This is a genomic window from Agrobacterium sp. ICMP 6402, assembly GCF_009498615.1.
Taxonomy (GTDB): Bacteria; Pseudomonadota; Alphaproteobacteria; order Rhizobiales; family Rhizobiaceae; genus Agrobacterium; species Agrobacterium burrii.
Genome location: NZ_QSNV01000004.1, coordinates 116,874 through 173,158 on the forward strand (window position 1 = coordinate 116,874; position 56,285 = coordinate 173,158).

Below are 56,285 nucleotides of genomic sequence, written 5' to 3' on the forward strand. Positions count from 1 at the left end.
CAGCACCCGGCGCCAACGACTGCCGCAGAGCCTGAAAGTCATCGACGGCACGAACGATGTAACCGCTTTTCTCCAGAACCGCCCGGATGATGCGCGCATTGACGGCATCATCCTCAGCCACGAGAATTTCGACGCCACTTGCCACTTGCTTCAGCCGTGATGAAAAGCCCACATCGGGGTGGTTGTCGTTCAGCGCGTCGCGGCGCTCTATGCCGCGCAGGCGACCGCAGAGGACGTCGATCAGCGATTTTTCGCGCAGCGGCCGGATCAGCCAGGCGTCGAAGGAGACATGCATGGTCGAAGGCCGCTCCTCGGGGCTCACCAGCAGGGTGAGGCGAACATTCTGCTGCGGCCAGTCCTTTAGGGCGTCCCTGAACAGGAGTGAAACGCGCCGGTCGACGATGATATCGGTGAGATCGGCGCTGAGGTCAGCTGCCCCATCCCGCAGTCTTCGCAAATCTTCCGGCTGATGAATGAGAACACATTTGCCACCAAAGGCCTCTATCGCCTCCATCGTCACCGCCGCAGCCACCCCCTTTGGCGCAATCAGCAGGACATTCGTATGTTGCAGACAGTGGTGCCGGCCCGGATCCGGCATTGCGGCAGGCGCGCTGCCCGGGTGGAACGAAAGCGTGAAGGTGCTGCCGCTGCCCTTGCGGCTCGAAACCGTGAGGCTGCCGCCGAATTCCCGCACGATGCGGGCGGAGATCGCAAGCCCGAGGCCCGTACCGGCGCTTCGCTGTGACATCGGCCCTGCCTGCTCGAATTCACCGAAGATGCGGGCCTGCTCCGTCTGGCTCATGCCCGGACCGGTATCCTCGACGGCGATCTGCAATTCACCATCGGCCATACGCGCGCGGATGACGACTCCGCCCTCCTGCGTGAATTTGACGGCGTTACCAAGGAGATTAAACAGCACCTGACGCAGCCTTGCCGGATCGAAATCGAGATAATCGGGCACGTCAGGGCTGACGAAGGAGGTGATTTCAATCCCTTTTTCGTGGGCGCGATGCGCCAGCATCTCGACAATGCTCTCGATCAGCCGCCGCAGGTTTTCCGCGCGCGGATTGAGCCTGAAACGACCCGCCTCCATGGTCGAATAATCCAGCAGATCCTCGACCAGCTGCACCAGCGACTGGCCGGACTGCTTCATGCCGTCAAGATAATTGCGCTGCTCCTCGTTGATCTTCGTTTGCGACAGGAGATGGTTCATGCCGAGCATACCGGAAAGCGGCAGGCGGATTTCATGGCTTACGGTGGCAAGCAGCCTTGCCTTTTCGGCATCGGCCTTTTCGGCGCGCAAACGGGCGTCTTCCCTTTCGGCAAGCGCAAGCCGCTCTTCCGTCACGTCTCTGGCGATGCTGCTGATGAGAAGGCGGCTGCTGGCCAGATCGCGGGTGACCACATCGTGCCAGGAGAAGATGCGCTGCCCGAAAGGGGTGGCGATCTCGACATCATAGGCGTGAACCTTGTCGCCCGGACGGAAGGCAATGCCGATTTCCTCGCAACTCAACCCTTCGGGGGTTGCGCATCCCGTCATTTCGCGAAAGATCCTGTTCGCTTCGACGATACGCCGATCCAGATTACGGATGACGACGATATCACCCATGGATTCCTGCATCTCGGCAATCAGCGAGCGGTTCTGCGTCTGTCGCAGCCGAACATCCAAATCCTCGGCCAACGCGTCTTTAAGTGGGACAGTTTTGCCGAACAGCGCGTAGAGAAGGACACCGACGAGCACGGCGCCAAAGAAGGAGGCCAGGGCAACGGTGACCGCATAGGGCACCGCAAGCGCAATCAGCGCGGCGGAAAATGCACCGACCGACAACGAAATGGCAATGTACGAGGAAATCGGCCCTGAGCCGATCTCGTGCTCTGCGCCGGCATTATGCCTTGTCGCGTCGACACGATCCCCCGGCTGCGGCGCTACAGGCGCCAGCCCAAGGCCGTCTGAAACTTTTTCCCGAAGTTTTGCCAGTTCGCTCATATGCAACCGCTACCACGGCAGCGGTTTTGATATGTTTGGTGCAAACCCTAAAATTTTACTTTTTTGCCGCCCGGGCGTGCAGAAATTCGTCAAGAATGACGCAGGCCGCGCCGATGGTTATGAAACTGTCAGCCAGATTGAAGACCGCGAAAGACCATGTCTGCGTATGAAACAGGATGTAGTCGATGACGTGTCCATAAAGAAAACGGTCGAGAAGGTTGCCGGCAGCACCTGCGATGATGAAGGCAAAACCGAGATGGGCGAAGGTGCGGTCCGCCGCCGTCTTGCGCCACAGCCAGAGCACGAAGACGACAATAACGAGCCGCATGCTGACGATGAACCAGCCCTGCATGTCCGATAGCATCGAAAAGGCGACGCCGAGATTATAGGTGCGGTAAAGCGCCAGAAACGGAATGACGGGCACCATCTCCTGCAATGGCAGATAGGCTTCGACCAGTTGTTTGACGATCTGGTCCAGCACCAGCGCGGCGACGATCAACGCGAAAGCCGGGCCGAATTTCGAAAACAGTGCCGCTTTGGCCATTACTTCACCGGTGCCAGTTCGAGGAGATGTCGCCGTGCTTCGAAAAGCATCACGGCGGTTGCGATGGCGAGATTGAGGCTGTCGGCACGGCCCTGCTGGGGGATGCGCGCCAGCTGATCCGCCTTAGCGGCCAGTTCCGGCGGCAGGCCGGATTGCTCGTTACCCATCAAAAGCACGACCGGCTTGCCGGCATAATCGATCTTTCGATAGTCCACGGAACCGGCAAGATGGGTGGCGACGATGCTGACCTGCGCCGATTTCTTCCAGGACAGGAATTCGTCAACCGAGGCGCGGGCCACCGGCATGGCGAAGACCGAACCCATGGTGGCGCGAACGGTTTCCAGCGAGAAGGGGTCGGTGCAATCACCGACCAGAATAACGCCCGATGCGCCCGCCGCATCGGCGGTGCGGATGATCGTGCCGAGGTTACCTGGATCGCGGACACGGTCGAGCGCAATATAGGTCTCGCTCTTTTCCGGGCGAATATCTCTGAGCGACGCCCATTTCTGTTCGAAAATGCCGACGACCATTTGCGGATTGTCGCGGCGAGTGATCGAGGCGATGACTTTTTCGCTGACTTCAAGCACCAGACCGCCGGACGCGACGGTCTTTACCGCGGCCTGCTCCACCAGTGGCTTGCCTTTGGCGGCCTTGGCGTAAACCAGTGTCTTGATCGTCCAGCCCAGTTCGAGAGCATCGATGACCAACTTCAGGCCTTCCGCCATGAAGGTGCCGGTCTCTTCCCTGCCCTTTTTCTGGGTGAGTGCCTTGATATCCTTGATGATGGGATTGGCAAGGCTGGTCACTTCCTTCACCTGACCAACCCGGCGCGTCGTGTTTTCGCGCATATCTTTCATCATTTCGGCTCCCAACGGCTGAACAGCGATGTGGAAAGCACCCGGCCGGGTGTCTTGCCGTCAAGCCCTGCCTCGCGAATGACGAGTTCGCCTGACGCGACGACGCCACCGGCGCCGCGCATGATTTCGCGCATCAGCTCATGCATCGAATAAAAACTGGCCCTGATGGAATAGGCCGTCAGCACCAGGCCGAGCGCCTTGGGTGAGAGGATTTCCCGGCAGATATCCAGCATCAGCGGCAGATGGTCGAACAATTGCCAGATCTCACCATGGGTGCCGCGACCGAATTTCGGCGGATCGGTGAGGATGATGTCGTAAGTGCTGCCGCGACGCTCCTCACGCTGGATGAATTTCATCGCATCTTCGCAGATCCAGCGGATGGGCGCCTGTTCCAGCCCGGCAAGCTCCTGATTTTCCTTGGCCCAGCCAATCGCTTTCTTGGAAGCATCGACATGGGTGACTTCAGCACCCGCGGCGGCCGCAACCAGCGAGGCGACGCCGGTGTAACCGAAGAGGTTCAGCACTTTCAGAGGCCGGTCGGCCGTCTCGACGGCATGTTTCAGCCATTCCCAATGGACGATCTGTTCCGGGAAGACGCCGACGTGCCGGAAGGCCGTGAAGCGGCCAAGAAATTCAACGCCGAGCAGAGACAAGGGCCAGGTTTCGGCAAGCGCCGTCTTCGGAAAGCGCCAGCGGCCCATGCCGTCCTCATCCGTATCGCCGGTAAAAATGGCATCGGCATTTTGCCACACCCGGTCGGGGACCGACGGTTGCCACAGCGCCTGCGCCTCGGGACGGACGACGCGGTAGTCGCCATATTGTTCGAGCTTCAGGCCATTGCCGCTGTCGATCAAGTGAAAATCGCCCGCACCGCTCGATTCCAGAATGACCGGAACCTGTTCTGCGGGACGTTCACCGGTGCGTTGCTTGAGGGGCCGTGCAGGCGCCTGCTCAATCGCCGGTGCGGCAGCAACCTTCTCCTTCGGTGCAGGTTTCGGCACGCTGCGAACCGTATCGGGTTCGCGCTTTTTCGGCGCTACCTCCGCGCGTCGCGCCGGCTTTGCGGCATGAACCTGTTTTTTCTCGCTCCCGGCACGTGCGCGATTGCCCGGCCGGCTGTCTTTTTTCTTCAATGGAAATCTTCCCGCTTCTGCCCGCGTCTTATGGCGCAGCAAATAGCATTCCGCACGCCGCTCGACTAGAGCCGGAACGACTGTCGGCTATATCACTTTGCCGGGAGTTGGCCCGCATTGGGAAGCTGAGCGGCCCCAGTCGCCTTCTGGCGGTTCGCCTCATCGTGCCAGCGAACGGCTTCCCTGGCTTCGATACGGGCGCGTTTGCGATGTTTGCCCTGCGCGAACCACGTCGCCGACGATCCCAGCAGCACGCCGAAAATAACGGCCAGAAACAGGAACACAAAAAACGGCGCTGTAAAGGACAGAACGCCGTCATCGGGCCGGAAAGGATTGAGCGCAAGCGTTACGGCCTGGCGGTTGGCCACGCATAGAATGACGAGGATGATCGCCAGCGGAAGCAGGATGATGAGGTTGATGATTTTTTTTGACATCCGACATTACTCCATCGCTGCGGGGTTCCGCCGGCTCCGTTTCCGGCGTCGGGCGGAAGAGACGATCAATCGTCCTCTTCTTCGTCACCCATTCCGGGGTTCAGGCGCTCACGCAATTCCTTGCCCGTCTTGAAGAAAGGCACCCATTTTTCCTCAACGAAAACCGATTCGCCCGTGCGCGGGTTCCGCCCCGAACGCGAAGGTCGGTTTTTCACCGAAAATGCGCCGAAACCACGAAGCTCGACACGATTTCCACCCGCCAGGGCATCGGTGATTTCATCCAGCACCGCATTGACGATGTTTTCCACGTCACGGTGATAAAGGTGCGGGTTACGCGCAGCAACGATCTGCACCAGTTCAGACTTGATCACGGTTGCCCCCTGAAAGAATTGGATTTTTAACGTGGCCCAACCTGCCAAACGGAAACAAGACCGTCAAGAAACAACTTGTCCGCGCCGAGCTGGCCGGGTCCCGCAAAGGGAATTAAATCGTCATATCCCAGAAACTTCGCTATTTGCGCAACACTGAAAAGCGAAAACGGCGAGCGGGACGACGGCGCGCGCCATTCGACGATCGGCAAATCCTTGGCGACGCCGTGTGTTTCGAGATAGCCGCGGATTTCCTTTTCGCCGCCGAGCGTATCGACCAGCTTGTTGGCGAGCGCCTGCCTGCCTGTGAAAATCGAGCCATTCGCCAGTTTCAGCACATCTTCACGCGGCAGCTTGCGACGATCGGCCACAAGGTCGACGAACCAGCTATACGTGTCCATCACCATGGAGCGGATCATCGTCTTGGCCTCTTCGGGGGCCTCGTGGAACGGCGAAGGCTCCGCCTTCATGGGCGACGACTTTATTTCCTGTAGCGAGACGCCGAGCTTGTCCATCAGCTGGCCGACCTGGGGATACTGAAAGATCACACCGATAGAGCCGGTGATCGATGTCTCACCGGCGATGATGGTATCGCCTGCCGACGCGATCATATAGCCCGCGGAGGCCGCCAAAGTGCGGACGTCGGAAACGACCGGCTTCTTTTCCGCAACGCCGCGAATGGCCTTGAAGATGCGCTCACCGCCATAGGTGGTGCCGCCCGGCGAGGAGATCGACACGATCAGCCCTTTGACATTGTCGCTTTTGGCGATCTTGTCGAGCCGTTCCAGGAGTTCGGTATTGTCCTGGATCAGACCGGAAATCTCGACGCGGGCGATATGGGGCTTGGTGCTTTGCTGCGGTTCGGTCCAGAAAAACCGGTAAAGGCCGAAAATACCGACGACAAACAGCAAAACAGCGGCAACCCGCCAGAAAGTCAGCTTGCGGCGCAATCGCCTGCGATCCGCTATCGCCATATTATCCATCGAAAACCTCTGCCATCCGGCCTTTGACGCCACGTGTGCTTCACGGCCATATGGTTCTTCTAGCGCGAAGCCGCAAGGAAACAATAAGGAAACCAGAATTACGATAAAATTCGTATTTCCCTTGCACCTTTCCAGACAAAAACCATATTGGCAGGACAAAGCACTCGTGCCAAACACATCAAGATAAACATACAAGCTTCAATTGCGCGCCAAAATGGCGCCCAGGGAGCTTCCGGACCCACTCTTATGCTTGAACGACTCCGCGAACCCGCGCCAGCATTTCCGCTGCCGAATGACCAGAACGGCGCTTACGAGCGCGCTCTGCGGCATTCCGCGCGCGTCAAGCGGCTGAAAATCATCCTGCCGCTCAGTGCCGCAGTGATTTCGCTCGCCTTCATCGCCGTTTCGCTCATTCGAACCTGGGCGCCCGACGAGGTTTCACTGGAAAGCGCCAGGATCGAAGACGGCAAGATCGTGATGGAAAAACCTGCCGTTGCCGGCCGCAACGAAAAGGGGATCGACTATTCCATGAACGCCGAGCGTGCGTTGCAGGATATCGCCAATCCCAACCTGATGACGCTCGAGAAAGTTCTGGCCGCTGTGCCTGTTAATGACAGCATCGCGCAGGTAATTGCCAAGGAAGGCATTTTCGACCGCGCCACCAATACGCTGAAGATGACTGCACCTTTTGACATCAATCTCAGCAATGGCATACAAGCGAAGTTCCAGTCTGCGGATGTTGATCTGAAGGCCGGAAAAATGAGTAGCAAAGAGCCCGTTTCGATCAAAACAAACGACGGTGCCATTGTTGCGCAATCGATTGATATCGCCGATAATGGCAAGACGATTACATTTTCGGGGCAGGTACGGGCACGTATCGCTGCATCCAATATCAAAAATGAAGCCAAGTGAGAGCCCGGTCCAGATGATGCAAGTTTCCCGTCCCGTTTCCCTTGGCAGATCCGCAGGCGTTGCAGCCGCAGGTCTTGTTTTCTCCTGTCTCGCAACCGTGGCTTTCGCCCAGAGCACCACCAGCAATATGCAGGGTGTGAAGCTCTCCAGCGACCAGCCGATCGCGATTGAAAGCGACCAGCTCGAAATCCGGGATCAGGAGCGCAAGGCCTACTTCACCGGAAACGTGAAAGTTGTGCAGGGCACGACCACCCTTCAGGCCGGCAAGATGACGGTCAACTATAAGGGCGAGGGCTCCTCTCTCACCAGCGGTGACGCGAATATCGAAAAAATCTTCGTTGATAATAATGTCTATCTGACGTCCGAGACCCAGAAGGCCACGGCCGATCACGGCGAATTCGACATGGCGGCGCAGACATTTATCCTCACGGGCAAGCAGGTCGTTCTGTCCGAGGGCACGAATGTCTTCACCGGCTGCAAGCTCACTGTCCTGATGAACTCGGGACAGGCGAAGCTCGAAAGCTGCGGCGGCCCCGTTCGGATCATGCTCGATCCGAAATCGCAGAAAAAACAGTAGTCTCACCTCGTGAAGATACCTTCGATCTCAAAAATGTTTGGCGGTGGGCGCAACCCATCCGTGGAAGCGACATCACAGGCCGACAAGGCCCGTTATGAAGGCACGCTAATCGCGCATGGCCTGACGAAGACCTATGATACGCGCCGGGTCGTCAACGGCGTGTCGCTGGTCGTGCGCCGCGGTGAGGCCGTAGGGCTTCTGGGTCCGAACGGCGCCGGCAAGACAACCTGTTTTTACATGATCACGGGCCTCGTACCCGTCGACAGCGGCAAGATCGCCATCAATGGCAATGATGTGACCGGGATGCCGATGTACAGGCGTGCGCGCCTCGGCGTCGGTTATTTGCCGCAGGAAGCCTCGATCTTCCGCGGCCTGACGGTCGAGGAAAACATCCGCGCCGTGCTTGAAGTCCACGAACCGGACAGCGTCAAACGCAACCGCAAGCTCGATGAACTGCTGGAAGAGTTCCATATTGCCCAGCTGCGCAAGTCGCCTGCCGTTGCGCTGTCGGGCGGTGAACGTCGTCGTCTGGAAATCGCCCGCGCTCTGGCGACCGATCCGACTTTCATGCTGCTCGACGAACCTTTCGCCGGTGTCGATCCGATTTCGGTCAGCGACATCCAGAATCTCGTGAGGCACCTGACCGCACGCGGGATTGGCGTTCTCATCACTGACCACAATGTCCGTGAAACGCTCGGTCTCATCGACCGCGCCTATATCATCCATGCCGGTGAGGTTCTGACCCATGGCCGCGCGGACGATATCGTCAACAATCCGGATGTGCGCCGGCTCTATCTCGGCAATAATTTCAGCCTTTAAGCTTACGGGCGCGAAAGATTCTTCATCGCGCCCCGCGCTGACGCTTGACCAAACAAGATAAAAAAGCAATTTTTGGGCCAAGTTTCTTTGCCTTCTCAAAATTTATGAAAACTGTGGCAATGGAGAAGCTGTAAGGGGAGTTTCGCGTCCGCCATGGCATTGTCTGCCAGCCTTTTGCTGCGTCAAAACCAGTCTCTCGTCATGACACCGCAACTGATGCAGTCCATCCAGCTGCTTCAGATGACGCATTTCGAGCTGACGCAGTTTATCGCGCAGGAGGTGGAGCGTAATCCTCTGCTCGAAATTGCAGCAAACGATGGCGATTTGGGCGGCGATATCCCTGATAGTGCGGATAGTTTCAGCGATGCTGACGGCGAAGCCTCGGATAAAAACACCCCGGTAACGGCCGATAGCGACGACTGGTACGGCGACCGCGCCGCAAATCTTGGCGAGCAACTGGATACCAGCTTCGAAAACGTCTTTCCTGATGATGCCGAGCCCAGAAAGGCCGATGCGCCCGAACTGGCAAGCCAATGGAAATCCATGCCCGGGCAGGAGTCCGGCGAAAGCTATGATCTCGACGACTTCGTCGCCGCGAAACAAAGCCTCGGCGACCATCTCAATCAGCAATTGCCGTTCGCCATCTCCTCTCCGGAGGACAGGATGATCGCTGACGCGTTGATCGGCCAGCTCGATGAGACCGGGTATATTGCAACGGACGCCGTCGATGATGTCGCCGAACGGCTGGGAGCGGCCCCGTCAGTGGTGGAGAGCGTTTTGAAGACGCTTCAGGGCTTCGATCCTCCGGGCGTGTTTTCCCGTTCCTTGAGCGAATGTCTGGCGATCCAGCTCGCCCAGAGGGATCGGCTCGACCCGGCAATGCGGGCCTTGATCGACAATCTGGAGCTTTTGGCCAAACGCGATTTCGCGACCTTGAAAAAACTCTGTGGGGTCGATGAAGAGGACCTTCTCGACATGCTGGCGGAAATCCGGACGCTCAATCCGCGTCCCGGCGCAGGTTATGATTCGACCGTTTCGGAGACGATCGTCCCTGATATCATCGTTCGGCCCTCCTCCTCCGGCGGCTGGCTGGTGGAGATCAATCCCAACACCCTGCCGCGGGTCCTCATCAACCAGAGCTACTTCGCCGAGGTCTCGAAACATAAGGCGCGCGCAGGAGAGGACCAGGATTTCCTTTCCGAGTGCATGCAGACGGCCCACTGGCTGACTCGCAGCCTCGACCAGCGCGCCCGGACGATCATGAAGGTGGCGACGGAAATCGTGCGCCAGCAGGACGCCTTCCTCGTCAATGGCGTCGATCACCTGCGCCCGCTGAACCTCAAGACGGTGGCCGACGCCATCAAGATGCACGAATCCACCGTCAGCCGGGTGACCTCGAAGAAATACATGCTGACGCCGCGCGGGCTGTTCGAACTCAAATATTTCTTCAGCGTTTCGATCAGCGCCGTTGAGGGCGGCGACAGCCATTCGGCGGAAGCGGTGCGTCACCGCATCAAGGCCATGATCGCACAGGAGGCCGCCGAGGCGGTGCTTTCCGATGACGATATCGTCGACAATCTGAAGAAGAGCGGTGTTGATCTAGCCCGCCGCACTGTCGCCAAATATCGCGAGGCGATGAACATCCCCTCCTCCGTGCAGAGACGCCGGGAAAAGAAGGCGCTCGCCAGGTTGTCAGTCTTCTGAGCGGTGCATGTGATCACGTTTGGGGCGCTTTTTTGCCGCACCATTGACTCTTATCACGCCAGGGGCTAGAAGCCCGCCGCACACGTAAGCAAGGTCATTTGTAACGGAATAATCTCCACCGTCCATGGGCGTAAAATTCGAATGGAGGCTTTTTAAGGTCTTCGAAACGCTTGGATGCGCGCGCGGCTTGACGTAAGCTGGTACTCGCAAATCACTACAAAAAGGAAAATTTCCATGAGTGTGCGTGTATCTGGTAAACATATGGAGATCGGTGAATCTTTCCGTCAGCGGATTGAGGACAATATAGGTCTGGCAGTTACCAAATACTTCGATGGGGGGTATTCAGGCCAGGTAACCGTGGAGAAGTCCGGATCGCGTTTTGCCGCCGATTGCAAGCTGCATCTCGATACCGGCGTTGTATTGCATGCAGCGGGTCAGGCAAATGATCCGCAGGCAAGCTTCGATGCCGCCGCAGAGCGGATCGAGAAGCGCCTGCGTCGCTACAAGCGCAAGCTTAAGGACCATCACAGTGGTTCGAATGGCGTGTCGCAGGAAATCGCCTATACGGTGATGGATGCTGTTCCCGATGAGGACCATGAGGTTCCCGAGGATTACGCGCCCACCATCGTTGCGGAGAGTTCGAAACAAATAAAGACTATGTCCGTTGCCAGCGCCGTGATGGCGCTCGACATGACGGACGAACCGGTTCTGCTATTCCGCAGCCCGGGCAAGGAATATCTCAACATCGTCTACCGACGTCATGACGGCAATATTGGCTGGATCGACGCGGAAACGATCAAGAGCTGAACAGTCTGACAAGACGTGGGAGGCAGAGCGCGAAAGCGCATCTGCCTTCTGCATCGTCTCGATGGCATGAAGGAAAAAGAGAATGGCGTTGGCAGATTTGCTGCAACAAGATGCGATTATTCCCGCCCTCAAGGTGAATTCCAAAAAGCAATTGCTTCAGGAGCTGGCCGCAAAGGCAGCCAGAATTACCGGGATTTCGGAACGGGAAGTTTTCGACGTCATCCTCCAGCGTGAAAAGCTCGGCTCCACCGGCGTCGGCCACGGCATCGCCATTCCGCATGGCAAGCTCGCCAGCATTCATCAGATTACGGGCGTCTTCGCACGTCTTGAAACGCCGGTCGATTTCGAAGCGCTGGACGACCAGCCGGTCGACCTGGTTTTCCTTTTGCTTGCGCCTGAGGGCGCCGGCGCGGATCACCTGAAGGCGCTGTCTCGAATTGCGCGCGCCCTGCGCGACCCTGAACTGGTGGCCAAGCTGCGCGCCACCGATTCCGACACGGCAATCTACGCTTTCCTCAATCAGGAACAGGCGACGGCGGCCTGATCCGTCGCCGCTGATCTCAGGTTTTCATGACAATAAAAAACGCGCCTCAAGGGCGCGTTTTTTATTACACAGGCAGGAATGCCTCAGGCATCCTTCTCATTGACAGACGCCGTGCCGGGTTCGGCCGATGTGGCGGTTTCCACCTTCGGGCCACCCTTGGCAACGCCAACCATGGCGGGGCGCAGGACGCGGTCACCGATGGTGAAACCGGCCTGAATAACCTGAAGCACGGTGTTGTTCGGAACTGCCGGATTGGGGATTTCAAACATGGCCTGGTGGAAGTTCGGATCGAACTTCTGGCCCTCGGCGTCGATCTTCTTGACGCCATGGCGCTCGAGCGTTGACAACATCGAGCGTTCGGTCATCTCGACGCCTTCGATCAGGCCGTTGAGACCGGCTTCGCCATTGGTCTTGAGCTCATCCGGGATGGCCTCGAGCGCGCGGCGAAGATTGTCGGAAACGGCGAGCATGTCGCGTGCAAAACCGGCCAGCGAATAGGCCTTGGCGTCCTTGACGTCGCGCTCGGTACGGCGGCGAAGATTATCCATTTCGGCGGCGAGACGCAGGAACTTGTCGCGCAGATCGGCATTTTCAGCCTTCAGCAGCTCGACCGGATCGGGTTCGGCAGCATCAGTCGGCTCTTCCCCGGCAAGTGCTGGATCGAGAAACTCTTCGGCGATGTCCGCGTCAGGTCCGGGCTTTTTTGTATCGTCGGTCATGACGTTCTCCAGATTTGAATATTGTTGGTTGCGCCCGATATCGAGCTTTGGCGGGCAAAAATCAAGGCTTGCGGCGAAAAGCTTGCCGCATTCTCCAACCTTGCGGGCTTGTCCTATCTCTGTTTTCGGGAAAGGCGGGCCATGATCTGCGCGGTGTAGTCGACCATGGGGACAATACGGGCGTAATTCAGCCTTGTCGGCCCGATGACACCAACCGCACCCACGACCCGGTTGTCCTCATCGCGATAGGGCGCAACGATCAGCGATGAACCGGACAGCGAAAAGAGCTTGTTTTCCGAGCCGATAAAAATCCTGACCCCCGAACCGCTTTCCGCAAGGTTGAGGATTTCGATGAGATTTTCCTTGCGCTCCAGATCGTCGAACAGCAGACGCACACGGTCAATGTCTTCTTCGCCGGCCAGGCCTTCGAGCAGGTTGGAACGTCCGCGAACGATGAGGCGGCCGAGCTTGCCCTCCTCATTGTCACCCGCCCAGACGGCAAGACCGCGTTCGATGAGGTCTTGCGCCAGCGTGCCGAGTTCCGATTGCAATTGCGCTTGCTGCGTCTGGAACTGGCCGCGCAGTTCCTGCAGCGTCTGGCCGGAGAGGTGGGCGTTGATGAAGTTGGCCGCCTCGGTCAATTGCGATGAGGATATACCGGCCGGCAGTTCGATGATGCGGTTTTCGACCTGATTGTGATCGCCCACCAGAACGGCGAGCGCCTTGGTGGGCTCCAGCCGGATGAATTCGACATGTTTGAGGATGACATCGTTCTTGGCCGTCAGCACAAGGCCGGCGCCGCGCGACATGCCCGACAGCATGCGGCTTGCCTCGGTCAGCAGCCCTTCCAGCGATTGTTCGTGGCCGGCGACAGGACCGATCTGCCGATCGATATTTGCCCGCTCGTCGGCGGGCAGATCGCCCACCTGCATGAAGGCATCCACGAAGAAACGCAGCCCCGTCTGGGTGGGCAGGCGTCCGGCGCTGATATGCGGCGAATAGATGAGGCCCAACTCTTCGAGATCGCTCATGACATTGCGAACGGAGGCAGGTGAAAGCGACATCGGCAGCAGCCGCGACAGGCTGCGCGACCCCAGGGGTTCGCCAGTGTCGAGATAACCTTCAACGATGCGCCGGAAAATTTCCCGCGACCGTTCATCCAACAGCGATGCCTGATCTTTTGAAAGCGGTGCTGAAAAACCCATCACGTCCGTTCTTTGTCGTCCAAATCTACTCTGAGCCAATATAATGCGTTGCGCCGCTGCGGCAAAATGGAAATTGGCTTTGCAAAAGCCCGGAGCGCGCCTTAGAAGGCAGGAACCAACATGGAGAGTGGATCAAATGCGGCCTTCAGGCAGAAAAACCGATCAGATGCGCAAGGTTTCCTTTGAGCGCAATTTCTCGAAACATGCGGAAGGCTCCTGTCTGGTCAAATTCGGCGACACGCATGTGCTCGTCACCGCAAGCCTTGAAGAAAAGACGCCGCCATGGCTGCGCAACAGCGGCAAGGGCTGGGTGACCGCCGAATACGGCATGTTGCCGCGCTCCACCCATGAGCGCATGAAGCGCGAAGCCGCTTCCGGCAAGCAGGGCGGCCGCACGCAGGAAATCCAGCGCCTCATCGGCCGCTCGCTGCGCGCCGTCGTTGATCTGCAGGCACTCGGCGAACGCCAGATCAGCATCGACTGTGACGTCATCCAGGCCGATGGCGGCACACGCACGGCCTCCATCACCGGCGCATGGATCGCCCTGCATGATTGCCTGAAGTGGATGGAAACCCGCAACATGATCAAGGTCGAGAAGGTCCTGAAAGATCATATCGCCGCTATCTCCTGCGGTATCTTCGCGAAACAGCCGGTCATCGATCTCGACTATCTGGAAGACTCTTCCGCCGAGACCGATGCGAATTTCGTCATCACCGGCTCCGGCGGCATCGTCGAGGTTCAGGGGACGGCGGAAGGCGCACCCTTCTCCGAGGAAGAATTCCTGACGCTGCTTGGCCTTGCCAAGGCCGGATGCAGTGAACTGGTCGCCCTTCAGAAACAGACGATCGCCTGAGCCGACAGGAAACCGTGATGCGCAAGCTCGATACCAGAACGATCGTCGTCGCCAGCCACAACAAGGGCAAGATCGCCGAAATCGCCGACCTCATCGGACCTTTCGGCTTTTCCGCCAAATCGGCTGCCGAGCTGAACTTCCAAGAGCCGGACGAGACGGGCACCACCTTCGAGGAAAATGCCGCCATTAAGGCGCTTGCCTCCGCGAAGGCATCCGGCCTGCCGGCCCTGTCCGACGATTCCGGTCTGGTGATCGACGCGCTGGACGGCGCGCCGGGCGTCTATACCGCCAACTGGGCGGAGACGGCCGACGGCACGCGCGATTTTGCAATGGCTATGCAAAAGGTCGAGGATGCGCTTGCCGAGCGCGGTGCGTCGAAAGCCGAAGATCGCACGGCCCGTTTCGTCAGCGTACTCTGCCTTGCCTGGCCGGACGGTCATGTCGAATATTTCCGCGGCGAAGTGGAAGGCACGGTGGTGTGGCCGCCGCGCGGAACGAGCGGTTTCGGTTACGATCCGGTCTTCAAACCGGAAGGTTATGACACTACATTTGGCGAGATGACGGCCGATGCGAAACACGGCTGGAAACATGGTGACGCGTTTGCGCTGTCGCACCGCGCCCGCGCCTTTAAAAAATTCGTAGAAACCTGCCTGGAGGCATGAACCCTATGGTCGGGGAGCATCATTTTTCTGCCCCCGGCGCATCGCTTCTGCCGGATACGGGCGATCCCGGTTTCGGGATCTATCTGCATTGGCCCTTCTGCGCTGCCAAATGTCCCTATTGCGATTTCAACAGCCATGTCCGCCACCGGCCGGTGGACCAGGAGCGGTTTACCGCGGCCTTTCTGCGTGAAATGGAACATATGCGGGCGCTCAGCGGCCCACATGTGGTTACCAGCATCTTCATGGGCGGCGGCACGCCATCGCTGATGGACCCGCAGACGGTCGCCGCAATTCTGGATGGCGTCGCGCGTTTCTGGCACGTGCCTGATGGTATCGAGATTACCATGGAAGCCAATCCTTCCAGCGTCGAGGCGGAAAGGTTTCGCGGTTATCGCGCAGCGGGCGTCAACCGCGTCTCGCTTGGCGTGCAGGCACTGAACGACCGTGACCTGAAGTTCCTCGGCCGCCTGCATGATGTTGCCGATGCCCTGAAGGCCATCCGGCTGGCGCGGGAGATTTTCCCGCGCATGTCCTTCGATCTGATTTACGCCCGCCCGAAACAGACGGTGGCCGAATGGGACGCCGAACTGAAGGAAGCGGTCTCCTATGCCGTCGACCACCTGTCGCTCTATCAGCTGACCATTGAGGAGGGCACGCCCTTTTACGGCTTGCATAAGGCCGGCAAACTGATCGTGCCGGATGGTGAGCATTCGGCTGTGCTTTATGAAGCGACGCAGGAAATAACCGAGCGTTACGGCATGCCGGCCTATGAGGTTTCCAATCACGCCCGCCCCGGCGCAGAAAGCCGCCATAACCTCACCTATTGGCGTTATGGCGATTATGCCGGCATTGGCCCCGGTGCACATGGACGCCTGACGAGGGGCGCCTCCAAGCTCGCCACCGCCACCGAGCGTCATCCGGAAACCTGGCTCGAGACCGTCGAGCGGGAAGGCCATGGCATGGTCGATCAGGAAATGCTGGGCGTCGACGAGCAGGCCGACGAATTGCTGTTGATGGGCCTTCGCCTGCGGGAAGGCATCGATCTGGCCCGATGGAGCGATCTTTCCGGCCGCGATCTCGACCCGGAGAAGGAGGAATTCCTTCTGCAGCACGGTTTCGTGGAGAGGCTTGGCAATTCGCGCCTGCGCTGCACACCTTCGGGCATGCTTATTCTGGATGCCGTGGTCGCCGATCTCGCCTGCTGACCGGCAGCCCTGCCGATCCTGAGCTAGTCAAAAATTGAGAAGCCAAAAAAAGCGGCCCGGAGGCCGCTTTTTTCATGCGTTGTTTTCGTTGATCAGCCGCTTCAACAGCTCAACCTCGTGGCCGAGCTTGGTGTCGCCGGAAATCAGTTCCTCGATCTTGCGTACCGCGTGGAGAACCGTGGTGTGGTCGCGACCGCCGAAACGGCGACCGATCTCGGGGAAGGAGCGCGGCGTCAGCATCTTGGCCAGATACATGGCGATCTGGCGCGGCTTGACGATGACGCGGGTGCGGCGGTTGGAAACCAGCTCCTGTCGCGACACATTATAGTGTCTGGCGACGATGCGCTGAATATCCTCGATGCGTACGCGCTTGGCCTCACCGCTTCCGACGAGGTGCGACAGCAGCTCATCGACACGGTCAACCGAGAGGTTCGGCTCAAAAGAGCGGCGGAACATCAGCTGGTTGAAGGCGCCTTCAAGCTCGCGTCCGCTCGCCGTCACGCTCTTGGCCACATGGGTCAGGATTTCGTCCGAAATCTCGAAAGACGGATCGTCCTGACGTGCAGAACCCATACGACGGTTGAGCATTTCATAGCGCATGTCGTAATCGGGACCTTCGATCTCGATCGCCATGCCGCCCTGAAGACGGGAACGCACACGCGGATCGAGCGATTCCAGCTCCCACGGCGCACGGTCTGCCGCCACCACGACCTGCTTGGCGCTGTCGAGCAGCATGTTCAGCAGGTGGCAGAATTCGTGCTGGATCATCTTGCCCTGCAGGAACTGCATGTCGTCGATGACGAGCAGATCGATATTGCGCAGCGTGTCCTTCAGCGTCAGCGCATCATTGTCGCGGATCGCAGTTGCAAAACGCCACATAAAATATTCAGCCGTCAGATAGACCACGCGCGGATTGCGCGGGCTGTCGATGGCGGCATTGGCGATGGCCTGCAGAAGATGCGTCTTGCCAAGGCCGACACCCGCATGGATGAACAGCGGGTTGAAGCGCACGGCGCCGGCACCGGCTTCGGCGATCGTTTTTGCCGCCGCAAGTGCGACACGGTTGGACGAGCCTTCGACAAAGGTATCGAAGGTGAAACGTGTATCGAGCGGCGAGCCAAACAGCGGCCCGGAGCCACCCTGACGCAGGGTCGCCTGCGCTGCCGCAGGCTGTGTGGAAGGCGCTGTCGCGGGCTGCGACGGAATGAAGGACTTGTTACGCGGAGCCGCCCCGACTTCAGGTGCGGGCTGCACCCGTTCGTCAGTCTGCGCCGGACGAACCGGACGGCTGGCCGAGCGGACAAGAATTTCCACCTTCAGCACATCCGGATCCTCGCTCTGGACGAGGCTGGTGATCAAATCCATGTAACGGTTGTTGATCCAGGACTTCAGAAAGGTCGTCGGAACGGTAAAGCGGACGACGCTTTTCGAAACGGTATGGAGTTTAAGCCGTGCAAACCAGCTTGCATAGACCTCGGGACCAACCTGTGCCTTGAGCCGCGCGCTAAAACGTTCAAACAGCGCATCGTGCTTCATTGCCGATTTGTCCCCTGCCGCTTCTGAGCAAGCTGCATCACGAGCCTTCGGTGCGCGGTCCCCATCGGCCACCGCACCCATCGCCAAATTCAATTGCATATTGCCGCCTTTCAAATTGCCAATCATAGCCTGACGATCAAAAATCGATCGCCAGAGATCCCCCTCGTATTATTCCCGCCTTCAGCGCTCCCCTCGAAAGAGCATCAAAGGCTACTACTTGTTTGCGAGCCGGTTATCCCATTTCCCTCCCCCTCATGGAGAGGCCTGCGACACGCTAAAGACGCTCCTTTCGCCACAACCCTAAGGCGTATTCTTGAGGACAAAAAACCCCTGCCCGTTCCGAGACCGAAACGGCGCAAAAAGCTCCATGACCTGAGAAAACGGGCCTCGAAAGACCCGCCAGCAAGAAGGTGAATATCGTCGATATTATCATCGAGATAATCTGTGGACTGAGATCCGCACCCCTTGTTGAAATGCATTTAGGCAGGATCGTGGGGAGAGATCAATGGCGTTTTTTCTGCAAAAACTCAGAACGGCCATTGACTCACAAAGGCCGTTTTGCATCACCGGCAAGGCCCGAAGCAGAATCGCTTATGAATCAATGAGATTCAATTTTGGCAATTTTAGAGAGCCTGTTTTGGTAAAAAAATAAAAATCTTCTTGACTCAAAACTGGTCACGACTTCCGTAGAGAAAGCTTCCCATTTTCCGAGAGACCTCCAGCAAGCCATTGTTTTTATTTAATATTTCCTGTCGTCCATCTGACACGCGTTTGTCACGTTACGGCAGGAATGATTAACAGGCAGTTAGAATCACAAAAAGCCCGGTCAAAAGACCAGGCTTTTTGAATAGTTATTTGTGATTAGCCGGATTAGGCGGAAAGAGCCTTAACGCGCTGTGCAAGACGCGATACCTTGCGGGATGCGGTGTTGCCGTGCAGGACGCCGCGGGTAGCTGCGCGCTGGATCTCAGGCTGAGCTGCCTTCAGAGCTTCGGTGGCGATTGCCAGATCGCCGGAAGCGATGGCTTCCTCGACCTTGCGAATGAAGCCGCGAACGCGCGAACGGCGAGCCTTGTTGACTGCGGTACGGCGAGCGATCTTGCGGGTCGCCTTTTTCGCCGAAGTTGTATTGGCCATGTATGCCTCTCTTCGAATTCAAACCAAATTCCGCAACCAGAGGATCGGGTCGTTCGACGACCTCACTTAACCCAAGAATGCGGGAGTAATTTCGGACAAGCCGGATGGCTTTCCTTAACCGTGGGCGGGCATATACCGCTAAAGCGCACGTCCGTCAACGCGCAAATGGCGGAAAACGCCGATATTCCGACTCCTTAGCGATTCCGGAAAACGGGTTTGCGCTTTTCGATGAAGGCCGCCATGCCCTCCTTCTGATCCGCCGTTGCAAAGAGCGACTGAAAGGATCGCCTTTCGTATCTCAAGCCTTCCGCCAGCGACACCTCGAAGGAGCGATTGACGCTTTCCTTGGCCATAAGAACCGAGGCACGTGACAGCGAAGCGATGCGGGTAGCAGCCTCCACCGCCTCCTCCATCAGATTTGCGGCCGGTACGATGCGCGAGACGAGACCGGCACGCTCGGCCTCCGCCGCATCCATCATGCGGCCGGTCAGAACCAGATCCATGGCCTTTGCCTTGCCCACCGCCCGTGTCAGCCGCTGTGAGCCGCCCATGCCGGGAATGACGCCGAGGGTGATCTCCGGCTGGCCGAACTTCGCCGTTTCCGAAGCGATGATGAAATCGCACATCATTGCCAGCTCGCAGCCGCCGCCGAGCGCAAAACCCGAAACGGCGGCGATGACCGGCTTCCTCGTCGAGGCGACCTCGTCCCAGCCGCCGAGAAAGTCGCCGACATAGGCGTCGACGAAATCCAGCCCCTGCATTTCCTTGATGTCGGCGCCTGCGGCAAATGCCTTTTCCGAGCCGGTGATAATGATCGCACCGATGGAATCATCGGTAGAGAATGAAGAGAGAATGTGTCGCAGTTCTTTCAGAAGCACCGAGTTGAGGGCGTTGAGCGCCTTGGGGCGGTTGAGCGTGATGACGCCCACCTCATCACGCTTCTCGACCAGTATCGTTTCATAGTCCACGGCAATCTCCCCTTCTCCGTTATTCCGGCCCATTACTCTTGGCTCAGTCACTTCTGGCAGGCGGCGCAATAGAAGGTCGAACGACCGGCCTGCACCACTCTTTCAACCGTACCCCCGCAGCCGGGTGTCCGGCAAGGCTGGCCTTCCTGATCGTAGACCGAAAAGGAATGCTGGAAATAACCGAGCGTTCCGTCCGTCTGTATATGGTCGCGCAAAGACGAGCCGCCGGCGGCGATGGCGTCCGCGATAACGTCGCGGATTTTTTCCGTGAGATCGGTGAGCTGTGCTTTGGGCTTGCCTGATGTCGTCACCAGCGTTCCCGCTGCCCGCAAAGGAGAAAGATGAGCGCGCCACAGCGCCTCGCAGACATAGATATTGCCGAGGCCGGCAATGACCTTCTGATCCAGCAGCGTGCCTTTCAAGGGCTGGCTCTTGCCCGCAAACCGGCCTGCCAGATAATCGGCGCTCAATGCATTGCCTGTTGGCTCCGGCCCAAGCTCCGCAAAAGCCGGATAGAGATCGAGCTTGTTGCGCTCCACCAGATGCATGAAGCCGAAACGGCGCGGGTCATTATAGATGACGCAGACGCGCTCCTCTCCCTTATCCAGATGAAAGACGACATGGTCGTGCTTGCCATCCTTTGAGCGGGCATAATGAAACGCGCCGGGCGTATTGCCGGCTTCATCCGCCTCCGCCTCCACGCGGAACGAGCCGGACATGCCGAGATGGGCAATGATCGTCAGCCCGTCCTCCAGTTCGATCAAAAGATATTTCGCCCGGCGCCCAAGCGATATGATCGTTTTGCCTTCGATCAGCGTCGCAAAATCCTCAGGGAATGGAAAACGCAGATCGGGGCGGCCAAGGTGGAGTTTGCGGACCCTTGCCCCTTCCATGGCGGGGGCGAGGCCGCGTCTGACAGTTTCGACTTCTGGCAATTCTGGCATCTGGCTTATCCGGCAGTTTATCGTTAGGACCATGTGGTCTATACAATGCACGCGAAATGTCGCGCCCAGGCGATGCGGCAACAGATAGCGTCGCCATGGCGTTTCCGCTATGGTCCGCCACGCAATAATATGGAGACAGACGATGACCGATGCCCGCACCACCGCCGAAGGCGGCATGGAAACGTCCTATGGCTTTCACAAGGTGAATGAAGGCCAGAAGCAGGGGATGGTCAACGAGGTCTTTCACAAGGTGGCCAAGCGCTACGACATCATGAACGACGTGATGTCGGCCGGCCTGCACCGGCTGTGGAAGGACGCCATGGTGTCTTCGCTTTCACCGCGCAAGGATGCTTCCTATAAGGTTCTTGATGTGGCAGGCGGCACCGGCGATATCGCGTTTCGCATCGTTGAAGCCTCCAATCGTCTGGCGCATGCCACCGTTCTCGATATCAACGGCTCGATGCTTGCCGTTGGCGAAGAGCGCGCAGCCAAAAGGAAGCTCTCCGATAATCTGACTTTTGTCGAGGCGAATGCCGAGGATCTGCCCTTCGAGGCGAATACATTCGATGCCTATACCGTCGCCTTCGGCATTCGCAACGTGCCACGCATTGATGTCGCGCTGAAGGAGGCCCATCGCGTGCTGAAACGCGGCGGACGGTTGCTGGTGCTGGAATTTTCCGAAGTCGAAATGCCGTTGCTCGACCGCGTCTATGATGCCTGGTCGTTCAACGCCATTCCGCAATTCGGCAAGATGATCACCGGCGACGCCGAGCCTTATCAATATCTGGTCGAGTCGATCCGCAAATTCCCCAATCAGGAGGATTTCGCGGCGATGATCCGTACCGCCGGTTTCTCCCGCGTCTCCTATACCAATTACACCGGCGGCATTGCCGCCCTGCATTCCGGCTGGAAGCTTTAAGAGCATGGCCAGCAGAAGCAGGAGACAGGCATAAGCATGAGCACTTTGGGCGCATATTTCCGCCTCGCAAGGGTTGGCTGGGTTCTCGTGCGCGAAGGCGTCGTGCTGGCCTTGCCGTCCGACGACCTTCCTGCTCCCGCGCAAGCGTTGAAAGCACTGCTTAAACCCTTCGCCCGCAGCAAGGCCAAACGGGCGCAGCGTAGCGACCGGCTGGCAACAGCCGTCGAGCGGCTTGGACCGTCTTATGTGAAGATGGGGCAGTTTCTGGCCACCCGCCCGGATGTGGTGGGCGCCGATTTCGCCGACGATCTCGCAAGCCTTCAGGACCGTATGGCATTTTTCCCGGCCGCCGCGGCGAAGGCCAATATCGAGGGCTCGCTCGGTCGTTCGGTTTCTGATCTCTACAGGGAATTCGGCGATCCGATCGCCGCGGCCTCCATCGCCCAGGTTCACCCGGCAATGGTGGATACTCCGAAGGGACCGCGAAAGATGGCCGTCAAGGTCATCCGCCCCGGCGTGCGCCAGCGTTTCCAGAACGATCTGGAGGCGATGTATCTGATTGCCGACCTGCAGCAGCGCTTTGTCCGTTCAGCCCGCCGTCTGCGGCCAGTGGAGGTGACACGCACACTGGAGCAGACGACCAAGATCGAAATGGATCTGCGGCTCGAGGCCGCTGCCCTTTCCGAGCTTGCAGAAAACACAAAGGATGATCCCGGTTTCCGCGTTCCCGAGGTGGACTGGGAGCGCACCGGCCGCGATGTCGTCACCATGGAGTGGATCGACGGCGTCAAGATGTCGGATATCGAGGGGCTGAAGGCCGCCGGTCACGACCTGAACCAGCTTGCCGACACGCTCATCCAGTCCTTCCTGCGGCACACGCTGCGCGACGGCTTTTTCCATGCCGACATGCATCCCGGCAATCTCTTCGTCGATGCGAATGGCATGATCGTCGCCGTCGATATGGGCATTGCCGGACGCCTCGGCAAAAAGGAGCGCCGTTTCCTCGCCGAAATCCTCTACGGCTTTATCACCCGCGATTACATGCGGGTGGCGGAAGTCCATTTCGAGGCCGGTTATGTGCCAGGCCATCACGATAAAGCCAGTTTCGCGCAGGCGATCCGCGCCATTGGCGAGCCGATCCACGGCCAGCCGGCCGAGACAATCTCCATGGGCAAGCTGTTGACCCTGCTGTTCGAAGTGACCGAGCTTTTCGACATGGAAACGCGGCCGGAACTGGTGATGCTGCAAAAGACCATGGTGGTGGTGGAAGGCGTGTCGCGCATGCTCAACCCGCGCTTCAACATGTGGAAAGCGGCCGATCCGGTCGTCGGCGGCTGGATCAGGGACAATCTCGGTCCGAAGCGCATCGTCACCGATCTGAAAGACGGCATGAAGGCCGCTCTAAAGCTTGCTGAAGCGGCACCCGAGATCGCCGCCAAGACGGAAAAGCTGCATTCCGAACTGATGTATATGAGCGAAAACGGCTTGCGTTTTGATGCCCAGACAGCCGAAGCCATCGGCAAGGCGGAAGCGCGCCATACCAAATGGGGGCGGATTGCGCTGTGGGTGATTGCGCTGACGCTTCTCTATATTGCCATCCGAATCAGCTAAGACATATCTGAACCTGGAGGTGCGCGATGTCAGGGTTGGGCACCTCAGTTACCAAAAAACGCCTGTCCAGCCGACGTGACGACCGCATGCCATGCTCATGCAATCTAATGAAGAATAGTGACCTGATCTTCTCAACGAAACAGGTGACCGATGCGATTGTTCACACTTCTGGTTGGCTCGCTATTCTTCAGTCTTCAACCGGTCGCAGTGCCGGAAGCAATGGCGCAACACAGGGTCCACGACCCCTGCACGGACGGTAGCATAAACGATGGAATACCACGCAGTTGCGACGAGCTGAAACGGGAATGGCGACGCAGCGACAGGTATGATCGCAGGGAATGGGACTATTATCGGGCGATGCGGCCAATGCGCACCGATCCATGCAGGGACGGGCGCGTCAGCGACGGGCAACCGCGATCCTGCGGAGAGTTGCGTCGCTGGTTGAATGGTAGATGATTGCCGGACGGGAATTGAAATTCATGGCAAAAACTCACGCAGTGAAACAGGCCCTTGCCTATTGTTCGTGGCCGATGGTGTTCCTCTCCGGCCTTGCCGGCTCCTATTTCGCCTTCAACAGCAGCCATCCCATAGGCGCGTTTCTGAGCGTCTATGCGGGCGCGGTTTTGAGCCTGTTTCTCCTGGAACGTTACATTCCCTATGAAGTCCAGTGGCTTCAGGGGGATGGCGAAACCGCAACCAGCATCGGCCACACCCTGTTGACCAAGGGTCTTGTGCAGCTTGCCGCCGTTGCAGGCGCAATCTTTCCGATGTTGACCGCCAACGTGCTGCAACCGCTTGCGGCCATGCGGTTCAATCTTTGGCCTTCTGATCTGCCGATGGTCGTTCAGGTCGCGCTTGCGGTCACTATCGCTGAATTCGGCCTTTACTGGGCGCATCGTATCGCACATGAAACCGTGTTCTTCTGGCGTTTCCATGCCCTGCATCACAGCGTTGTCCGGCTGTGGGTGGTCAATACCGGCCGCTTTCATGTGGCGGACTCGCTCTTCAAGATCGCGCTCAGTCAGCTTCCGCTCTATTTGATGGGCGCACCCTTGCAGGTTTTCTGGTGGCTTGGCGCCGTTACCGCCTTCATCGGCATTCTGACCCATTGCAATGTCGATATGAAAACCGGCCCGCTTGACTACGTGTTCAGCACGCCGCGGCTGCACCGCTGGCACCATTCCAAGGAACTTCCCGAAGGAAACACCAATTACGGGGAGAATCTCGTCATATTCGACCAGCTGTTCGGCAGCTATTTCAACCCTAATCGCCCATCCTCGACCAATATCGGCATCAAGGGCCAAATTGCGAAGGGCTTTCTGCCCCAGCTTTTTCAGCCCTTCACCAGGAAAGGTGTTCACCAGATCATCGGGCGAAACACGAAAGACAATTCAGGCGAAACGCCCGGCAGATGATGTCAGCCGAGAACTATGCCCAGTTCAGCGCGCAGTTTCTTCGTCAGGCCGGCTGAAACAAGTTCATAGGAGCGGCGTACATAGTGCTCCAGTTCCTCCTGCTCGAGCGGTGAATGGTCACCGATCGATATCCATTTGCGTTTGGCGAAATAGGGCGCCTGACCGATGCCCTCAAGCGAGGTGAGGATTTCGAAACTCTCCTCAGAGCATTTCACCACCAGCCGCCAGTCGACCCGCTCGCCCAACACGGCAAAGACCTTGTCGCCGACCTTCGCGACATGGGAATCCCACTGATCGACGAAACGCACGCCCGGCCATTCGCCCAGCACTCTGTCGAATGTCTTGCGATCGAACAGGCTCATGCGAGTTTCTCCGCAATAAGGGCCGCCAGACGTTTGGCGACTTCGGTCTTGTCGAGATCCGGCCAGACCTCTACGCCCTCCGCCGAAATGATCTTCACGCTGTTGCGGTCTCCGCCCATGATGCCGGTTTCAGCCGAGACATCATTGGCTACGATATAATCCGCGCCCTTACGCTCGAGCTTGGCCCTGCCGTTTTTCTCCACGTCCTGTGTTTCCGCAGCGAAGCCGACCACCAGTTTCGGGCGCTTTTCGTGGTGGCCCACGGTTTTCAGAATATCGGGGTTTTCCATCAGTTGCAGCGCTGGCGGTGCATCCCCCGGCTGCTTCTTGATCTTCTGCTCCGACGAGCCAACAACCCGCCAGTCTGCGACGGCCGCGACCATGACGGCGATATCGACCGGAAGCCTTGAAATCACCTCATCGCGCATTTCTTCGGCGCGCTCGACATGGACCGTTGTAACACCGGCAGGATCGGCGATGGTGACGGGACCAGACACCAGCGTGACCTCCGCCCCAAGTTCCGCAAGCGCTGCCGCGATGGCATGGCCCTGCTTGCCCGACGAGCGGTTGGCGATATAACGCACCGGATCAATCGGCTCATGCGTGGGGCCGGAAGTGACGATGGCCGTTCTGCCCTTGAGCGGCTTGGGGCCATTGTCCAAAAGCGTCTCCACCGCTTCGACGATCTGCAATGGCTCCGCCATGCGGCCAAGACCCGCTTCGCCCTTCTCCGCCATCTCGCCTGCCATGGGTCCGATAAAAACCACGCCGTCTTTTTTCAGCACGTCGACATTGCGTGCCGTCGGCTTCGCCGACCACATTTTAGGGTTCATGGCAGGCGCGACCAGCACCTTGCGGTCAGTCGCAAGAAGGATAGTGGAGGCGAGATCGTCGGCCAGACCATGCGCCATCTTTGCCATCAGATCGGCGGTGGCGGGCGCGACCAGCACCAGATCGCAGTCACGCGCCAGCCTGATATGACCGACATCCTGCTCGTCCTGTCTGGAAAAAAGCTCGGTGAAGACATGCGTTGCCGACAACACGCCGACGGCCAGCGGAGTGACAAATTCCTGAGCACCCTTCGTCATGACAGGCGTCACCTTCGCGCCGCGCTCTTTCAGGCGGCGGATAAGATCGAGGCTCTTATAGGCCGCGATGCCGCCGGAGATGATGAGGAGAATATGTTTGCCTGAAAGCGTCATGATGCCGGACCAGTTTCCCGTTTCAGGGGAAACTAAGCCCTTGGCATACAAAGTGCAATCCGGCTGATATCACGCAGCCTTGGCGACGTGATATTCCTTGATCGCGACCATCTTGATCGCCGGAAACCGCTCGGATTCGTAACGCAGCGAGAAGGCGTCCTGCGCCAGAAACACCGGATCACCATCCAGATCGCGGGCGATATCGCCGCGCTTGACGTTGAGGAACTTGTCCATCTCCGCCGGCTGATCGGAGGAAATCCAGCGGCAGACGGAAAAGCGTGACATTTCGAAGGAGACCGGCAGGCCGTATTCGCCCATCAGCCGTTCTTTCAACACATCCAGCTGCAGCGCGCCGACGACACCGACGATGGCCGGCGAACCGTCTTCCGGCGAAAAGAGCTGCACAACACCCTCTTCCGCCATCTGCTGCAGAGCTTCCTTCAGCTTCTTCGCCTTCATCGCGTCTTCCAGACGCACGCGGCGCAGGATTTCCGGCGAGAAGTTCGGAACGCCCTGGAAGACGAGGTTTTCACCTTCGGTCAGCGTATCGCCGATGCGCAGCGTGCCGTGGTTGGGAATGCCGACCACATCGCCCGCAAAGGCCGTATCGGCCAGCTGGCGCTGCGAGGCGAAGAAGAATTGCGGCGCGGTCAGCCCCATCAACTTGCCGGTGCGTGACAGGCGCGCCTTCATGCCGCGCTCCAGCTTGCCGGAGCAGATGCGGGCAAAGGCGATGCGGTCGCGGTGGTTCGGATCCATATTGGCCTGAATCTTGAAGACGAAGGCCGTCATCTTGTCTTCAGCCGCATGCACGGTGCGGGTATCCGCCACCTGATCGCGCGGCGGCGGCGCGAAATCGCCGAGCGCATTGATGAGGTCGCGTACACCGAAATTGCGCAGCGCCGAACCGAAGAACACCGGTGTCATGTGGCCTTCGAGAAACGCCTGACGGTCAAAGGGACGGCAGGCTTCCAGCGCCAGTTCCGTTTCTTCGACAAAGACCTTGCGTTCGTTTTCCGGCAGCCGATCGGCAACTGCCTGCGGACCGTTGACCGAAAGGCCGTCTACCTGCGTGTCGTTGCCGCGAAAGGTATTTTCGGCAAGATTATAAGCGCCGCAGAAGCTTTTCGCCCGGCCGACCGGCCAGGTGATCGGCGCGGTATCAAGCGCCAGCTTTTCTTCGACCTCATCCAGAATCTCGAAGGGGTCGCGGCTTTCGCGGTCCATTTTATTGATGAAGGTGATGATCGGAATATCGCGCATGCGGCAGACTTCGAAGAGCTTCAGCGTGCGCGGCTCGATACCCTTGGCGGCATCGATGACCATGATCGCCGCATCCACCGCTGTCAGCGTGCGGTAGGTGTCGTCGGCAAAGTCTTCGTGGCCCGGCGTATCGAGAATGTTGAAGACCCGGTCGTTATATTCGAAGGTCATGACCGAGGTGACGACCGAGATACCGCGCTCACGCTCGATCTTCATCCAGTCCGAACGGGTCTGGATGCGATCCTTCTTCGCCTTCACTTCACCGGCAAGCTGGATCGCTCCGCCGAACAGCAGCAGTTTTTCGGTGAGTGTGGTCTTACCCGCGTCCGGGTGCGCGATAATAGCAAAGGTGCGGCGGCGGGAGACCGCCTCGGCAAGTGTTTCGGCCATCTGACAAATCCTGTGAATTGCGGGCTATCTAGCGTTTCAGGCCCGCATTTGCAATTGACCTTGCCGCGATCTGCGCAAACTAATGCCGCATGACCGTTCAAAATGATAATCGCCCCCCTCTTCGCCTCGTCCGCCTCGCCAATGGCGCAGACCTCGAATTGCCGTCCTATGAGACCGGCGGTGCTGCCGGCATGGACCTGCGCGCCGCAGTGCCTGCAGATCAACCGCTGACGTTGAAACCCGGCGAACGGGCGCTGGTGCCGACCGGCTTCATCTTCGAAGTTCCGCACGGTTACGAGGCGCAAATCCGCCCCCGCTCCGGTCTCGCCATCAAGAACGGCATCACCTGCCTCAACTCCCCCGGCACGGTGGACAGCGATTACCGCGGCGAGGTGAAGGTCATTCTGGCCAATCTGGGACAGGATGATTTCACCATCGAGCGCGGCATGCGCATTGCGCAGATGGTGATCGCGCCGGTGACGCAGGTTACCGTGAGCGAAGTAACGGAAACCTCTGAGACGGCGCGTGGCACCGGCGGTTTCGGTTCGACCGGGGTCTGACCGGCAGCCAGCATGATCGATTGTTTTTACCCGGCAATTTCGCTATTGATCGAGCGGATTTTCCGGGAAACATGATCATGACACTGACGACCCTTCTGGCCTATGCCACAGCCCTCTTCATTGCCGCCGCCATTCCTGGCCCCGGCATGACGGCTATTGTGGCGCGGGCGCTGGGTTCGGGCTTTCGGGAAACCTTCTTCATGGGCCTCGGGCTGGTGCTGGGCGACATGATCTACCTGACCGGCGTAATACTGGGGTTGGCCTTCGTGGCGCAGACCTTTCAGGAAGCCTTCATGGTGCTGAAATTCGCAGGCGCGGCCTATCTCCTCTATATCGCCTGGAAGCTCTGGACCGCAGGCCTTTTGCCGCAGGACCTGAAGGCGAAAAAAAGCACCAGCATGCCGATGTCCTTCCTGTCCGGCCTGCTGATCACCCTCGGCAACCCGAAAACCATGCTGTTTTATGTGGCGCTGGTGCCGACACTGATCGATATCCGCATGATCGGTCCGTCAGAATATGCGACACTTCTCGCCCTCACCTTCGTCGTGCTGATGGCCGTTCTCCTGCCTTACATCCTGCTTGCCGCCAAGGCGCGCAACCTCTTGAAACGTCCGAGCGCGCTGACGATCCTCAACCGCACGGCGGCGGGCATTCTGGCCGGAACAGCGACCATGATCGCGATCCGCAGCACCTAAAATAATTTAGTGCATTTACCCCGCTTATCGTGAAATTTTTCCGGTAAACCGGCCATATAAGGATGAACGTTCGCTAGCCTGACAGGGCGATTGCTCCTATTCTGCCGCTCAAATCTTGCGGTCACTATTCTGTGGCCTTCATACAGGAGAGCATCATGCCCGAAGCCAGAAAGCCCGGACGCGGACGCGTCTATTCCTCCATCACCGAAACAATCGGCGATACGCCGATCGTGCGGCTGGACAAGCTGGCGAAAGAAAAGGGCGTGAAGGCCAACCTGCTTGCCAAGCTGGAGTTTTTCAACCCCATCGCCTCCGTGAAGGACCGCATCGGTGTTGCCATGATCGAAGCGTTGGAAGCCCAGGGCAAGATCACCCCCGGCAAGACGACGCTGGTGGAGCCGACATCGGGCAATACGGGTATCGCGCTGGCTTTTGCCGCCGCCGCCAAGGGCTACAAGCTGATCCTGACCATGCCGGAAACCATGTCGGTCGAACGCCGGAAAATGCTGGCCCTGCTTGGTGCCGAACTGGTGCTGACCGAAGGCCCCAAGGGCATGAAGGGCGCAATCGCAAAGGCGCAGGAACTGGCCGAGACGCTGCCCGACGCCGTCATACCGCAGCAATTCGAAAACCCCGCCAATCCGGATATTCACCGCAAGACAACGGCGGAAGAAATCTGGAATGACACAGAAGGCACGGTTGATATTCTCGTTTCCGGCATCGGCACGGGCGGCACGATCACCGGCACGGGTCAGGTTCTGAAATCCCGCAAGCCGGACGTGAAGGTCATTGCGGTGGAACCCGCCGACAGCCCGGTTCTTTCCGGTGGCAACCCCGGTCCGCACAAGATTCAGGGCATCGGTGCTGGTTTTGCACCGGCCATCCTCGACACTGGCATCTATGACGAGATCGTCACCGTCACCAATGACGAGGCTTTCGAAATCGCACGTCTTGCGGCGCGGCTCGAAGGCGTGCCGGTCGGCATCTCCTCGGGTGCAGCATTGGCGGCGGCAATCAAGGTCGGCGCGCGCGAGGAAAATGCCGGCAAGAACATCGTCGTCATCGTTCCTTCCTTTGCGGAACGTTACCTCTCGACGGCGCTTTTTGAAGGGCTTGGGCTCTAACTGCCCCATCCGGTACGCGATCGCGGAGCAAAGAATTGAAGTTCACTATGCCGCCGGCACCGCTGGCGGCATGTCAGTTTTCAGAACTGCCTCGCATTCGACCGAATTCACGCGATGCGCTTCAGATCTTGCTTTCGCATCTGCTTATAGCAAAAGGGCGGAGCATTCTGGAAGAATTCCTCCAAACTCTTCCAACAAGGCGCAAGTCCCACGGCTCAAGCCGCTGTTGGCAGCCTCTCACCCGCGATACGATAGGACACCGCTTCCGCCACATGGATGCGGCCGACCATCTGCTTTCCGTCCAGATCGGCCAATGTTCGCGCGACCTTCAGAATACGATGATAACCACGTGCGGAAAACTTCAGCCGTTCGGCGGCATCGCGCAGCAATTGCAGCCCGGACGCATCCGGTTCGGCATATTTTTCGATCAGGGTCGTCGTGCAGCGGGCATTGGTGCGGATGGCAGGAAACCCCGCCGCCGCATAACGCTCCTGCTGGGCGAGGCGGGCATTGGCGACACGGGCGGCAACCACCGCACTCGGCTCGGACGCGACGGGGCGGATGAGATCAGTGGCAGAAACGGCGGGAACATCAATACGGATATCGATGCGATCCATTAGCGGGCCGGAAATGCGGCCCTGATAGTCGGTTACGCAACGAGGACCTCTGGCGCAGGTGAAGCCCGGCTCTCCCGCCATGCCGCACCGGCAGGGGTTCATTGCCGCCACGAGCTGGATTTGCGCCGGATAGCTGACGCGGTGATTGGCCCGCGCGATGATACATTCACCCGTCTCCAGCGGCTGGCGCAAAGCATCCAGCACCTGCGGCGAAAATTCCGGGAATTCATCCAGAAAAAGAACGCCGTGATGGGCAAGTGAGGCCTCACCTGGTCTGGCGCGCAACCCTCCACCAATCAAAGCCGGCATGGTGGCGGAGTGATGCGGTGTGCGGAACGGCCTGCGGTCCGAAAGCTTGCCACCCGACAATTGGCCGGCGATGGAATGAACCATGGACACTTCCAGTAGCTCTGCCGCCTCCAGCGGCGGCAGGATGGACGGCAGGCGCGCGGCAAGCATGGATTTGCCGGAGCCGGGTGGACCGACCATCAGCAGATTATGGCCACCAGCCGCTGCCACTTCCAGCGCACGTCTGGCGCTTTCCTGCCCCTTGATATCCGCCAGATCGGGCAGATTGACCGGACTGGTCCGGATGGCGGGCACGGGGCGCGAAAGCAGCTGCGTGCCGCGAAAATGATTGGCAAGCGCTATGAGGCTGCGCGGGGCAAGGATATCGATGCCGGCTCCGGCCCAGGCCGCTTCCGGACCGCTTTCAGCCGGGCAGATCAGGCCCTTGCCGAGAGCATTGGCGCCGATGGCCGCCGGCAGCGCGCCGGAGACCACGCCGATGGTGCCATCAAGATTGAGTTCGCCGAGAACCACATATTGGCCGAGCGCCTCCGCCGGTATGGCGCCTAACGCGGCCATGAGCCCGAGAGCAATGGGAAGATCGAAATGCGATCCTTCCTTTGGCAGATCGGCAGGCGCGAGATTGACGGTCACCTTTTTCGCTGGAAGCGCCAGACCCGAAGCATGTAGTGCCGCCTGCACTCGCTCCCGGCTTTCAGCCACTGCTTTGTCCGGCAAGCCGACGATCTGGATGCCAACCTTTCCGGGTGCGACCATCACCTGCACCTCGACGGGCACACCCTCTATGCCCTGAAATGCAACCGTATTGACCTTTGCCACCATGGCCTGCCCCCGCAAACCGGCCGCAACATCAAAGCTTCATGCCCTGTGGCGGCCACCCGCAAGCAACGTGCCACAAGGAAAAGAATAAAACAAGAACATCCGGTGAACAATTTCACGCGGGCGATGTATTTTAGTTGTGTCTAGTTGTACCCACGGAACAAAGGGAGTTCGGTCGGGAAATCGCCTCAGAAATCCTGAGCTTCGCGCTTTTTCTCGATGGCATCCCACAACAGGCTTGCCACGTCGGAACCGCCGAATTTCTGCACTTCACGAATGCCGGTCGGTGAGGTGACGTTGATCTCTGTGAGATAATCGCCGATCACATCGATACCAACAAAGAGGAAACCACGCTCGCGCAGGGCGGGACCGATGCGGCGGCAGATTTCCTTCTCGCGCGCCGTCAGTTCCGTCGGTTCTGGCCGGCCGCCGGCATGCATGTTGGAGCGGGCATCATTTTCCGCCGGCACGCGGTTGATCGCGCCCACCGGCTCACCATCCACCAGCAGGATACGCTTGTCGCCCTTGCGGACGTCAGGCAGATATTCCTGGGCGATGTAAGGCTCACGGAACATCTGGCCGAACATTTCCAGCAGCGAGGAGAAATTGCGGTCATCACGCGCCGAATGGAAGACGCCGGCACCGCCATTGCCATAAAGCGGCTTGAGGATGATATCGCCCATTTCATTCCGGAACCGGGCGATCTCGGCGACGTCCTTGGTGATCAAGGTCTTCGGCATCAGATCGGCGAATTCGGTGACGAAAATCTTTTCCGGCGAATTGCGCACCCAGGCGGGGTCATTGACAACAAGTGTTTTGGGATGAATGCGCTCCAGCAGATGGGTGGAGGTGATGTAGGCCATGTCGAATGGCGGATCCTGACGCAGATGGATGACATCCATGGTCGAAAGATCAACGCGCTCCGGCTCTGACAGCGAGAAATGGTCGCCCTTGATGTCACGCAGTTCCATCTGCTCGACGGTGGCGTAAATCTTGCCATCGCGCATGGAAAGGCGATCGGGGGTATAGTGGAACAGCCGGTATCCGCGCGCCTGCGCCTCGAGGCTCATGGCGAAGGTGGAGTCACCGGCGATGTTGATGCCGGAGACATGATCCATCTGGATCGCGACGTTCTTGATCTTCGCCATGCGCATGTTCCTCTTGCAGCATAGGGACGCCTTGCCAGCCCACAATGCCCATTGTCCGTCGTTTCAAGCTTCCCCGGAGACCCGAAGAGACCCGGAAATGCTTCCGAAAGCCCGAAAGATGTAGGGCAGCGACCATTCAAAGGCAACTGCTGCAAGCGGTGCTTCGTGTGAGTTTTATTGAACCTTCACAATTCCGCCGACGGAGCCGGAGAGGCTCCGTCGTTTGGACTGTTTTACTGGTTCAGGCCGCCAGCTTGTAGGAACTGCCGGAAAACAGCTTGTTCTTGACGCGATAGGCGAGCGCCAGCGCCCTTGGGAATGGACGGCGCATGAAGGCGACCTTGCGGACATAGTCATCCACCCGCCAAGTGGCCCATGTTCCAGCCCGGAAATAGGCGACGTCACCGACCCGCAGGATGCTGATCGAGCCGTCTTCCGCCGTCACATGCACCTCGCCCTCCAGAATATAGACGGTCTCGTCCCAGCCGAAGAACCAGCGGAATTCACCCGCCGTGCAATCCCACATGGCGGTGCTGGACGCGCGGTCGCCGCTTCGGGAATGATCGGCCGCACGCGCCTTCGGATCGCCGGAAATGATCCAGTCCGGATTGATGGGGGCCGGCTGAAGCCGCAGATCGGTGCAGGATGCGCTGACAACGGCCTCGTCTTTTGCTCCGCGCAGATAGGCCGGCAATATTGGCATCGTGCGGATCGCCATGGTTGCAGCCGCCGCGAACATCATTTTGAACGACATATGAGAAAACCCCCGTGAAATATTGGAGGTCTTCTATCATCGGGATCGTAACAAAGCGGTTTTGACAATCGGCGCAATTTTAGTCATCGCGCCGATTTCTTCCGACGTGATCAGGCCGTCGCCAGCTGAGCGGGCTGTACCTGGACCTGTTCCGCCTTGCCGGCGATGCGTTTACCGGTTTCGTTGGAGAAGAAGTGCAGTTTTTCCGGCGCTATCGTCACCGACAATGCGGCCGGAACCTCTACATCCGGCGGGAAAGCCACTGTCAGGTTCTGGTCGCCGATCATGCCATGCACGAGGCGCTGTGAACCCAGCTCCTCAATGTAGTCGACGCGAAGCGCGAAGCCCTGCTCACCCGCAGCAGCGACACGCAAATCCTCCGCCCGCATGCCCACCGTCACCGCGCCGGAGGCGGGCGCAAAACCGTTCAGTGCGAACAGTGACGGACCGATGGCGAGGCTATCACCATGCAATTCAGCATTCAGCAGGTTCATGGCGGGAGAGCCGATGAAGCTGGCGACAAAGGTGGAGGCGGGGGTGTGATAGACCTCCAGTGGCGCACCGATCTGTTCGATGCGGCCGCCATTCAGCACCACCAGACGATCAGCCAGCGTCATGGCCTCAAGCTGATCATGCGTGACATAGATGGAGGTGGTGCCGAGGCGCTTTTGCAGACGCTTGATTTCACCGCGCATGGAGACGCGCAGCTTGGCATCAAGGTTGGACAGAGGCTCATCGAACAGGAAGGCCGCCGGTTTGCGCACGATGGCGCGGCCCATGGCGACGCGCTGACGCTGGCCGCCGGAAAGGGCGCGCGGCTTGCGCTCCAGATAGAGTTCGAGCTGCAGCATACGGGCGGCTTCGGCCACACGTGCATCGATCTCCGCCTTTGGCGTCTTGCGGTTCTTCAGCCCATATTCCAGATTCTGGCGCACCGACATATGCGGATAAAGCGCGTAATTCTGGAACACCATGGCAATATCGCGGTCGGCGGGATCAGCCTGGTTGACCACCCGGTCACCGATTTTCACCGTGCCTTCGGAGATGTCCTCAAGACCGGCAACCATGCGCAGGAGCGTGGACTTGCCGCAGCCGGAGGGGCCAACGAGAACGATGAACTCGCCGTCCCTGATGTCGATATCGACGTGATGCACGGCGCGCACGCCGCCATGATAATCCTTGCAGACCTGACTGATTTCTATAGCGGCCATTTCGGTCTCCTTATTTATCGCTCTCGGTGAGGCCCTTGATGAACCAGCGCTGGAATATGATGACGATCAGCACCGGCGGCAGCATGGCCAGAACGGCGAGCGCGAAAGCTTCGTTATAATCGGGGATTTGCGAACCGACCCAGACCTGCAGGATCGACTTGATGCCGCGCATCAGGGTGAAGAAACTCTCATCCGTCGTCATCAGCATCGGCCAGAGATACTGGTTCCAGCCATAAACGAACATGATGATGAAGATCGCCGCCATCATGGTGCGCGACAACGGGATGATGATGTCGATAAAGAACTTGACCGGACCGGCGCCGTCGATGCGGGCAGCTTCCAGCAATTCCTCCGGAATGGATTTGAAGAATTGCCGGAAATAGAAGGTGCCTGTCGCAGACGCCAGAAGCGGCACGATCAATCCGGTATAGGAGTTCAACAGGCCAAGTTTGCTCATCACCTCGTAGGACGGCATGATGCGCACTTCGAGCGGCAAGAGCAGGGTCGTAAAAATGATCCAGAAGGCGAGTGTGGCAAAGCGGAAGCGGAAATAGACGATCGCATAGGCCGCCGTCATCGACAGGACGATCTTGCCAACGGCGAAACCCACACCGAGGATCAGCGAATTGATGATCATGTTGAGACCGGTAATCTGCCCGGTGAAGCCGCCCTTCTGGGTCAGGACCTTTTCGTAAGTTTCGACGAAATTGTCGCCCGGAACGATCGTCAGGCCGCTGCGATGGATTTCCGCCGCCGTATGGGTGGAGGTCATGAAGGCCACGACGACCGGCAATATCAGGAACAACGCGCCTGTTATCAACACCAGATGATCGAGGGGTTTTGTCTTGTACATCGTCTTTTCCCTCAATTGTAATGGATGCGCTTCTCGATGAAGCGGAACTGGATGATGGTGAGGACGAAGACGACCAGCATCAGGATGACGGACTGGGCCGAAGAGCCGCCAATGTCATTGCCGCGGAAACCATCGAGAAACACCTTGTAGACCAGCGTGATCGGGTTGTTCGCCGCCTTGTCCTTCACCATCACGTCGATGACGCCGAACGTATCGAACAGGGAATAGGTGATGTTGATGATGAGCAGGAAGAAGGCGGTGGGTGCCAGAAGCGGCATGATGACCGTCCAGAACCGGCGAAAGCCCGAGCGGCAGTCGATGGCGGCGGCCTCACGCACGGCGACGGAAACGCCCTGCAAGCCGGACAGGAAGAAGATGAAATTATAGGGGATCTGCTTCCAGACGGCGACGACGATCATGGCGAAGGCCGTGTCGAAATAATTGAGGCCGACCTTCATGTCCCAGCCCAGCATCGCCGCCATCTTGACGAAGGGGCCGATATGCTGGTCGAAGAACATCATGCCGATCAGGCCCGCGACAGGCGGCGCGATGGCATAAACGGAAATCAGCACCGTCTTGTAGGTCGAACTGCCACGAATGACGGCATCGGCCTTGACGGCGAGCAGCAGACCGAGCGCCAGCGAGAAGAAGGTCACCAGCACAGTGAAAATGACCGTGAACTTGGCGATGCTGAGATATTCCGGATTGAATAGCGCGTCCGAATAATTGGCGAACCCCACAAACGAGGCTCCGAACCCGAAAGGATCTTCGATATAAAAGGACGAATGCACGGCCTGAACGGACGGCCAGTAGAAGAAGATGAAAATCACCGCGAGCTGCGGCGCCAGAAACAGATAGGGCACGAAGGACGAGGAGAACTGTACGCGCTTCATGCCGGCTTCAGCTGGCTTAGCGGGTTTTCCAGCCCTTACGGACCAGCCGGATAAAAACCGGCGCGGTTGAGACGATGTATAGGCCACGCTTGCGCCTCCTTATCCAGAAGCGAGCCTCCCTTCCGTCGGAAAGGAGGCTCGACAACGATCATTGGTTTCGAAAAGATCGATCAGCCGGCCGTCTTGGCGAAACGGGCCAGAAGGTCGTTGCCTTCCTTCTCGATGATGTCGAAGGCGTCCTTCGGCGTGACTTCGCCGGAGAAGATGCGGTTATATTCGCGTTCCATGACAGCGCGGATCTGCGGGTAGAAGCCGAGGCGATAACCCTTGGACCATTCGCCGCCCGGCAGCGACAGCTGCTGGATGCCGACTTCGGCGACCGGCTTTTCCTTGTAGAAACCTTCAGCCTTGGCCTTTTCGTAAGCGGCCTTGGTGATGGCGACGTAACCGGTTGCCTTATGGTAGAAGACCTGGATTTCCGGCGAGGTCAGGAACTGGAAGAAGTCAGCCACGCACTTGTTTTCGGCTTCAGACTTGCCCGACATTGCAAAGAGAGCAGCGCCGCCGATGAAGGAGTTGGTGCCAGCGCCCTTGATGGAGCCCCAGTAGGGAAGGAAGGTTGCCGAGAACGGCATGGTCGCCGTCTTCTGCAGGCCGCCGAACGAACCCGAAGAACCGATCCAGAAAGCAACCTTGCCTTCTTCGAAGGGCTTCTGGTTGTCGTTCCAGCCAGCACCATAATAGGCGAACAGGCCCTTGTCTTTCCAGTCCTTCAGCTTGTCGAACATCATGACGAGGTTCGGGTCTGTAAGCTTGAGCTTGGTGTCGGTAACACTGTCGTAACCGTTATTGTTGGTGGCGAACTGGATGTTGTTGCGGGAGAAGAAGTTCTCCGTGAACTGCCAGGTCAGCTGCGACTGGACGAGCGGAATGTAACCGGCTTCCTTCAGCTTCGGCGCGACCTTTTCAAAATCTTCCCAGGTCTTCGGAGCCTCGACGCCAGCCTTCTTCAGGGCTTCGTCGTTGACATACATGATCGGAGCGGAGGAGTTGAACGGCATGCCGACGAACTTGCCGTCAGCGGCAGCGTAGAAATAACGCACGCCGTTGATGAACGCTTCGCGATCGAACTTGTAACCGGCCTTGTTGATGAGGTCTTCCGCAGGAATGACCGCGCCCTTGGCGTTGATGATGGTGGCGGCGCCGGCATCGAAAACCTGGAGAATGTTCGGCTGTTCGCCCGAACGGAAGGCGGCGATGCCGCTGGCCAGTGCTTCTTCGTAGGAGCCCTTGGAAACCGGCGTCAGAGCGCATTCCTTCTGGGCTTCGTTGAACTTCTGCGAAACTTCGTTGATGACTTCGCCGTTACGGCCGCCCATGCCGTGCCACCAGGTGATGTTGGTCGCAGCCATGGAAGACGTTGCCGAAATGCTGACCGCCACTGCGGCCATGGAAATCTTCTTCAACATTACTAAATCCTCTCCACCATTTATTGGGGTGAGGATGCGAATAGAGGGGTTCCATGACGCCTCTTTAACAGTTTCATGTCAGATTTGTTACGGTGCCTGCTAATAGACTCCGTTCTTTCAAAAATGGACGTCTCAGGCGTCCTTCCGCCTTATGGGCCGGGCCGGATTTCCCACCACCGTCGCCCCCGGCGGCACATCGCGCGTCACCACCGAGCCAGCACCGACAATCGCGCCATCACCAATGGTAACACCGGCCAGAAGGATCGCCCCGCCACCGATCCACACATCACGGCCGATTGTCACCGGCCTTGCGATTTCAATGCCTTGTGCGCGTGGAACCAGGTCGAGATGATGTTCCGCGCAATAGATCTGCACGGCGGGGCCGAGCATCGCGCCTTCGCCTATCACGACCTTCGCAGAATCGAGAATGACGCAGCCCGTATTGAGATAGACATTCTTGCCCAGGGTGATGTTGAAGCCGTAAGCGCAATGAAATGGCGCTTCGATAAATGTCCCTTCCGCCACGGAGGCGAAAAGCGTTCGCAGCAACGGTGCCATGGCCCCACGATCATCCGGCGGCAAGGTATTGTGCTGGTGAACGGCTCGGCGCGCCTGGCCGCGCAGCACATCCAGCTCGGCATCCATGCAGCTGTACCATTCGCCTGCGGCCATTTTTTCGCGCTCGGTGGACATTGCCTTCCCTCCCCTCAAAAAGCATCGATGAAGTGCTGCGGCAGGCGTCGCGGCAGAACGGCGACGATATCGAAGCGCAGCGAAAATCGCTCGGCATCCCTGCGGCGAGACAGCCAGAGATCGGCGGCGGCGCGGATGCGTTGCTGCGAATGAAAGCCGACCGCATCGACAGCCGCGACACCGGAAGAACGCGCCTTGACCTCGACAATAGCGACCACATCCCGCTTGCGGGCGATGAGATCGATTTCGCCAAGCCGGGTACGATACCGGATCGCGAGGATGCGATATCCCCTGAACAGCAGATAAAGCGCTGCCCAATATTCGGCGTTGTGGCCGCGCCGCTCGGCCTTGCGGCGAGTGTTCTTTCGCCCGTCAGCCGCCATCCCTGCCCTTCATATCCAGCAGCCGCTGGTAAAGCTCCTTGCGCGGCAAGCCGGTCAGTTTTGATGCCTCGCCCGCGGCTTTGGCGGCAGGCATGGTTGCAACCAGATCCTTCAGCAGCGTCTCGACATCCTCGATATCGGGAATTTCGTCATAGGAGGGCGGCTCTATCAGCAGCACAATCTCACCCTTCACCACCCGGTCCTCGTCGTAATATTCCGCAAGCTCGCCGAGTGTGCCGCGACGGAATTCCTCGAAAGTCTTGGTCAGTTCGCGGCAGACCACGGCGCGGCGGTCGCGGCCGAGCACTTCCGACGCCACCTTGACGGTGGTGCTGATGCGGCGTGGCGATTCAAAGAAGATCAAAGTGGCGGGAATTTTCGCAAGTTCGGCAAAGCGGTCGCGCTTGCCGCGATCCTTCACCGGCAAAAAGCCCGCAAACAGGAAGGCGTCGCTCGGCATGCCTGATCCAACAAGGGCGGCAAGCGGCGCCGATGCGCCCGGCACCGGCACGACGCGATGGCCGGCCTCAAGCGCCAGCTGACCAAGACGATAACCGGGATCGGAAACGAGCGGCGTTCCGGCATCCGATACCAGCGCCACGGATTTTCCGGCCTCCAGCGCGGCAATGAGCTTCGGCCCCGCTTCGTTCGCATTGTGCTCATGATAGGCGAACGGGCGGTTGCGTATGCCGTAACGCTCAAGCAGGATACGGGTGACGCGGGTATCCTCGCAGGCGAGGACATCGGCAGAGGCCAGCGTTTCCAGCGCCCGGATGGTGATATCGCCCAGATTGCCGATGGGGGTGGCCACGAGATAGAGCGCCGGCTCCAGCGGCCGTGCCGGAATGGTGGCCGTACCGATCCTGAATTCCTTTGTTGCCTGTCTGGTTTCGCTGTTCGATATTTCTTCCGTCACACGGCTTCCAATCATTCTGGCCGATCAATCCCGGCCGTTCACTCCGGTTTTGCCCCCTTTATGGGCAATAGAAAACCGCCGAACAAGGTCCATCGGCCGCCACATCCTGTGGATCATGCTGTATAGCAGCAAAATGAGCGGAAGCAGATGCACTCGGCTCTTGCATTTTCAGCAATAACTCTGCCATTTTGCCCGTCCACATTATCCGGCTTTTTGCCGGTCAAGACTCTTCTTGCCGATCCGGCGGTGGCCGGTTCGCAACGGTTGAAAGCGGTAGCGTCCATGCGTATTACTCTTGAGCGGTCGAACCTTCTTAAATCGCTGAACCACGTGCACCGGGTTGTTGAGCGTCGCAACACGATCCCGATCCTGTCCAACGTCCTCTTGCGCGCATCCGGCGCCAATCTGGACATGAAGGCGACCGATCTTGACCTCGAAATCACCGAAGCGACGCCAGCCATGGTGGAACAGGCGGGCGCCACCACCGTGCCGGCGCACCTGCTTTATGAAATCGTGCGCAAGCTGCCTGACGGTTCCGAGGTGCTTCTGGCGACCAACCCGGACGGCTCTTCAATGACGGTTGCCTCCGGCCGTTCGAAGTTCTCGCTGCAATGCCTGCCGGAAACCGACTTCCCGGATTTGACCGCCGGCACCTTCAGCCACACCTTCAAACTGAAGGCGACCGACCTGAAGATGCTGATCGACCGGACGCAATTTGCGATTTCGACCGAAGAGACGCGTTATTACCTGAACGGCATCTTCTTCCACACCATCGAAAGCGGCGGCGACCTGAAGCTGCGCGCTGTCGCGACGGACGGTCACCGTCTGGCGCGCGCCGATGTGGATGCTCCTTCCGGTTCCGAAGGCATGCCGGGCATCATCATTCCGCGCAAGACCGTTGGCGAATTGCAGAAGCTGATGGACAATCCGGAACTGGAAGTCACCGTCGAGGTCTCGGACGCCAAGATCCGCCTGACCATCGGTTCGGTGGTTTTGACCTCGAAGCTGATCGACGGCACCTTCCCGGATTACCAGCGCGTGATCCCGACCGGCAACGACAAGGAAATGCGCGTCGATTGCCAGACCTTCGCACGCGCCGTCGACCGCGTCTCGACGATTTCTTCCGAGCGCGGACGCGCCGTAAAGCTGGCGCTGACAGACGGGCAGTTGACGTTAACCGTCAACAATCCCGACTCGGGAAGTGCTACCGAAGAAGTGGCCGTTGGTTACGACAATGATTCGATGGAAATCGGCTTCAATGCCAAATATCTCCTCGACATCACGTCGCAGCTTTCCGGCGAGGATGCGATTTTTCTGCTGGCAGATGCCGGATCGCCGACGCTCGTTCGCGACACTGCCGGCGATGATGCACTCTATGTTCTGATGCCGATGCGCGTTTAAACGGCTGTTTTTTGCCAATTCAATCAAAAACGCCGGTGGATCGCTTCCCCGGCGTTTTTTGATTCGGCTACCGTGTGTTTCAAACGATAAGCGAATTTTTCCAGTTACGACATTTTGCCTTGTTTTTGCGCCAAATGAGATCAACAGTACGTAACCGTTTTTTGACAATGACCAAAAATGTATCCGAGGGGAATTATGGCACTTAACCTGAAGCAACGCCTTGAGCAGAAATTTGAGGAAGAAATCCGCTTTTTCAAGGGCATGGTCAGCCAGCCGAAAAAAGTCGGCGCCATTGTTCCGACATCGTCGATCACGGCGAAAAAAATGGCGAGTGTCATCAATCCCCATTCCGGCCTGCCGGTTCTCGAACTCGGCCCGGGCACGGGTGTCATCACCAAGGCCATTCTGGCGCGCGGCATCAAGCCGGAAAGCCTGACGGCCATCGAATATTCGACCGATTTCTACAATCAGCTGCTCAGAAGTTATCCCGGCGTCAACTTCGTCAATGGCGACGCTTTCGATCTCGATGCGACGCTCGGCGAACACAAGGGCCAGATGTTCGACAGCGTCATTTCCGCCGTACCGATGCTGAATTTCCCCATGGCCGCCCGCATCAAGCTTCTCGACGAATTGCTGAAGCGCGTACCGCACGGCCGCCCCGTCATGCAGATATCCTACGGTCCGATTTCCCCGATCGTCGCGCAGCCCCATCTTTACCACATCCGCCATTTTGATTTCATCGTGCGCAATATTCCGCCGGCACAATTGTGGACCTATACGCGGGCCTGACCACACGGCAGAATGGACAAGGCCGTCATTTCCCGGTCGTGACGGATGGTTAGGGTGTTGGTTTGCCCTTTCCATTGCCCTTGAGGACCGATTGCCATGCATGCGCTCTACATCACCCATCCCCAGGTCAAGATCGATCCGACGGTTCCTGTTCCTGAGTGGGGACTTTCGGACAGGGGTGTCGAGCGGGCGCGGGAGGCAAGTCGCCTGCCCTGGGCGCGGGCATTGCGGCACATCGTTTCCAGCGCCGAAACCAAGGCTATCGAAACCGCCCGTATCCTCGCGGAAACCTCCGGTGCGGCGATAGAGATTATCGAAGCGATGCATGAGAACGACCGGTCTGCCACCGGCTTCCTGCCGCCGCCGGAATTTGAAAAGGCAGCGGACTGGTTCTTCGCCCATCCTGACGAAAGCTTTCACGGTTGGGAAAGGGCGATCGACGCGCAGGCGCGGATCGTCGGCGCGGTCAAAACCGTTCTCGACCAGCACGACCCGCAACACCCTATCGCCTTTGTTGGCCATGGCGGCGTGGGTACGCTTTTGAAATGCCATGTCGAAGGCCGCGGCATCAGCCGCGCCAAGGACCAGCCGCCGGGCGGCGGCAATCTTTTCTGCTTTTCCATCGCCGAGTTTTCACTTGCAGCAGCGTCCCCCCCATGCGACTGGACGGCAATGGAAACATGGCAGGGATAAAACAATGACCGCGCGCGAAAAACTCATCGTCGGGCTGGATGTTCCGACTGTGCAGCAGGCCGAAGACATCGTCTCAAAAATCGGCGACGAGGTTCTGTTCTACAAGATCGGCTATCAGCTGGTATTCGCAGGCGGTCTCGAATTTGCGCGTGACCTTGTTCAAAGCGGCAAGAAGGTCTTTCTCGACATGAAGCTGCTGGACATCGACAATACCGTCGCATCCGGTGTCGAGAACATCGCCCGCATGGGTATGTCGATGCTGACCTTGCACGCCTATCCAAAGGCCATGCGTGCCGCAGTCAAGGCGGCCGAAGGCTCAGGCCTCTGCCTGCTCGGCGTCACCGTGCTGACCTCGATGGACGACAGTGATCTCGCGGAAGCCGGTTACGCCTCGGATGCCCGTTCGCTGGTGCTGCGCCGGGCGCAACAGGCGCGCGAGGCGGGCATGGGCGGCATCGTCTGTTCGGCGGAGGAATCAACCGCCGTGCGTGAAATTCTCGGTCCCGATCTTGCCGTCGTTACCCCCGGCATCCGCCCGGCGGGTGCAGATCTCGGTGATCAGAAGCGGGTGATGACGCCTTACGATGCGATCAAAGCCGGTTCGAGCCATCTGGTCGTCGCCCGTCCCATCGTCAGGGCGGAAGACCCGAAGGCGGCGGCCCGCGCCATTCTGGACGACATGCTGCGCGCCAGCTTTCCCGCAAATCAGTAAAAACCATCGGAGGAGACGAAATGGCTAAGGGATATTGGATCGCCCACGTCGATGTACGCGATAGCGAGCACTACAAGGACTATGTCGCGACGGCGAAGCCCGCTTTCGAGCGGTTCGGCGCCAATTTTCTGGCTAGGGGCGGCGCTTTGACCGAACTGGAAGGAAAGGCGCGCGGACGCAACGTCGTGATCGAGTTCCCCTCGGTGCAGCACGCCATCGATTGCTACAACTCGCCCGAATATCAGGCGGCGGCCAAAATCCGTCAGGACGTCGCCGATACCGATATGATGATCGTCGAAGGAATTTGACGAACTTCAATCCGATTTCCAGAACCCTGGCCACAGCTTGCGAGAACGTCTCTTCACGCGCGCGCGGCTTTGGGCTAAGAGACTGAAAAACACTTTATCGACAGCTTCTGAGGAGCCTCCCATGACCTTGGCCAACCTTCCACCCCTCGTCACCGTTTTCGGCGGTTCGGGTTTTGTCGGGCGGCATGTCGTGAGAATGCTCGCAAGACGCGGTTATCGCATCCGTGTTGCCGTGCGCCGCCCGGATCTTGCCGGTTTCCTGCAGCCACTCGGCAATGTTGGCCAGATTTCCTTTGCCCAGGCGAACCTGCGTTATCGCGACTCCATCATCAAAGCCGTCGAAGACGCTGACCATGTGGTCAATTGCGTCGGCATCCTCACTGAAAGCGGCCGCAACACCTTTGACGCCGTGCAGGAATTCGGCGCCAAAGCCATTGCCGAAGCCGCCCGCAATGTCGGTGCGACGCTGACGCATATCTCCGCGATCGGCGCGGATGCGGGTTCGCAGACCGGCTACGGCCGCACCAAGGGCCGCGCCGAGGCCGCCATTCATTCCGTCCTGCCCGGCGCCGTGATCCTGCGCCCGTCAATAATTTTCGGACCGGAAGACGATTTCTTCAACAAATTCGCCAAGATGGCCCGCAGCCTGCCTTTCCTGCCGCTGATCGGCGGTGGAAAAACCAAATTCCAGCCTGTTTATGTCGAGGATGTCGCCGAAGCCGTCGCCCGCAGCGTCGATGGCAAGCTGAAGCCCGGCGCTATCTATGAACTCGGCGGTCAGGACGTAATGACGTTCCGCGACTGTCTCGAGGCGGTTCTTGCCGCAACTTACCGTCAGCGTCCTTTCGTCAATCTGCCTTTCGGCATCGCTTCGACGATCGGCAAGATCGCTTCAATGGTGCCGCTCATCACGCCACCGCTGACGGCCGATCAAGTGACCATGCTGAAAAAGGACAATGTCGTTTCCAGCGAGGCGGAAAAGAACGGCCTGACACTGGAAGGCATCGGCATCAACCCCGTTCGTGTCGCTTCGGTTCTGCCCTCTTACATGGTGCAGTACCGCACACACGGTCAGTTCTCCAACGCCGGAAAAGCCGCCTGAAACTTCGCTTCAGGCATCGCCATTCTGAACGGAAGCGGGAGCCATTCCCGCTTTTTCCTTTTGCGCGATTGAATTGCAACCAAACCGTTATGAGCGCATTTCCCTCTCAACTGAAGGGGAGGTGCAGCATCGACAGGGGCGAGTTTGCAAAGCCGGGTAAAAGTTAACGGCCTTCGGCCGCAACACGTAAGCGTGGCACAAGCGCAACTGTGGAAAAGACTTCGCATTAACCCGGTATTCAGCAAGCTGCTTTATTGATATTGGCCACATTCCAAACATATCCCGGACCCTCAATTCACACACGGCGGCATGAGCCGCGCGAACGAACGTCTGAAAGGCAATCATAAAATGGGCAGATCTATCGCACTCTTTTTTGCGTGTGCGGCTTTGGTGGTTCTGGCGGGTTCTTTCATGGCGCCGGGAACGGTTGCAGCGGGCAAGAGCGGTTGCGCTCCCGCCTACGGCGTCGACCCCTGCGCAACGGCTTCGATCAGCACCAACTGATCGGCTTTCACAAGATTCAAAAAAGCGCCTCTGGTTTCCCGGGGCGCTTTTTCTTTTTGGTTCGCAGGTCCACGAGTGGATTACCCGAAGACCAGAAGCGCGATCAGGCCGAGCGACCCGATGGCAATGCGCCACCAGGCGAAGGCAGCAAAACCCCGGCGCGAGACGTAGTCCAGCAGCGAACGCACGACGAACAGGCCGGAGACGAAAGCGGCGATGAAACCGACGGCGATCAGCGCGCCGTCATCAAAGCTCAGCGCATCGCGGTTCTTGTAGAGATCGAGGGTGAAAGCGCCAAGCATGGTCGGCATCGCCAGGAAAAACGAGAACTCGGCGGCGGACCGCTTGTCCGTGCCCATCAGCAGCGAGCCGACAATGGTGGCGCCCGAGCGCGAGGTGCCAGGGATCATTGCAAGGCACTGAAAGAGGCCGATCTTGAAGGCAAGCGACGGCGGATAATCCATGATGTCGGTATATTTCGGTTTTAATGGCATGCGGTCGACAGCGAGCAATATGACGCCGCCGATAATCAGGACGACGCAAATCAGCATCGGCGTTTCGAACAGCACCGTCTTGATGAAGTCGTGCGCCAACGCGCCGATCACCGCCGCCGGCAGGAAGGCAAGCGCGACGGCCAGCACGAAGCGGCGCGCCTTGGCGCTGGTCGGCAGGGCGATCGCGATCGACACAAGCTTTTGAAAATAAACAAGAAGGATCGCGAGGATCGCACCAAGCTGAATAAGAACGGCAAAGGTATTGCCGGGTGATTTGAAGCCGAGGAAGTGCCCGGCCAGCAGCACATGCGCCGTTGAGGAAACGGGAATAAACTCCGTCAGACCCTCGATAATGCCCAGCAGAAGCGCGCTGATGATCGATTGGTCACCCATGACGTATCCTTTTTTTCAGGGAAAAGCGGGAAGGGAATGAAATTTCGTTAAACTTGTTTTAAAGTAGCCAAGCTCTTATAGCGTCTTGATGAAGCGAAACTGAAAAAGTTTTCCGGCAAATGCCGATCATGACAACCAATTGTAAAAATTGAGTACCGATGCCAACTCTCTATCATTCTCCGATGTCGACCGCATCCCGGTTCGTTCGTCTGATCCTCGCAGAATACGGGTTCCAAACCGATCTCGTGGAAGAGCAGCCGTGGGAAAGACGGCGGGAGTTTCTGGCGCTCAATCCGGCCGGCACCCTGCCTGTCTATCTGGATGACAATATGCGTTCCCTCAGCGGGCCTTACGTGCTTGCCGAGTTTCTTGATGAAACGCATGGGGTTTTGAAACGCGACAGGCGACTTCTGGCAGAAGACCCGTTTCAGCGCGCGGAAATCCGCCGCCTGACGGAGTGGTTTCTGCAGAAGATGGAAAATGACGTGACCCGGCCGCTGGTGCGGGAGCGAGTTTATAAATTGCAGATGACGACCGCGCAGGGTGGCGGGCCGCCGGATTCCAAGCTGTTGCGCACTGCCCGCAACAATATCCGCCAGCACATCAAATATCTGGAATGGCTGGCGGGTTCGCGCACATGGCTGGCCGGCGACCGGTTGAGCTATGCCGACCTTGCCGCCGCAGCCGGTGTTTCGGTGCTGGACTATCTTGGTGAGATCAACTGGCTCGAAGCGCCGATCGCCAAGGAATGGTACCAGCGGCTGAAATCCCGCCCATCGTTCCGGCCGTTCCTGAGCGAGCGTATTCCGCGCCTTGCCCCCTCCTCGCACTACGCCGACCTGGATTTTTAAGCCTCGCCTTCCCGGTTATTTGCTGCGGCCTGCGTTGAGCATATATAAGTCGCAGAATAACCCTCGGGAGAAACGACCATCGACGTTGCCAGCGACAAGCAGCGAATACGCGCCCGCAAACTGACGGATTTCGTTCGCCAGGAAGCGCTTTCGCTTGGCTTTGATCTCTGCCGCATCACCGCACCGGACAGCATTCCGCTGGCCCCGGAACGGCTGAGGTTGTTTCTCGACAAGGGTTACCACGGCACGATGGCCTGGATGGAGGAAACGGAGGCCCGCCGGGCTCAGCCGAAAACGCTATGGGGCGACGTGCGCTCCATCGTCATGTTCGGATTGAATTACGGCCCGGAGGAAGACCCGCGTGGCGTGCTTTCGAAACCGGACAAGGCAGCCATTTCGGTCTATGCCCGCAATCGCGATTATCACGACATTATCAAGGGACGGCTGAAGGAAATCGCCACCCGTTTTGCGGCCCGTGCCGGCGAGGATGTGAAGGTCTTTGTCGATACCGCGCCGGTAATGGAAAAACCGCTTGCCGCCGCCGCCGGGCTCGGCTGGCAGGGCAAGCATACCAACCTCGTCAGCCGCACACATGGTTCCTGGCTGTTTCTCGGCAGCATGTTCACCACCGCCGAGCTCTGTCTTGATGAGGCGGAGAAGGATCATTGCGGTTCCTGTCGCGCCTGTCTCGATGCCTGTCCGACGGCCGCTTTTCCCGCCCCCTATCAGCTCGATGCGCGCCGATGCATCTCCTATCTCACCATCGAGCATAAGGGCGTCATTCCGCACGAATTACGACCGATGATCGGCAACCGCATCTATGGTTGCGACGATTGCCTTGCCGCCTGTCCGTGGAACAAGTTTGCAGCGAGCGCCTCCGAGATGAAATTGCAGGCGCGCGAGGACCTGAAGGAACCTTCCATTTCCTTTCTGCTGACCCTCGACGATGCCGCCTTCCGCAGCTTTTTCAGCGGCTCTCCGGTCAAACGGATCGGCCGCAACCGGTTTATCCGCAACGTGCTGATCGCGGCGGGAAACTCCGCCGACCGGCAATTCGTGAAACAATGTAAGGCGCTTGCCGAAACAGACCCTTCACCGGAGGTGCGCGGTATGGCCGCATGGGCTTTGTCACAACTTATGGACAGGGAAGAATTCCGTACATACTCTGCCACCCGCGCCCCGGAGACCGATCCGGAGGCGGAAATGGAATGGCAACTGGCAGAGGCGTGACGCATGCATGTGATGATTTTTGGCGCGGGATATTCGGGAAAAGCCATCGCAAACGCGCTGAAATCCGTGGCTGATACTATTTCCGGTACGACGCGCAGTCAGAATAAGTTTCCGAACCTCGAAGCCGCAGGCATGACGCCGTTCCTTTTTGACGGCGTCCATCTTAATGACGATCTCAACCCCGCGATGGGCAATATCACACATCTCGTCCAGTCCATCGCGCCCGGCGGGCAAGGTGATCCGTTGCTGGCGCTGCTGGGCGACGATCTAAAACGGTTTCTGCCGAAGCTGGAATGGATGGCTTATCTCTCCACCGTCGGTGTTTATGGCGATCATGACGGCGCCTGGGTGGATGAAGAAAGCCCCTGTCGCCCTGTCTCCGCCCGTTCCGTGGAGCGGGTCGCTGCCGAAGCTGCCTGGACTGCGGCCGCCCAAAAAGCAAATGTGCCGCTTGTCACCCTTCGTCTGTCCGGAATTTATGGCCCCGGACGCAATGCCTTCATGAATTTCGAAAAGGGAACGGCGCGCAGGCTGGTGAAGAAAGATCAGGTGTTCAATCGCATCCGGGTCGAGGATATCGGTGCGGCACTTGCCTTTCTGGCGAGCAGGAACGAACGCGGTACATTCAACGTTACCGATGACGAACCCTGCCCGCCGCAGGATGTCGTGAGCTTCGCCGCGACGTTGATGGGTGTGGAGCCGCCGCCCGAACAGGCATTCGAAACCGCCGATCTGACCCCTATGGCGCGCTCCTTCTACGGCGAGAACAAGCGTGTTTCCAACGCTAAAATACGCAGCCTCGGCTTCAATTTCGACTTTCCGGAGTACAAAACCTCGCTGACGCAGTTGTGGGCAAACGGTCTCTGGCGAGGCTGAAGACGTAGCCGTTAAAAGCGATGAAAAATCCTTCCAAACCCACTTTTGAGGATGGTTTTCGTCGCATTTTGGTCAATTAGGACTTTATTAACCAAACAAAATTCACTAAAATCATAGCAATTAGAAAAATATTTCACTCACATTTCGTGAAGTGGATTCACGAAGCCGTGACTTGTAACAGCATTTCGATTGCGCGTTGATTCTGCGTTATTTTTTCCATTTTCTTATCCGTCCGCCCTACGGACACCTTTCCGGCTAATGATCACGAATATTACAGTCTGTAACACTTCGTGATTTGAGCTTAGCTTTTTTTCGCCATTTTTCCCTCGCCCTACAATCTCGCATCAAAAGGCGTTCAGGCCAGTTCATGGTCGTTTAGCAAGGGCACAATCAATCGGCGCGGGGCCGATTTTCAGGGAAGCACAGTTTGTTGAATATCCGTCGTATAACTTTCACCGCTGCAACTATAGCCGCCTGTTCCATCATCGCGCCTCTTCAGGCGAATGCGGCAAATGGTTGTGGAGGCGCATCGTGGTATGCGTTGACCTCCAAGACTGCTTCGGGCGAGCGTATGAACGCCGCCAACCTGACCGCCGCTCACCGCTCACTGCGGTTCGGCACCAAGGTCAAGGTTACCAACGCGCGCAACGGCAAGGCCGTGGTGGTGCGCATCAATGACCGCGGTCCGTTCATCAAGGGTCGCGTTCTCGATCTTTCCAAGGCTGCCGCCAAGAACATCGGCATGATCAGCTCCGGCACAGCCAAGGTCTGCTACGAGATCGTCAAGGCCGATTGAGCCTTGCCCTCGCCGTCATTCGCGTCTACCAACCGGGCTTATCAGCAAAAGAGGTAGACAATGCGTTTGGGCGGGCGTTTGGCCGGAGCAATCGAAGTATTGGCGGATATCGAGGGACGCAGGCGTCCCGTCGCCGATGCCTTGAAGGACTGGGGCCTTGCCCATCGTTTCGCGGGATCCGGCGACCGGGCTGCGATCGGCAACATCGTCTACGACGCGCTGCGCATGAAGCTGTCGCACGCCTGGCTGATGGATGACGACAGCGCCGCCTCGCTTGGTTATGCCGTGCTGCTGCGCCAATGGGGCAAAAGCTTTTCGGAACTGGCGGCGGAATTCGATGGCGACAAGTTCGCCCCCGCCGCACCAGACGAACAAAGGCAGCAGGCCTTTCTCTCCCGCTCTCTCGGTGACGCGCCGGCCCATATTCAGGGCGATATTCCCGAATGGGTGCAATCTTCCCTCGAAACGGCATTTGGTGAAAACTGGCTTACTGAAGCGCAGGCGCTGAATGAGCGGCCGACCCTTGACCTGCGCGCCAACACGCTGAAGGCAACCCGCGACAAGGTGCTGAAGGCGCTTGCGGAAAGCGGCGCGGAAGCCACCCGTATCGCCCGCCAGGGTGTTCGCATCCCTGCCGGCGAAGGCCCCTCCCGCCTGCCGAATGTGACCGCCGAACTCTCCTTCCAGAAGGGCTGGTTCGAAGTGCAGGACGAGGGTTCGCAGATCGTAGCCGATCTCGCCGGCGCGCATGAGGGCGAACAGATACTCGATTATTGCGCCGGAGGCGGCGGCAAGACGCTGGCCATGGCCGCCAGCATGAATAATAAAGGCCAGGTTCACGCCTTCGACGCCGACCGCAAGCGGCTTGCGCCAATCATCGAGCGGCTGAAGCGGGCCGGCACCCGCAATGTGCAGGTCCATGATCGTACAGCAGGGCTTGTACCCTTCCAGGGAAAATTCGACCGCGTTCTAGTGGATGCGCCCTGCACCGGCACCGGCACATGGCGCCGCCGCCCCGACACCAAATGGCGGCTGACGGCACGCAACCTAGAAGAACGCGTGCAGCAGCAGGGTGAGGCGCTGTCGCAGGCCAAGGGTTTCGTGCGGCCGGGCGGCGAGTTGCTTTATGTCACCTGCTCCGTTCTGCCTGAGGAAAACGAACAGCAGGTCAGGCGTTTCTGCGAGGAAAATCCCGAATTTGTCATCGGTTCTGCGCTGGAGCGCTGGCAGACGACTTTCGGTGCAAATGCGAACAAACCGCATTCCTCCGACGGAAAGACAGTGACGCTGACGCCTGCAACCACAGATACGGACGGTTTCTTCTTCTGCTTGATGAAGCGCAAAGCATAAAAGCCGATTTGCACGCAGTGATTTTACTTGCGAAATACCGCCCGAGCTTGTTTCAAAGCATTCTAAACTAGAATGTTTGACACAAGTTTGTGATTGGGTCAGAACTCCCCTGCTGTGGCGTGAAGTCATTTCATGGCCGCCAAAGGAGAGGGATCATGATCCGCAAAACCATTCTCAGCGCCTCTTTCGCGCTTCTTGCCGCATCGGCGGCTTTCACCGCGCTTCCCGCACAGGCCGCCACTGACGCGGCGGCTGTCGTCAAGCATTACGCCGATGTCGCGCACGCGAAATACGAGGATTCGCTGACCACGGCGAAGGCGCTGGACAAGGCGATCGACGCATTGATCGCAACTCCGAGCGAAGAAACCCTGAAGGCCGCCCGTGAAGCCTGGATCAAGGCGCGCGTTCCCTACCAGCAGTCGGAAGTCTACCGTTTCGGCAATCCTCTCGTTGATGCCTGGGAAGGCAAGGTCAACGCCTGGCCGCTGGATGAAGGCCTGATCGATTATGTTGACGGTTCCTACGGCACGGAAAGCGACGAGAACGAGCTTTACGTCGCCAACCTTATCGCTAATCCGAAAATCAAAATCAGCGGTGAAGAGGTCGACGCCTCCAAGATCACCCCTGAACTGATCGAGAGCCTGCACGAGGCGGGCGATGTCGAAGCCAATGTGACGACTGGCTACCACGCCATCGAGTTCCTGCTCTGGGGCCAGGATCTGAACGGCACCGGACCGGGCGCGGGCAACCGTCCCTATACCGATTACGACAAGGCAAAATGCACCAATGGCAATTGCGACCGTCGCGCTGATTACCTGAAATCCGCCTCCACCCTGCTGATCAAGGATCTTCAGGAGATGGTGGACGCCTGGGCGCCGGAAGGCGAAGCCACGAAGACGGTGGAAGCCGACCCGAAAGCCGGCCTTACCGCCATTCTCACCGGCATGGGTTCGCTCTCCTATGGCGAATTGGCCGGCGAGCGCATGAAGCTTGGCCTGCTGCTGCACGACCCGGAAGAGGAGCATGACTGCTTCTCAGACAACACCTATAATTCGCATCTGAACGACGCCATCGGCATCGCTTCGGCCTATACCGGTGAATATACCCGCGTGGACGGCACGAAGATGACCGGCGCCTCGCTGGCGGAACTCGTCGGCGCCAAGGACAAGGCGCTGAACGACGAAATGACGGCGAAGCTGAACAAGACGCTCGACGCCATGCATGCGATGGAAAAGCGCGCCCAGACCGTTGAAGCCTATGACCAGATGATCGGCGAAGGCAACAAGGAAGGCAATGCCGTGGTTCAGGCGGCCATCGACGGTCTTATCGACCAGACGAAAACCGTTGAACGCGTCATTGCTGCGCTTGATCTCGGCAAGATCGAGCTTGAAGGATCTGACAGCCTCGACAATCCCAATACCGTTTTCAAATAAGCTTTACGACGGGCCGCAGACCGCTGCGGCCCGTTATTTCCAGACGCTTCCGATTCAATGACAATTTTGCTGTTGCCGATCCGCACGCCGTTCTTCTTCGCCGGGGCAGCCTGCCTCGTGGCGTCGATATCTCTTGCCGAACCGGTGCGTGGCGATCTGACGGAGAAAGACCATAACCGTGTTCAGGCCGTGACCGCGCCGACGACGGATTTTACCAGGCCCGAGCCCTTCGAGGCCATGTCCGGCGGCGCAACGACCAGTACCAACAAAGCCGATAGCGGCGCGTTTTCGCATCCTTCCGCCACCATGCAATTCGAGCGGAAGCAGGATTTCAAGCTCGGCAATGCGCTGTTCCAGAAGCTCTGGGTCTCCTCCCCCTCCTCCACACAGGCATCGGACGGGCTGGGGCCGCTTTATAATGCGCGATCCTGCCAGACCTGCCATGTGAAGGATGGCAGAGGCCGCCCGCCTCTTGCCGGGGAAGACGCCGTCTCCCTGTTTCTGCGGTTGGCGCGACCGGCCCGAAACGAGGCGGAACGTACCGCGATTGCGCGCCACGAGGTGCTGAACTTCCCCGACGAGACCTATGGCCGGCAATTGCAGAACCTTGCCATTCCCGGCCTTCCAGCCGAGGGCAAGCCGGTCATTTCCTACTCTGAAACGCCCGTGCGCCTCTTAGATGGAGAGGTGGCGATGCTGCGCAAGCCTGCCTATGCCGTAGCGGACCTCCAATATGGCCCGCTTGGCGCCGACACGACGGTTTCGGCGCGGATCGCCATGCCAACCCTCGGGCTTGGCCTGATCGAGGCCATTGCCGATATCGATATTCTGGTCAAAGCCGATCCCGATGACAAGAATGGCGATGGCATTGCCGGCCGCCCTGCGTGGGTCAGGGATCATCGCACCGGCGAGTTGAAACTTGGGCGGTTCGGCTGGAAAGCCCAAAATGCAAGCGTTCGCGATCAGAGCGCCAGCGCGTTCTCCCACGATATCGGCATCTCCACGGCGGATGCACCGAACGCCTATGGTGATTGCACCGAAACCCAGAAGGACTGTCTTGCCATGCCGACCGGCGTGCAGCCACGGCTGGGGCCGGTGGAGGCCCCTGACCCCGTTCTCGACCTTGTAGCCTTTTACACTGAAAACCTTGCCGTACCGCAGCGCCGCAACGCCGGTGATCCGACCGCTCTGCGGGGAAAGCAGCTTTTCTACACCTCCGGCTGCACGGCCTGCCATACGCCGAAATTTGTCACCCGCCGTGATGCGAGCGACCCCATGCATTCTTTCCAGCTGATCTGGCCCTATTCGGATTTCCTGCTGCATGACATGGGAGAGGAGCTTGCCGATGGCCAGCACGTGGGCGAAGCGAGCGGGAGACAATGGCGAACGCAGCCTCTCTGGGGCATCGGCCTGACGCGAAGCGTCAATGGCAATGGTTTTTACCTGCATGACGGGCGGGCGCGCAGCCTGACAGAAGCAATATTGTGGCACGGCGGCGAAGGGCAAAAAGCGCGCGACGCCTTTGCCGCCTTGCAAAAATCCGACCGGCAGGCTTTGCTGGCTTTTCTGGAGTCCCTTTGATGAAAAATGCCATGCGAAAAATATCCGGCCTCGTTTCCGTGCTGCTGCTTTTGACCAATCAGCCGACGATGGCGCAGGATGTGGAACTGATGCCGCCGCCACCGCTCGACCCCGCACAGGTACGGAGCGTTATGGAAAAGGCGGTGAACGGCTTCATACGCCCCGGTTACGACCACTTCCGGCAATCGGCAGACAGGCTCGAAGGCAGCATGAAGGCCTTCTGCGCAGCGCCCTCCAAAACGACGGATGAGGCGGCCAAGGCAGCCTTTGCCGATACGGTAGCGAACTGGTCGACCATCGAGATCGTGCGGGTCGGCCCTGTCATCGAGCAGAACCGTTTCGAACGCGTGCTTTATTACCCCGACAAGAAGGGGCTGGGGCTGAAACAGGTGCAGCGTTACCTCTCGGAAAAGGATGAGAGCGTCACCAGCGCCGACGGCCTGAAGGGCAAGAGTGTCGCGGCGCAGGGGCTTGGCGCGCTGGAATTCGTGCTTTACGGCACTGGCGCGGAAGAACTGCTCGACAAAATGGGGGATTTCCGCTGCCGCTTCGGCGCGGCCATCGCCGGCAATATCGCCAATGTGGCGGCCGAGCTTTCCGACAGCTGGAACGCCCCTGATGGCGCGCAGAAAAACTGGACGCAGCCCGGAGCGGACAATCCGGTCTTTCGAGACGAGCGCGAGGCCCTGGTTGCCCTGCTCGGCATTCTCGTGCATGGCTCAGAGGCGATCCGTGACCAGCGGATCGAAACCTTCTATAAGGGGCCTGACAAGGCGCGGTTTCCCCGTACCGCCATTTACTGGCGCTCCGGCCTGACGTGGAAGAGCATTGCCACCAACATCAAGGCCGTTCAGACCCTGCTGCACACCGCCGATATGGTCGAACTCGTGCCGCCCGATCAGCGCTCCATCGTTAATTCAATCGACTTCATCGCCAAGTCGATGATCCGCATTTCCGGAACAATCGATACGGACGTGGAAAAGGCGCTGGAAAAAGATGATCAGCGCGCCAAGGTGGATTACCTGCTCCTCAACGGCAAAGACCTGATCTACCGTCTCAATGACCAATATGGCGGCGCGATCGGCCTCAGCTCCGGCTTTTCCTTCGCCGACGGGGACTGAGCCGATGATATCAGGCGCCAAACGGATGCTGATAGATCGGCGCAGCTTCATCAAGGCGGTGGGCATTCCCTTTCTCGCCACGCTGGCTCCCCGTTCACTTTATGCGCTGGAACGCACAGACGCCGTCTTTGCTTCTGCCTTCCGCGC

57 protein-coding genes (2 of these 57 cut by a window edge) are annotated in these 56,285 nt (G+C 58.7%); 30 read left to right on the forward strand and 27 right to left on the reverse strand.

The window, feature by feature from the left end:
* From DXT96_RS13600 to sppA, 7 genes are all read right to left on the reverse strand, one after another.
* A protein-coding gene (locus DXT96_RS13600; protein WP_153515195.1) for a hybrid sensor histidine kinase/response regulator crosses the window boundary here: on the reverse strand, window positions 1-1,987 show its 5' portion. Its footprint begins 257 nt before the window's first position; the window shows 1,987 of its 2,244 coding nt (coding positions 1-1,987); its start codon is at window positions 1,985-1,987; its stop codon lies beyond the left edge, outside the window.
* A 55-nt stretch (window positions 1,988-2,042) separates the two neighbouring features.
* Window positions 2,043-2,531: a signal peptidase II gene (gene lspA, locus DXT96_RS13605; protein WP_046799329.1), complete on the reverse strand. Its 489-nt coding sequence runs from the start codon at window positions 2,529-2,531 to the stop codon at window positions 2,043-2,045.
* Window positions 2,531-3,391, reverse strand: a complete 861-nt coding sequence (locus DXT96_RS13610; protein ID WP_153515196.1) for an RNA methyltransferase — start codon at window positions 3,389-3,391, stop codon at window positions 2,531-2,533. Before DXT96_RS13610 ends, lspA begins: the two co-directional genes overlap by 1 nt.
* Entirely contained in the window at window positions 3,388-4,521 is a 1,134-nt protein-coding gene (locus DXT96_RS13615; protein ID WP_153515197.1) for a class I SAM-dependent rRNA methyltransferase, read from the reverse strand. Before DXT96_RS13615 ends, DXT96_RS13610 begins: the two co-directional genes overlap by 4 nt.
* Before the next feature lie 92 nt (window positions 4,522-4,613).
* Window positions 4,614-4,955: a LapA family protein gene (locus tag DXT96_RS13620; protein WP_149898403.1), complete on the reverse strand. Its 342-nt coding sequence runs from the start codon at window positions 4,953-4,955 to the stop codon at window positions 4,614-4,616.
* Window positions 4,956-5,020: 65 nt separating this feature from the next.
* Window positions 5,021-5,350 (reverse strand): integration host factor subunit beta, encoded by a 330-nt coding sequence (locus DXT96_RS13625; protein ID WP_225245141.1) that lies wholly within the window; start codon window positions 5,348-5,350, stop codon window positions 5,021-5,023.
* Window positions 5,351-5,352: 2 nt separating this feature from the next.
* The gene (sppA, locus tag DXT96_RS13630) at window positions 5,353-6,306 is read right to left on the reverse strand and encodes a signal peptide peptidase SppA (protein ID WP_153515199.1); all 954 of its coding nucleotides are present in this window, start codon (window positions 6,304-6,306) and stop codon (window positions 5,353-5,355) included.
* Between the two features lie 246 nt (window positions 6,307-6,552).
* Here sppA and lptC point away from each other — a divergent pair, with 246 nt between their 5' ends.
* From lptC to ptsN, 6 genes are all read left to right on the forward strand, one after another.
* Window positions 6,553-7,218, forward strand: coding sequence for an LPS export ABC transporter periplasmic protein LptC (lptC, locus tag DXT96_RS13635; protein WP_153515362.1), 666 nt, complete (start codon window positions 6,553-6,555; stop codon window positions 7,216-7,218).
* Between the two features lie 13 nt (window positions 7,219-7,231).
* Window positions 7,232-7,795 (forward strand): LptA/OstA family protein, encoded by a 564-nt coding sequence (locus tag DXT96_RS13640; RefSeq protein ID WP_046799322.1) that lies wholly within the window; start codon window positions 7,232-7,234, stop codon window positions 7,793-7,795.
* A 33-nt stretch (window positions 7,796-7,828) separates the two neighbouring features.
* Window positions 7,829-8,614: an LPS export ABC transporter ATP-binding protein gene (gene lptB, locus DXT96_RS13645; protein WP_153515200.1), complete on the forward strand. Its 786-nt coding sequence runs from the start codon at window positions 7,829-7,831 to the stop codon at window positions 8,612-8,614.
* Between the two features lie 153 nt (window positions 8,615-8,767).
* Window positions 8,768-10,318 carry an RNA polymerase factor sigma-54 gene (gene rpoN, locus DXT96_RS13650; RefSeq protein WP_153515201.1) on the forward strand — a complete coding sequence of 517 codons (1,551 nt, stop codon included), beginning with the start codon at window positions 8,768-8,770 and terminating at the stop codon, window positions 10,316-10,318.
* Between the two features lie 234 nt (window positions 10,319-10,552).
* Window positions 10,553-11,125 (forward strand): ribosome hibernation-promoting factor, HPF/YfiA family, encoded by a 573-nt coding sequence (gene hpf, locus DXT96_RS13655; protein ID WP_149898399.1) that lies wholly within the window; start codon window positions 10,553-10,555, stop codon window positions 11,123-11,125.
* Window positions 11,126-11,207: 82 nt separating this feature from the next.
* On the forward strand, window positions 11,208-11,669 hold the full coding sequence (ptsN, locus tag DXT96_RS13660; RefSeq protein WP_149898398.1) for a PTS IIA-like nitrogen regulatory protein PtsN: 462 nt from the start codon (window positions 11,208-11,210) through the stop codon (window positions 11,667-11,669).
* Between the two features lie 83 nt (window positions 11,670-11,752).
* On the opposite strand, the gene grpE is transcribed toward ptsN, so the two are convergent.
* Window positions 11,753-12,388 (reverse strand): nucleotide exchange factor GrpE, encoded by a 636-nt coding sequence (gene grpE / locus DXT96_RS13665; protein WP_153515202.1) that lies wholly within the window; start codon window positions 12,386-12,388, stop codon window positions 11,753-11,755.
* Window positions 12,389-12,501: 113 nt separating this feature from the next.
* Window positions 12,502-13,593 (reverse strand): heat-inducible transcriptional repressor HrcA, encoded by a 1,092-nt coding sequence (gene hrcA, locus DXT96_RS13670; RefSeq protein ID WP_149898396.1) that lies wholly within the window; start codon window positions 13,591-13,593, stop codon window positions 12,502-12,504.
* 136 nt (window positions 13,594-13,729) lie between these two features.
* On the opposite strand from hrcA, the gene rph reads away from it, so the two are divergent.
* Genes rph through hemW form a run of 3 tightly spaced genes read left to right on the forward strand, consistent with a single transcriptional unit; the run spans window position 13,730 to window position 16,313 of the window.
* Entirely contained in the window at window positions 13,730-14,446 is a 717-nt protein-coding gene (gene rph, locus DXT96_RS13675) for a ribonuclease PH (protein ID WP_149898395.1), read from the forward strand.
* Window positions 14,447-14,463: 17 nt separating this feature from the next.
* Window positions 14,464-15,108, forward strand: a complete 645-nt coding sequence (gene rdgB, locus DXT96_RS13680; protein WP_153515203.1) for an RdgB/HAM1 family non-canonical purine NTP pyrophosphatase — start codon at window positions 14,464-14,466, stop codon at window positions 15,106-15,108.
* A 5-nt stretch (window positions 15,109-15,113) separates the two neighbouring features.
* Window positions 15,114-16,313: a radical SAM family heme chaperone HemW gene (hemW, locus tag DXT96_RS13685; protein ID WP_153515363.1), complete on the forward strand. Its 1,200-nt coding sequence runs from the start codon at window positions 15,114-15,116 to the stop codon at window positions 16,311-16,313.
* 72 nt (window positions 16,314-16,385) lie between these two features.
* Here hemW and dnaA read toward each other — a convergent pair whose 3' ends face one another.
* The 4 genes from dnaA to mutM all read right to left on the reverse strand — a co-directional run bounded on the left by dnaA (window position 16,386) and on the right by mutM (window position 20,898).
* On the reverse strand, window positions 16,386-17,849 hold the full coding sequence (gene dnaA / locus DXT96_RS13690; RefSeq protein WP_371418874.1) for a chromosomal replication initiator protein DnaA: 1,464 nt from the start codon (window positions 17,847-17,849) through the stop codon (window positions 16,386-16,388).
* 870 nt (window positions 17,850-18,719) lie between these two features.
* On the reverse strand, window positions 18,720-18,986 hold the full coding sequence (gene rpsT, locus DXT96_RS13695) for a 30S ribosomal protein S20 (RefSeq protein ID WP_149898392.1): 267 nt from the start codon (window positions 18,984-18,986) through the stop codon (window positions 18,720-18,722).
* Window positions 18,987-19,180: 194 nt separating this feature from the next.
* Complete coding sequence (locus DXT96_RS13700) at window positions 19,181-19,954, reverse strand: enoyl-CoA hydratase (protein ID WP_188355942.1); 774 nt, start codon at window positions 19,952-19,954, stop codon at window positions 19,181-19,183.
* 47 nt (window positions 19,955-20,001) lie between these two features.
* Window positions 20,002-20,898: a bifunctional DNA-formamidopyrimidine glycosylase/DNA-(apurinic or apyrimidinic site) lyase gene (gene mutM / locus DXT96_RS13705; protein ID WP_153515205.1), complete on the reverse strand. Its 897-nt coding sequence runs from the start codon at window positions 20,896-20,898 to the stop codon at window positions 20,002-20,004.
* Window positions 20,899-21,040: 142 nt separating this feature from the next.
* On the opposite strand from mutM, the gene ubiE reads away from it, so the two are divergent.
* The 3 genes from ubiE to DXT96_RS13720 all read left to right on the forward strand — a co-directional run bounded on the left by ubiE (window position 21,041) and on the right by DXT96_RS13720 (window position 24,843).
* Complete coding sequence (gene ubiE / locus DXT96_RS13710) at window positions 21,041-21,817, forward strand: bifunctional demethylmenaquinone methyltransferase/2-methoxy-6-polyprenyl-1,4-benzoquinol methylase UbiE (protein ID WP_149898389.1); 777 nt, start codon at window positions 21,041-21,043, stop codon at window positions 21,815-21,817.
* Between the two features lie 36 nt (window positions 21,818-21,853).
* Window positions 21,854-23,428: a 2-polyprenylphenol 6-hydroxylase gene (ubiB, locus tag DXT96_RS13715; protein ID WP_153515206.1), complete on the forward strand. Its 1,575-nt coding sequence runs from the start codon at window positions 21,854-21,856 to the stop codon at window positions 23,426-23,428.
* A gap of 479 nt (window positions 23,429-23,907) precedes the next feature.
* Window positions 23,908-24,843 (forward strand): sterol desaturase family protein, encoded by a 936-nt coding sequence (locus DXT96_RS13720; RefSeq protein WP_153515207.1) that lies wholly within the window; start codon window positions 23,908-23,910, stop codon window positions 24,841-24,843.
* Window positions 24,844-24,845: 2 nt separating this feature from the next.
* Here DXT96_RS13720 and DXT96_RS13725 read toward each other — a convergent pair whose 3' ends face one another.
* The 3 genes from DXT96_RS13725 to DXT96_RS13735 form a co-directional block, all read right to left on the reverse strand.
* Window positions 24,846-25,205: an MmcQ/YjbR family DNA-binding protein gene (locus tag DXT96_RS13725; RefSeq protein ID WP_149898386.1), complete on the reverse strand. Its 360-nt coding sequence runs from the start codon at window positions 25,203-25,205 to the stop codon at window positions 24,846-24,848.
* Window positions 25,202-26,407, reverse strand: coding sequence for a bifunctional phosphopantothenoylcysteine decarboxylase/phosphopantothenate--cysteine ligase CoaBC (coaBC, locus tag DXT96_RS13730; RefSeq protein WP_153515208.1), 1,206 nt, complete (start codon window positions 26,405-26,407; stop codon window positions 25,202-25,204). The genes DXT96_RS13725 and coaBC overlap by 4 nt, the downstream gene beginning before the upstream one ends.
* A 69-nt stretch (window positions 26,408-26,476) precedes the next feature.
* A complete protein-coding gene (locus tag DXT96_RS13735) occupies window positions 26,477-28,060 on the reverse strand; it encodes a peptide chain release factor 3 (RefSeq protein ID WP_097101319.1) in 1,584 nt (527 codons plus the stop codon).
* 89 nt (window positions 28,061-28,149) lie between these two features.
* Here DXT96_RS13735 and dut point away from each other — a divergent pair, with 89 nt between their 5' ends.
* The 3 genes from dut to cysK all read left to right on the forward strand — a co-directional run bounded on the left by dut (window position 28,150) and on the right by cysK (window position 30,439).
* On the forward strand, window positions 28,150-28,620 hold the full coding sequence (gene dut, locus DXT96_RS13740) for a dUTP diphosphatase (RefSeq protein WP_153515209.1): 471 nt from the start codon (window positions 28,150-28,152) through the stop codon (window positions 28,618-28,620).
* 77 nt (window positions 28,621-28,697) lie between these two features.
* Window positions 28,698-29,315, forward strand: a complete 618-nt coding sequence (locus DXT96_RS13745; RefSeq protein WP_046799448.1) for a LysE family translocator — start codon at window positions 28,698-28,700, stop codon at window positions 29,313-29,315.
* A 155-nt stretch (window positions 29,316-29,470) separates the two neighbouring features.
* A complete protein-coding gene (gene cysK, locus DXT96_RS13750) occupies window positions 29,471-30,439 on the forward strand; it encodes a cysteine synthase A (RefSeq protein WP_153515210.1) in 969 nt (322 codons plus the stop codon).
* Between the two features lie 215 nt (window positions 30,440-30,654).
* Here cysK and DXT96_RS13755 read toward each other — a convergent pair whose 3' ends face one another.
* From DXT96_RS13755 to rsmI, 10 genes are all read right to left on the reverse strand, one after another.
* Window positions 30,655-32,187, reverse strand: a complete 1,533-nt coding sequence (locus tag DXT96_RS13755) for a YifB family Mg chelatase-like AAA ATPase (RefSeq protein WP_153515211.1) — start codon at window positions 32,185-32,187, stop codon at window positions 30,655-30,657.
* A 185-nt stretch (window positions 32,188-32,372) separates the two neighbouring features.
* A complete protein-coding gene (gene gshB / locus DXT96_RS13760) occupies window positions 32,373-33,332 on the reverse strand; it encodes a glutathione synthase (protein ID WP_153515212.1) in 960 nt (319 codons plus the stop codon).
* 241 nt (window positions 33,333-33,573) lie between these two features.
* The gene (locus DXT96_RS13765) at window positions 33,574-34,086 is read right to left on the reverse strand and encodes a cupin domain-containing protein (protein WP_149898380.1); all 513 of its coding nucleotides are present in this window, start codon (window positions 34,084-34,086) and stop codon (window positions 33,574-33,576) included.
* A 110-nt stretch (window positions 34,087-34,196) separates the two neighbouring features.
* Window positions 34,197-35,297, reverse strand: a complete 1,101-nt coding sequence (locus DXT96_RS13770) for a sn-glycerol-3-phosphate import ATP-binding protein UgpC (protein WP_153515213.1) — start codon at window positions 35,295-35,297, stop codon at window positions 34,197-34,199.
* A gap of 10 nt (window positions 35,298-35,307) precedes the next feature.
* Window positions 35,308-36,150: a sn-glycerol-3-phosphate ABC transporter permease UgpE gene (gene ugpE / locus DXT96_RS13775; RefSeq protein WP_153515214.1), complete on the reverse strand. Its 843-nt coding sequence runs from the start codon at window positions 36,148-36,150 to the stop codon at window positions 35,308-35,310.
* Window positions 36,151-36,161: 11 nt separating this feature from the next.
* The gene (locus DXT96_RS13780; protein WP_371418861.1) at window positions 36,162-37,130 is read right to left on the reverse strand and encodes an ABC transporter permease subunit; all 969 of its coding nucleotides are present in this window, start codon (window positions 37,128-37,130) and stop codon (window positions 36,162-36,164) included.
* 83 nt (window positions 37,131-37,213) lie between these two features.
* Window positions 37,214-38,512 (reverse strand): extracellular solute-binding protein, encoded by a 1,299-nt coding sequence (locus DXT96_RS13785; RefSeq protein WP_149898377.1) that lies wholly within the window; start codon window positions 38,510-38,512, stop codon window positions 37,214-37,216.
* A 132-nt stretch (window positions 38,513-38,644) separates the two neighbouring features.
* Entirely contained in the window at window positions 38,645-39,205 is a 561-nt protein-coding gene (locus DXT96_RS13790; RefSeq protein WP_153515215.1) for a sugar O-acetyltransferase, read from the reverse strand.
* Window positions 39,206-39,219: 14 nt separating this feature from the next.
* Window positions 39,220-39,588, reverse strand: a complete 369-nt coding sequence (locus DXT96_RS13795) for a YraN family protein (protein WP_137085835.1) — start codon at window positions 39,586-39,588, stop codon at window positions 39,220-39,222.
* The gene (gene rsmI / locus DXT96_RS13800) at window positions 39,578-40,519 is read right to left on the reverse strand and encodes a 16S rRNA (cytidine(1402)-2'-O)-methyltransferase (RefSeq protein ID WP_149898375.1); all 942 of its coding nucleotides are present in this window, start codon (window positions 40,517-40,519) and stop codon (window positions 39,578-39,580) included. The genes DXT96_RS13795 and rsmI overlap by 11 nt, the downstream gene beginning before the upstream one ends.
* A gap of 267 nt (window positions 40,520-40,786) precedes the next feature.
* On the opposite strand from rsmI, the gene dnaN reads away from it, so the two are divergent.
* From dnaN to DXT96_RS13830, 6 genes are all read left to right on the forward strand, one after another.
* Window positions 40,787-41,905 (forward strand): DNA polymerase III subunit beta, encoded by a 1,119-nt coding sequence (gene dnaN, locus DXT96_RS13805; protein ID WP_149898374.1) that lies wholly within the window; start codon window positions 40,787-40,789, stop codon window positions 41,903-41,905.
* 195 nt (window positions 41,906-42,100) lie between these two features.
* Window positions 42,101-42,694, forward strand: coding sequence for a phospholipid N-methyltransferase PmtA (gene pmtA / locus DXT96_RS13810; protein ID WP_149898373.1), 594 nt, complete (start codon window positions 42,101-42,103; stop codon window positions 42,692-42,694).
* Window positions 42,695-42,790: 96 nt separating this feature from the next.
* Window positions 42,791-43,387, forward strand: a complete 597-nt coding sequence (locus DXT96_RS13815; protein ID WP_153515216.1) for a histidine phosphatase family protein — start codon at window positions 42,791-42,793, stop codon at window positions 43,385-43,387.
* 4 nt (window positions 43,388-43,391) lie between these two features.
* Complete coding sequence (pyrF, locus tag DXT96_RS13820; RefSeq protein WP_046799272.1) at window positions 43,392-44,099, forward strand: orotidine-5'-phosphate decarboxylase; 708 nt, start codon at window positions 43,392-43,394, stop codon at window positions 44,097-44,099.
* Window positions 44,100-44,119: 20 nt separating this feature from the next.
* Window positions 44,120-44,407, forward strand: a complete 288-nt coding sequence (locus DXT96_RS13825) for a DUF1330 domain-containing protein (RefSeq protein WP_153515217.1) — start codon at window positions 44,120-44,122, stop codon at window positions 44,405-44,407.
* Between the two features lie 121 nt (window positions 44,408-44,528).
* Window positions 44,529-45,509 (forward strand): complex I NDUFA9 subunit family protein, encoded by a 981-nt coding sequence (locus DXT96_RS13830; protein ID WP_153515218.1) that lies wholly within the window; start codon window positions 44,529-44,531, stop codon window positions 45,507-45,509.
* A 584-nt stretch (window positions 45,510-46,093) separates the two neighbouring features.
* Here DXT96_RS13830 and DXT96_RS13845 read toward each other — a convergent pair.
* Complete coding sequence (locus tag DXT96_RS13845; RefSeq protein WP_153515219.1) at window positions 46,094-46,900, reverse strand: undecaprenyl-diphosphate phosphatase; 807 nt, start codon at window positions 46,898-46,900, stop codon at window positions 46,094-46,096.
* Between the two features lie 158 nt (window positions 46,901-47,058).
* Between DXT96_RS13845 and DXT96_RS13850 the strand changes: the two genes are divergently transcribed.
* The 9 genes from DXT96_RS13850 to DXT96_RS13890 all read left to right on the forward strand — a co-directional run.
* Complete coding sequence (locus DXT96_RS13850) at window positions 47,059-47,751, forward strand: glutathione S-transferase family protein (protein WP_142840881.1); 693 nt, start codon at window positions 47,059-47,061, stop codon at window positions 47,749-47,751.
* Between the two features lie 78 nt (window positions 47,752-47,829).
* A complete protein-coding gene (gene queG / locus DXT96_RS13855) occupies window positions 47,830-48,981 on the forward strand; it encodes a tRNA epoxyqueuosine(34) reductase QueG (RefSeq protein WP_371418875.1) in 1,152 nt (383 codons plus the stop codon).
* Window positions 48,982-48,984: 3 nt separating this feature from the next.
* The gene (locus DXT96_RS13860; protein ID WP_153515221.1) at window positions 48,985-49,857 is read left to right on the forward strand and encodes an SDR family oxidoreductase; all 873 of its coding nucleotides are present in this window, start codon (window positions 48,985-48,987) and stop codon (window positions 49,855-49,857) included.
* Between the two features lie 427 nt (window positions 49,858-50,284).
* Window positions 50,285-50,653: a septal ring lytic transglycosylase RlpA family protein gene (locus DXT96_RS13865; RefSeq protein ID WP_035219318.1), complete on the forward strand. Its 369-nt coding sequence runs from the start codon at window positions 50,285-50,287 to the stop codon at window positions 50,651-50,653.
* 60 nt (window positions 50,654-50,713) lie between these two features.
* Window positions 50,714-52,003, forward strand: coding sequence for an RsmB/NOP family class I SAM-dependent RNA methyltransferase (locus tag DXT96_RS13870; RefSeq protein ID WP_149898365.1), 1,290 nt, complete (start codon window positions 50,714-50,716; stop codon window positions 52,001-52,003).
* A gap of 155 nt (window positions 52,004-52,158) precedes the next feature.
* The gene (locus tag DXT96_RS13875; RefSeq protein ID WP_153515222.1) at window positions 52,159-53,436 is read left to right on the forward strand and encodes an imelysin family protein; all 1,278 of its coding nucleotides are present in this window, start codon (window positions 52,159-52,161) and stop codon (window positions 53,434-53,436) included.
* A 57-nt stretch (window positions 53,437-53,493) separates the two neighbouring features.
* The gene (locus tag DXT96_RS13880; RefSeq protein WP_153515223.1) at window positions 53,494-55,017 is read left to right on the forward strand and encodes a di-heme oxidoredictase family protein; all 1,524 of its coding nucleotides are present in this window, start codon (window positions 53,494-53,496) and stop codon (window positions 55,015-55,017) included.
* Window positions 55,017-56,138, forward strand: a complete 1,122-nt coding sequence (locus DXT96_RS13885) for an imelysin family protein (RefSeq protein ID WP_153515224.1) — start codon at window positions 55,017-55,019, stop codon at window positions 56,136-56,138. The genes DXT96_RS13880 and DXT96_RS13885 overlap by 1 nt, the downstream gene beginning before the upstream one ends.
* Window positions 56,139-56,142: 4 nt before the next feature.
* On the forward strand, window positions 56,143-56,285 hold the beginning of the coding sequence (locus tag DXT96_RS13890) for a DUF1513 domain-containing protein (protein WP_153515225.1). Its footprint extends 952 nt past the window's final position; only the first 143 of its 1,095 coding nucleotides appear in the window; it begins with the start codon at window positions 56,143-56,145; its stop codon lies beyond the right edge, outside the window.

What these genes read in the sequence shown, in the direction of transcription:
- cysK (WP_153515210.1), top strand. Translation starts at nt 29,471, where the DNA reads ATGCCCGAAGCCAGAAAGCCCGGACGCGGACGCGTCTATTCCTCCATC.
- rpsT (WP_149898392.1), bottom strand. Translation starts at nt 18,986, where the DNA reads ATGGCCAATACAACTTCGGCGAAAAAGGCGACCCGCAAGATCGCTCGC.
- DXT96_RS13885 (WP_153515224.1), top strand. Translation starts at nt 55,017, where the DNA reads ATGAAAAATGCCATGCGAAAAATATCCGGCCTCGTTTCCGTGCTGCTG.
- rdgB (WP_153515203.1), top strand. Translation starts at nt 14,464, where the DNA reads ATGCGCAAGCTCGATACCAGAACGATCGTCGTCGCCAGCCACAACAAG.
- DXT96_RS13880 (WP_153515223.1), top strand. Translation starts at nt 53,494, where the DNA reads ATGACAATTTTGCTGTTGCCGATCCGCACGCCGTTCTTCTTCGCCGGG.
- DXT96_RS13770 (WP_153515213.1), bottom strand. Translation starts at nt 35,297, where the DNA reads ATGGCCGCTATAGAAATCAGTCAGGTCTGCAAGGATTATCATGGCGGC.
- mutM (WP_153515205.1), bottom strand. Translation starts at nt 20,898, where the DNA reads ATGCCAGAATTGCCAGAAGTCGAAACTGTCAGACGCGGCCTCGCCCCC.
- ptsN (WP_149898398.1), top strand. Translation starts at nt 11,208, where the DNA reads ATGGCGTTGGCAGATTTGCTGCAACAAGATGCGATTATTCCCGCCCTC.
- rpoN (WP_153515201.1), top strand. Translation starts at nt 8,768, where the DNA reads ATGGCATTGTCTGCCAGCCTTTTGCTGCGTCAAAACCAGTCTCTCGTC.
- pyrF (WP_046799272.1), top strand. Translation starts at nt 43,392, where the DNA reads ATGACCGCGCGCGAAAAACTCATCGTCGGGCTGGATGTTCCGACTGTG.
- DXT96_RS13875 (WP_153515222.1), top strand. Translation starts at nt 52,159, where the DNA reads ATGATCCGCAAAACCATTCTCAGCGCCTCTTTCGCGCTTCTTGCCGCA.
- DXT96_RS13825 (WP_153515217.1), top strand. Translation starts at nt 44,120, where the DNA reads ATGGCTAAGGGATATTGGATCGCCCACGTCGATGTACGCGATAGCGAG.
- DXT96_RS13620 (WP_149898403.1), bottom strand. Translation starts at nt 4,955, where the DNA reads ATGTCAAAAAAAATCATCAACCTCATCATCCTGCTTCCGCTGGCGATC.
- DXT96_RS13610 (WP_153515196.1), bottom strand. Translation starts at nt 3,391, where the DNA reads ATGATGAAAGATATGCGCGAAAACACGACGCGCCGGGTTGGTCAGGTG.
- hrcA (WP_149898396.1), bottom strand. Translation starts at nt 13,593, where the DNA reads ATGGGTTTTTCAGCACCGCTTTCAAAAGATCAGGCATCGCTGTTGGAT.
- coaBC (WP_153515208.1), bottom strand. Translation starts at nt 26,407, where the DNA reads ATGACGCTTTCAGGCAAACATATTCTCCTCATCATCTCCGGCGGCATC.
- DXT96_RS13850 (WP_142840881.1), top strand. Translation starts at nt 47,059, where the DNA reads ATGCCAACTCTCTATCATTCTCCGATGTCGACCGCATCCCGGTTCGTT.
- DXT96_RS13790 (WP_153515215.1), bottom strand. Translation starts at nt 39,205, where the DNA reads ATGTCCACCGAGCGCGAAAAAATGGCCGCAGGCGAATGGTACAGCTGC.
- sppA (WP_153515199.1), bottom strand. Translation starts at nt 6,306, where the DNA reads ATGGATAATATGGCGATAGCGGATCGCAGGCGATTGCGCCGCAAGCTG.
- DXT96_RS13795 (WP_137085835.1), bottom strand. Translation starts at nt 39,588, where the DNA reads ATGGCGGCTGACGGGCGAAAGAACACTCGCCGCAAGGCCGAGCGGCGC.
- dnaA (WP_371418874.1), bottom strand. Translation starts at nt 17,849, where the DNA reads ATGAAGCACGATGCGCTGTTTGAACGTTTTAGCGCGCGGCTCAAGGCA.
- DXT96_RS13735 (WP_097101319.1), bottom strand. Translation starts at nt 28,060, where the DNA reads ATGGCCGAAACACTTGCCGAGGCGGTCTCCCGCCGCCGCACCTTTGCT.
- DXT96_RS13720 (WP_153515207.1), top strand. Translation starts at nt 23,908, where the DNA reads ATGGCAAAAACTCACGCAGTGAAACAGGCCCTTGCCTATTGTTCGTGG.
- DXT96_RS13870 (WP_149898365.1), top strand. Translation starts at nt 50,714, where the DNA reads ATGCGTTTGGGCGGGCGTTTGGCCGGAGCAATCGAAGTATTGGCGGAT.
- DXT96_RS13725 (WP_149898386.1), bottom strand. Translation starts at nt 25,205, where the DNA reads ATGAGCCTGTTCGATCGCAAGACATTCGACAGAGTGCTGGGCGAATGG.
- DXT96_RS13640 (WP_046799322.1), top strand. Translation starts at nt 7,232, where the DNA reads ATGATGCAAGTTTCCCGTCCCGTTTCCCTTGGCAGATCCGCAGGCGTT.
- grpE (WP_153515202.1), bottom strand. Translation starts at nt 12,388, where the DNA reads ATGACCGACGATACAAAAAAGCCCGGACCTGACGCGGACATCGCCGAA.
- lptC (WP_153515362.1), top strand. Translation starts at nt 6,553, where the DNA reads ATGCTTGAACGACTCCGCGAACCCGCGCCAGCATTTCCGCTGCCGAAT.
- DXT96_RS13845 (WP_153515219.1), bottom strand. Translation starts at nt 46,900, where the DNA reads ATGGGTGACCAATCGATCATCAGCGCGCTTCTGCTGGGCATTATCGAG.
- DXT96_RS13755 (WP_153515211.1), bottom strand. Translation starts at nt 32,187, where the DNA reads ATGGTGGCAAAGGTCAATACGGTTGCATTTCAGGGCATAGAGGGTGTG.
- gshB (WP_153515212.1), bottom strand. Translation starts at nt 33,332, where the DNA reads ATGGCGAAGATCAAGAACGTCGCGATCCAGATGGATCATGTCTCCGGC.
- lptB (WP_153515200.1), top strand. Translation starts at nt 7,829, where the DNA reads ATGTTTGGCGGTGGGCGCAACCCATCCGTGGAAGCGACATCACAGGCC.
- pmtA (WP_149898373.1), top strand. Translation starts at nt 42,101, where the DNA reads ATGGCACTTAACCTGAAGCAACGCCTTGAGCAGAAATTTGAGGAAGAA.
- ubiB (WP_153515206.1), top strand. Translation starts at nt 21,854, where the DNA reads ATGAGCACTTTGGGCGCATATTTCCGCCTCGCAAGGGTTGGCTGGGTT.
- DXT96_RS13765 (WP_149898380.1), bottom strand. Translation starts at nt 34,086, where the DNA reads ATGTCGTTCAAAATGATGTTCGCGGCGGCTGCAACCATGGCGATCCGC.
- dut (WP_153515209.1), top strand. Translation starts at nt 28,150, where the DNA reads ATGACCGTTCAAAATGATAATCGCCCCCCTCTTCGCCTCGTCCGCCTC.
- ubiE (WP_149898389.1), top strand. Translation starts at nt 21,041, where the DNA reads ATGACCGATGCCCGCACCACCGCCGAAGGCGGCATGGAAACGTCCTAT.
- dnaN (WP_149898374.1), top strand. Translation starts at nt 40,787, where the DNA reads ATGCGTATTACTCTTGAGCGGTCGAACCTTCTTAAATCGCTGAACCAC.
- DXT96_RS13745 (WP_046799448.1), top strand. Translation starts at nt 28,698, where the DNA reads ATGACACTGACGACCCTTCTGGCCTATGCCACAGCCCTCTTCATTGCC.
- ugpE (WP_153515214.1), bottom strand. Translation starts at nt 36,150, where the DNA reads ATGTACAAGACAAAACCCCTCGATCATCTGGTGTTGATAACAGGCGCG.
- hpf (WP_149898399.1), top strand. Translation starts at nt 10,553, where the DNA reads ATGAGTGTGCGTGTATCTGGTAAACATATGGAGATCGGTGAATCTTTC.
- DXT96_RS13785 (WP_149898377.1), bottom strand. Translation starts at nt 38,512, where the DNA reads ATGTTGAAGAAGATTTCCATGGCCGCAGTGGCGGTCAGCATTTCGGCA.
- DXT96_RS13830 (WP_153515218.1), top strand. Translation starts at nt 44,529, where the DNA reads ATGACCTTGGCCAACCTTCCACCCCTCGTCACCGTTTTCGGCGGTTCG.
- rsmI (WP_149898375.1), bottom strand. Translation starts at nt 40,519, where the DNA reads ATGATTGGAAGCCGTGTGACGGAAGAAATATCGAACAGCGAAACCAGA.
- DXT96_RS13815 (WP_153515216.1), top strand. Translation starts at nt 42,791, where the DNA reads ATGCATGCGCTCTACATCACCCATCCCCAGGTCAAGATCGATCCGACG.
- rph (WP_149898395.1), top strand. Translation starts at nt 13,730, where the DNA reads ATGCGGCCTTCAGGCAGAAAAACCGATCAGATGCGCAAGGTTTCCTTT.
- DXT96_RS13860 (WP_153515221.1), top strand. Translation starts at nt 48,985, where the DNA reads ATGCATGTGATGATTTTTGGCGCGGGATATTCGGGAAAAGCCATCGCA.
- hemW (WP_153515363.1), top strand. Translation starts at nt 15,114, where the DNA reads ATGGTCGGGGAGCATCATTTTTCTGCCCCCGGCGCATCGCTTCTGCCG.
- lspA (WP_046799329.1), bottom strand. Translation starts at nt 2,531, where the DNA reads ATGGCCAAAGCGGCACTGTTTTCGAAATTCGGCCCGGCTTTCGCGTTG.